The organism is uncultured Shewanella sp. (genome assembly GCF_947491715.1).
Lineage (GTDB): Bacteria > Pseudomonadota > Gammaproteobacteria > Enterobacterales > Shewanellaceae > Shewanella.
The window spans coordinates 1-57,671 of the sequence record NZ_CANLKR010000008.1; the positions used below are offsets into that span (position 1 = coordinate 1).

At 39.1% G+C, this 57,671-nt stretch carries 38 protein-coding genes and 1 pseudogene; 15 read left to right on the top strand and 24 right to left on the bottom strand.

The annotated features are described in order from the left end of the window. The 8 genes from Q0779_RS08120 to Q0779_RS08155 form a co-directional block, all read left to right on the top strand. The coding region (locus Q0779_RS08120; protein WP_298771455.1) for an Ig-like domain-containing protein at positions 1–6,798 on the top strand (6,798 nt) is incomplete at its 5' end. Positions 6,799–6,996: 198 nt separating this feature from the next. Then, positions 6,997–9,198 (top strand): type I secretion system permease/ATPase, encoded by a 2,202-nt coding sequence (locus Q0779_RS08125; protein ID WP_298771457.1) that lies wholly within the window; start codon positions 6,997–6,999, stop codon positions 9,196–9,198. 110 nt (positions 9,199–9,308) lie between these two features. Then, positions 9,309–10,691 carry an HlyD family type I secretion periplasmic adaptor subunit gene (locus tag Q0779_RS08130; protein WP_298771459.1) on the top strand — a complete coding sequence of 461 codons (1,383 nt, stop codon included), beginning with the start codon at positions 9,309–9,311 and terminating at the stop codon, positions 10,689–10,691. A 68-nt stretch (positions 10,692–10,759) separates the two neighbouring features. Then, a complete protein-coding gene (locus tag Q0779_RS08135; RefSeq protein ID WP_298771461.1) occupies positions 10,760–12,160 on the top strand; it encodes a TolC family outer membrane protein in 1,401 nt (466 codons plus the stop codon). Then, on the top strand, positions 12,160–12,753 hold the full coding sequence (locus Q0779_RS08140; protein WP_298771463.1) for an OmpA family protein: 594 nt from the start codon (positions 12,160–12,162) through the stop codon (positions 12,751–12,753). Before Q0779_RS08135 ends, Q0779_RS08140 begins: the two co-directional genes overlap by 1 nt. A gap of 17 nt (positions 12,754–12,770) precedes the next feature. After that, a complete protein-coding gene (locus Q0779_RS08145; protein WP_298771465.1) occupies positions 12,771–13,454 on the top strand; it encodes a transglutaminase-like cysteine peptidase in 684 nt (227 codons plus the stop codon). Further along, the gene (locus tag Q0779_RS08150; protein ID WP_298771467.1) at positions 13,451–15,373 is read left to right on the top strand and encodes an EAL domain-containing protein; all 1,923 of its coding nucleotides are present in this window, start codon (positions 13,451–13,453) and stop codon (positions 15,371–15,373) included. Before Q0779_RS08145 ends, Q0779_RS08150 begins: the two co-directional genes overlap by 4 nt. 406 nt (positions 15,374–15,779) lie before the next feature. Continuing rightward, on the top strand, positions 15,780–19,493 hold the full coding sequence (locus tag Q0779_RS08155) for an Ig-like domain-containing protein (RefSeq protein WP_298771469.1): 3,714 nt from the start codon (positions 15,780–15,782) through the stop codon (positions 19,491–19,493). Between the two features lie 50 nt (positions 19,494–19,543). Here Q0779_RS08155 and metF read toward each other — a convergent pair whose 3' ends face one another. The 9 genes from metF to Q0779_RS08200 all read right to left on the bottom strand — a co-directional run bounded on the left by metF (position 19,544) and on the right by Q0779_RS08200 (position 32,226). Beyond that, entirely contained in the window at positions 19,544–20,437 is an 894-nt protein-coding gene (metF, locus tag Q0779_RS08160; RefSeq protein ID WP_298771471.1) for a methylenetetrahydrofolate reductase, read from the bottom strand. A 505-nt stretch (positions 20,438–20,942) separates the two neighbouring features. Continuing rightward, the gene (gene tldD / locus Q0779_RS08165) at positions 20,943–22,391 is read right to left on the bottom strand and encodes a metalloprotease TldD (RefSeq protein WP_298771473.1); all 1,449 of its coding nucleotides are present in this window, start codon (positions 22,389–22,391) and stop codon (positions 20,943–20,945) included. A gap of 52 nt (positions 22,392–22,443) precedes the next feature. Continuing rightward, positions 22,444–23,274: a carbon-nitrogen hydrolase family protein gene (locus Q0779_RS08170; protein WP_298771475.1), complete on the bottom strand. Its 831-nt coding sequence runs from the start codon at positions 23,272–23,274 to the stop codon at positions 22,444–22,446. A 73-nt stretch (positions 23,275–23,347) separates the two neighbouring features. After that, positions 23,348–27,391, bottom strand: coding sequence for a YhdP family protein (locus tag Q0779_RS08175; RefSeq protein ID WP_298771478.1), 4,044 nt, complete (start codon positions 27,389–27,391; stop codon positions 23,348–23,350). After that, entirely contained in the window at positions 27,391–28,893 is a 1,503-nt protein-coding gene (gene rng, locus Q0779_RS08180; protein WP_298771480.1) for a ribonuclease G, read from the bottom strand. The genes Q0779_RS08175 and rng overlap by 1 nt, the downstream gene beginning before the upstream one ends. 214 nt (positions 28,894–29,107) lie before the next feature. Beyond that, the gene (locus tag Q0779_RS08185) at positions 29,108–29,713 is read right to left on the bottom strand and encodes a nucleoside triphosphate pyrophosphatase (RefSeq protein ID WP_298771482.1); all 606 of its coding nucleotides are present in this window, start codon (positions 29,711–29,713) and stop codon (positions 29,108–29,110) included. Beyond that, on the bottom strand, positions 29,713–30,201 hold the full coding sequence (gene mreD, locus Q0779_RS08190) for a rod shape-determining protein MreD (protein ID WP_298771484.1): 489 nt from the start codon (positions 30,199–30,201) through the stop codon (positions 29,713–29,715). The genes Q0779_RS08185 and mreD overlap by 1 nt, the downstream gene beginning before the upstream one ends. Then, complete coding sequence (gene mreC, locus Q0779_RS08195; protein ID WP_298771486.1) at positions 30,198–31,133, bottom strand: rod shape-determining protein MreC; 936 nt, start codon at positions 31,131–31,133, stop codon at positions 30,198–30,200. Before mreC ends, mreD begins: the two co-directional genes overlap by 4 nt. A 43-nt stretch (positions 31,134–31,176) precedes the next feature. Continuing rightward, a complete protein-coding gene (locus Q0779_RS08200; RefSeq protein ID WP_298771488.1) occupies positions 31,177–32,226 on the bottom strand; it encodes a rod shape-determining protein in 1,050 nt (349 codons plus the stop codon). A gap of 616 nt (positions 32,227–32,842) precedes the next feature. On the opposite strand from Q0779_RS08200, the gene hslV reads away from it, so the two are divergent. The 3 genes from hslV to Q0779_RS08215 all read left to right on the top strand — a co-directional run bounded on the left by hslV (position 32,843) and on the right by Q0779_RS08215 (position 35,271). After that, positions 32,843–33,367 (top strand): ATP-dependent protease subunit HslV, encoded by a 525-nt coding sequence (gene hslV / locus Q0779_RS08205; RefSeq protein ID WP_298771490.1) that lies wholly within the window; start codon positions 32,843–32,845, stop codon positions 33,365–33,367. 35 nt (positions 33,368–33,402) lie between these two features. Beyond that, positions 33,403–34,728: an ATP-dependent protease ATPase subunit HslU gene (hslU, locus tag Q0779_RS08210; RefSeq protein ID WP_298771492.1), complete on the top strand. Its 1,326-nt coding sequence runs from the start codon at positions 33,403–33,405 to the stop codon at positions 34,726–34,728. Positions 34,729–34,875: 147 nt separating this feature from the next. After that, positions 34,876–35,271, top strand: a complete 396-nt coding sequence (locus Q0779_RS08215; protein ID WP_298771494.1) for a DUF971 domain-containing protein — start codon at positions 34,876–34,878, stop codon at positions 35,269–35,271. Positions 35,272–35,284: 13 nt separating this feature from the next. Here Q0779_RS08215 and Q0779_RS08220 read toward each other — a convergent pair whose 3' ends face one another. The 3 genes from Q0779_RS08220 to Q0779_RS08230 all read right to left on the bottom strand — a co-directional run bounded on the left by Q0779_RS08220 (position 35,285) and on the right by Q0779_RS08230 (position 37,194). After that, entirely contained in the window at positions 35,285–36,337 is a 1,053-nt protein-coding gene (locus tag Q0779_RS08220; RefSeq protein ID WP_298771496.1) for an MJ1255/VC2487 family glycosyltransferase, read from the bottom strand. Between the two features lie 21 nt (positions 36,338–36,358). Next, the gene (locus Q0779_RS08225; RefSeq protein ID WP_298771498.1) at positions 36,359–36,871 is read right to left on the bottom strand and encodes a phosphatase PAP2 family protein; all 513 of its coding nucleotides are present in this window, start codon (positions 36,869–36,871) and stop codon (positions 36,359–36,361) included. An 80-nt stretch (positions 36,872–36,951) separates the two neighbouring features. After that, positions 36,952–37,194, bottom strand: a complete 243-nt coding sequence (locus Q0779_RS08230) for a YgjV family protein (RefSeq protein ID WP_298771500.1) — start codon at positions 37,192–37,194, stop codon at positions 36,952–36,954. 249 nt (positions 37,195–37,443) lie between these two features. On the opposite strand from Q0779_RS08230, the gene rraA reads away from it, so the two are divergent. Then, the gene (gene rraA, locus Q0779_RS08235) at positions 37,444–37,929 is read left to right on the top strand and encodes a ribonuclease E activity regulator RraA (RefSeq protein ID WP_298771502.1); all 486 of its coding nucleotides are present in this window, start codon (positions 37,444–37,446) and stop codon (positions 37,927–37,929) included. A 118-nt stretch (positions 37,930–38,047) separates the two neighbouring features. Next, positions 38,048–39,097: a formimidoylglutamase gene (locus Q0779_RS08240; RefSeq protein WP_298771504.1), complete on the top strand. Its 1,050-nt coding sequence runs from the start codon at positions 38,048–38,050 to the stop codon at positions 39,095–39,097. Positions 39,098–39,111: 14 nt separating this feature from the next. On the opposite strand, the gene Q0779_RS08245 is transcribed toward Q0779_RS08240, so the two are convergent. From Q0779_RS08245 to Q0779_RS08260, 4 genes are all read right to left on the bottom strand, one after another. Further along, positions 39,112–40,095, bottom strand: a complete 984-nt coding sequence (locus tag Q0779_RS08245; protein ID WP_298771505.1) for an NADPH:quinone reductase — start codon at positions 40,093–40,095, stop codon at positions 39,112–39,114. Positions 40,096–40,117: 22 nt separating this feature from the next. Beyond that, positions 40,118–40,990, bottom strand: coding sequence for an NAD(P)-dependent oxidoreductase (locus tag Q0779_RS08250; RefSeq protein WP_298771507.1), 873 nt, complete (start codon positions 40,988–40,990; stop codon positions 40,118–40,120). Between the two features lie 344 nt (positions 40,991–41,334). Continuing rightward, positions 41,335–43,689 (bottom strand): Ig-like domain-containing protein, encoded by a 2,355-nt coding sequence (locus tag Q0779_RS08255; protein ID WP_298771509.1) that lies wholly within the window; start codon positions 43,687–43,689, stop codon positions 41,335–41,337. A gap of 287 nt (positions 43,690–43,976) precedes the next feature. Continuing rightward, positions 43,977–44,726, bottom strand: a complete 750-nt coding sequence (locus Q0779_RS08260; RefSeq protein ID WP_298771511.1) for an MBL fold metallo-hydrolase — start codon at positions 44,724–44,726, stop codon at positions 43,977–43,979. A 676-nt stretch (positions 44,727–45,402) separates the two neighbouring features. On the opposite strand from Q0779_RS08260, the gene Q0779_RS08265 reads away from it, so the two are divergent. Beyond that, positions 45,403–46,686, top strand: coding sequence for a hypothetical protein (locus tag Q0779_RS08265; RefSeq protein ID WP_298771513.1), 1,284 nt, complete (start codon positions 45,403–45,405; stop codon positions 46,684–46,686). Between the two features lie 78 nt (positions 46,687–46,764). Here the strand turns inward: Q0779_RS08265 and Q0779_RS08270 are convergent, their stop codons facing one another. Together Q0779_RS08270 and Q0779_RS08275 are read right to left on the bottom strand one after the other, a co-directional pair. Continuing rightward, positions 46,765–47,055: a putative quinol monooxygenase gene (locus Q0779_RS08270; RefSeq protein ID WP_298771657.1), complete on the bottom strand. Its 291-nt coding sequence runs from the start codon at positions 47,053–47,055 to the stop codon at positions 46,765–46,767. 127 nt (positions 47,056–47,182) lie between these two features. Further along, positions 47,183–47,650, bottom strand: coding sequence for a GNAT family N-acetyltransferase (locus Q0779_RS08275; protein ID WP_298771515.1), 468 nt, complete (start codon positions 47,648–47,650; stop codon positions 47,183–47,185). Between the two features lie 840 nt (positions 47,651–48,490). Here Q0779_RS08275 and Q0779_RS08280 point away from each other — a divergent pair. Beyond that, on the top strand, positions 48,491–49,990 hold the full coding sequence (locus Q0779_RS08280) for a peptidase (RefSeq protein ID WP_298771517.1): 1,500 nt from the start codon (positions 48,491–48,493) through the stop codon (positions 49,988–49,990). A 48-nt stretch (positions 49,991–50,038) separates the two neighbouring features. Here Q0779_RS08280 and Q0779_RS08285 read toward each other — a convergent pair whose 3' ends face one another. The 6 genes and pseudogenes from Q0779_RS08285 to Q0779_RS08310 all read right to left on the bottom strand — a co-directional run. Further along, a complete protein-coding gene (locus Q0779_RS08285) occupies positions 50,039–51,580 on the bottom strand; it encodes a M14 family zinc carboxypeptidase (protein WP_298771519.1) in 1,542 nt (513 codons plus the stop codon). Next, complete coding sequence (locus Q0779_RS08290) at positions 51,577–52,647, bottom strand: DUF3541 domain-containing protein (protein ID WP_298771521.1); 1,071 nt, start codon at positions 52,645–52,647, stop codon at positions 51,577–51,579. Before Q0779_RS08290 ends, Q0779_RS08285 begins: the two co-directional genes overlap by 4 nt. 182 nt (positions 52,648–52,829) lie before the next feature. After that, positions 52,830–53,396, bottom strand: a complete 567-nt coding sequence (locus tag Q0779_RS08295) for a hypothetical protein (protein ID WP_298771523.1) — start codon at positions 53,394–53,396, stop codon at positions 52,830–52,832. A gap of 83 nt (positions 53,397–53,479) precedes the next feature. Next, positions 53,480–55,849: a S8 family serine peptidase gene (locus tag Q0779_RS08300; protein ID WP_298771524.1), complete on the bottom strand. Its 2,370-nt coding sequence runs from the start codon at positions 55,847–55,849 to the stop codon at positions 53,480–53,482. Between the two features lie 233 nt (positions 55,850–56,082). Next, positions 56,083–56,922: a trypsin-like serine protease gene (locus tag Q0779_RS08305; protein WP_298771527.1), complete on the bottom strand. Its 840-nt coding sequence runs from the start codon at positions 56,920–56,922 to the stop codon at positions 56,083–56,085. A 91-nt stretch (positions 56,923–57,013) separates the two neighbouring features. After that, a pseudogene (locus tag Q0779_RS08310) lies at positions 57,014–57,572 on the bottom strand (aldehyde dehydrogenase family protein); the annotation flags it as partial. Between the last annotated feature and the right edge of the window lie 99 nt (positions 57,573–57,671).

The window sequence follows — 57,671 nt, forward strand, 5'->3', positions numbered from 1 at the left end:
GATGCAGAGCCTTATCATCTTGATGCTAGAATAGATACCGTCGATGCAGCCGGAAACCCCGGACATGCAAACCAAGGGCATGAATACGGCGTCGATGTCATCCCTCCTGTTGCCGAGGTGTTTGTCTCCAGCATCGCGAATGATGACTATCTGAACTACGAAGAATCTCTTCCTTACTTTTTCGATCTTTCTGGAGTTCCTGTTCCCGTGATGCTTGATGCTAGTGGAAACTTCATACCCAGTTTTCCCATTGCTCAAGACTCTGATGGTGATGGGCTCCCTGATATGATTGACATTGACGCTGATGGTGATGGGCTTCCTGATTCTGTAGGTCTCGACAATAATCCCGACACTGACGGGGATGGCATTATTGACGATATGGATCTTGATGCAAATAATGACGGTATTCTTGATATTCAATTAACACAGGATGGAGATGGAGATGGTATTCCTGACTTTGTTGATTCATCAACAAATAGTCAAGGCTTCTCACAAGTTGATGTAGATCAAAATAACGATGGCATTTTGGATCAAATGCAAATAGATTTAAATCGAGATGGTATACCCGACTTTGTTCAAAATGAATATTTTGATACTGATTCAGATGGTATACCCAACTTGAATGAAGGTGTTAATGCAAATGGTATACCCAACGTTGCTCTGCTTGACGATGATGGGGATGCTATTCCTGACTTTATAGATCTTGATGCAAACAATGATGGTGTCGTTGATTTAGTACTAGAAAATGAATCAGTTTTCATTAACAGTGATGGCATCGGTTTACCTGATTTTGCGCCAAATGTGTCCGTTACGGGTTATGCAACCGGTGATGAAACTACTGCTGGTGATATTGTAGCACTTCACATCTTCATCGATGGCGTTAAAACCCCCCTAGGAGAAGGCGCATTAATGCTCAATGCTGGCGGAATACTCACCTATAACATTCCTGTCAGTGGTCATTTACTCTCACGTGCCGACAGCAACATTGATGGCAGTAACACCGTCACTGCGTCTTTAACCGTGATCGATACTGCACAAAACAGTACCACTGTCACTAATACTGGTAACTATCAAGTCGATATCATTGTCCCAGAAGCTGAAGTCTTTATATCAACCATTGCAGACGATGGCTGGCTCAACAATGCTGAATCTGATGCCAACGTCTCCATTACAGGATATGCCACCAGCAGTACTGATAATATTGAAGGAAATATCGTCACGCTCTATGTCGATATCAATGGAACCGCAACCTTAATTGGTAGCGGCCCATTAATCGAAAACCCAGATACAGGTAAGTTGGAGTACTCTATCGGGGTCAGCGGTGACAAATTGTCTCAAGCAGATGACAATCAAGGTGAATATACTGTCGCAGCTTTTCTCACTGTCACCGATAATGCGCTCAATAGTATCACGGTCACCAATACTAATGATTATCAAGTTGATACCACCCCTCCCGCACCGCTCTCTATCACACTGGACCCCAATATAACAGATGATGATATTATCAACACACAAGAGGCTGAGGCTACTCTTGAAAATCAACCTATTTGGATTTCAGGGAAAGTTGCTGGTGAGTTCAATGTTGGAGAATTAGTTACACTAACAATTCAAACGGACATTGACGTATTTGAAGTCACCACTCCCGTTATAAATGCCCAAGGGGACTTTCAATATGCCTATTCAGGAGCTTTGTTAGTAGCCGATATTGATAAAACCATTAAGGCTGAATTTACTTCAACGGATCAAGCTGGCAATAGCCGCACTGTGTTTGATGATGAAAGTTATACCGTTGATACTCAAGCCCCCAACATTAGCATCACTATCAACGAGATTGTTGAAGTACTAGGTCAAGATGACGACCCTAACGCCCCACCTGTACCCGAATTCTTTAATGTGACCCTAACAGGGACAATCACAAGCGATCAGCCTTTCGGTCCACAAGATTTTGTTGAAATCGAGTTTAATGGAACAATTTACGATAACCTTGAAGCTGGCGATTTCGATGTGATCATTACCCCTAATAATGATATCAATGGTAGTAATCTATTCACGGCAATCTGGTCACTCACCCTGCCTAATGAAACATTACGGGCCAATGACATTGACGGTGATGGAGCAGCACAAATCAATGCACGCTATAACACACAAGATCCGGCGGGCAATCAAGCACTTCCCGCCGAAGCTTCAGCCAATTACACTATAAACAAAGATGTGGTTGCAATAGCTGATACAGAAATAATGCAACCCGATGCTCATTTTCATCTCGATATCGAAACAGAATATGGCGCATTTTATATCGATATTGATGGTACGTTACACCCTGTCATTGCTGGTGAAAATTCCCCTGTCGGTGGTGAACTCGTCTTTATTCCAGAAATTGAAACTTTTCAAGATCTCGTTGAAGATGTTAATTTAGGCAGCTCAGGAATTCCAGCGAGCCTATACGATTGGGGAGAGATTGATCCAAACGATCTTAGCACGGCCACTTTTTATCAAGGGGCGCTAAAAATCACCACTCAATTGCTTAATGATGACCCAGAAAATGGTAATCCCTTAACAGTATATAATGGAAATGGAGACGTTGACGATCATGTCGGCAATGGCATAGGAGGCGATAACAACGGATTAGAAATCGGTGAGTCCTTAATGGTGACTATTGATGACATGAGCGATGATCCCATAAGTGTCAATGAAGTTACCCTTGTTTTAAAAGGCTTAGGCAGTTGGTTTGATGAAAACGACAATAATGCAACAGAAGTACTCATTATTGCCAGAGACATCCATGGAAACGAAATCGATAGAAAAGGCGATTTCAGGGATTCTGGTATCGCAACTGACACATATAAATTCACCAGTGATGTGGCTTTTCATTCCTTTGAATTAACAACCCAACTGGGTGATAACAATATTACTGGCAACAGTGGAAGCTATGTCGTTCATAGTATGATCTTATCGCAAACCTTATTAATTAATACACCTGTACTCATTACACAACCAGATTTAACCACCACAACTGAGTCTGTACTAATCAGCCTGACGGCTCATAACAGTGACACACCAGTACCTATCACAGATCTTGCCTTTGCCAATGTAATTGAACCTGTGGTTGCCGAAATCAGAGTTATGGAAGATGATGTACTTGTTATTCATGCTGATCAGCTCCTGCACAATGATTATGACTTAGATCCTGATAGCAATAATAATGGTGTCATCGATGACAATGAACAAACCAATGGCATCACTCCCGATCCTCTCTTCATAACCCATGTTACAGCAACAGCAAACACACATGGTACCCTTGTATTTGATACATTAACGGGTGAAATCACTTACACACCCGACCCAGGTTATAGCGGCCCAGCCTCATTTGAGTATACCATTACGGACAGTCATGGCGCCGATGGTACCACACAAGTCAAAATCAATGTCATTCAGGATTATGCCGAGTTTGACATAATGTTGAATCCCATTGCGGGTGATGGCTTGATTAACTACGAAGAATCTTTTGGCCCCGTTGCTTTATCCGGTCGCGTTGACGCAGAGTTTGATCTCACTGGCGAAACCGTCATGATTGAAATTGACTTTGTTAGAATAGATATTCCGCCTTTTATCCACCTTTATGAAGCCACTATTTTAGATGATCAAGGGAACTTTATTATTGAAAATATTTTAACTGACTTCATTACAACCGATGAATTTATACCGGGCTGGCATTATGGTGAAGAGACCTCATTTTCACACGAAGACCTCTTTACTGCAACAGCCCGTATTCAGGCCTTCGATCCGAACGGCGGATACCATCAGGCTGAGGCATCGATAAGCGCTGTCACCGATGCGCAGCTACCGGAGTTTACAATCACAATTGGCGAAATCGATACCGTGCAGCAATACGACAATGCAGATGACTATCAACCCGTTATTGTTACTGCCACCTTAAATTTAGCCTTCCCTGACCAAGACTTACCATTAACAGGTGATAACCAAGCAACATTGATCGTTAATAATCAATACTATACTGGCTTTATCGACCCTTATGGCTTTGTACAGTTTGCCGTTGACGGCCAAGACATGGCATCCGACTCCAGTTTATCCGTCATCGCCATGCTCACCGATGAAGCGGGCAACAGTTTTTCACCTGCCGACCCCACAAACGCAAGCTATGTTGTTAACGCACAACCCGACGCCGTTGATGACAATGAAGCTAAAGAGCCTTATGCCACGGTCACCCTTACTGATGATTTTACCTACGGGGAGCTACAGTATTCTGAAGATGGTTCCACTTGGTACACACTTGAACTGGGCGATTCAATCACTACAACCGACAGTACTCAATTTCAAATGAAGCAAAATGAAGAGGTCAAAGATCTAACAAACGATATTTTCCTTGGCACAACTGATGGAACAACCGCTGAAATCTCTGACTGGGGAACACAACTAAACGATACTACTATTCGTTACGATGTTCCTGAAGAAAACGGTGGAGGAACAATAAGAACCATACTTTTTGGAAGCGCATTTACCAACTATAATGAACCAACTAACTCTACAGGTGTTGGTATTGGCGATAGTGACAACGTAGGGCAAGGAATTGATGGTAATGATACTATTACTCTACTGTTCAGTGAAGAAGTGAAATCTAATCAATTATCACTTAAAGTTGACGGCATTGGCGTCTATTTTACCGAAGGTAGCACTGGTAGTAATGCTAATGCGGTTTATATCGACGCTCACCTAGAGAATGGTCAGGTCATTAGACAGATTGATTATAAAAACACCGACGGTACTTTTTTAGAAACCTTTGTTTTTAACACTGGTTCTTCTGAAGTTACTAAGTTTGTTATTGGTACAGTCAACAACACCGATGGCAATATTGTTCTAAGAAGCGTTACTGTCTCTCAAACCTTACTCGATGATGCAACTATAGAGATCACACAACCTGATAATACAATTGAACCTTTAACCATAGATAAAATTTTAACCAATGAAAATGCCGAAAATGATATACCATTAACAAATATTACCGAGTCAATCAACGCTCCCGTCTTCGAGCCCTTTGAGATCGTCTCAGGAGAAACAATTTTCATATCCTTTGCAGACTTAACGGTCAATGACAGTGATCCTGAAGGCAACCCCATTAATATTATTGATGTACAAGCCGGAGCGAATTCACAATTTGACGTCATGCTGGGCGACATGATGGGTGAAAAAGGAGTCTTTGTCACTGCTGCTGACGATTTCAGCGGTGAATCCACTTTCACTTACACCTTAATTGATGATCGAAGCGGTCAAGACACTGCTACTGTTACAGTGATAGAAGGAGATTATAATGCGCCTGACGTCATTATCCCTGAATCACCCGAAGTGGTTATTGTCACCGACAGCAATGATGATGGCTGGCTCTCTGCAGCAGAGCTTGAACAAAATCCAGATCAAGTACAAGTCTGGGTGTCGGCTGACCAGCTTAGCCAGCCAGACAGTTATATGAGCATCAGTATTGATAATAACGGCGCTGTTACACAAGTGCTTGCCAGTTTAAACAACGGAACACTAGAGGTCACCGATGCTGCTGGGAATGGCGTCTTCGGCTTTACCTATCAAACCGATGTCGCAGGCTCAGGTAAAGACATCATTCGTTGGTCTGAAACTATTCCGCTACACACTGCCGTGAGTTTAAGTGTGACGGCAGCCAATGTTGTTGAGGGGACGATTTCTGCCACTAGCACCGATAGTGCCGATCTATTAATCGATGATGCGCTAGCGGGATTAAATCAACAAATCGAGAACCAAGCAGAGCAAGAAGAACAAGATCGTATTGATGAAATCAACGGCTTGTTAACGCAAGTGAACAACTTAAATGAAGAGATTAGTCAGCGTGAAGGCGAGATACTCGCATTAGATATCGCAAGGGGAAATGAGTATCAACAATATGATGACTTCATTAGCGAGACCAATGCCAGAATACAGGCCAACGAAGAGGAACGTAATGACTTCATTGATGCGTTAGAAAACGACCCTAGCTTAACCTTGCTCGACATTGCTAACATTAACACGGCAATATTGGCACTCGAGGCAAAAATCTTGGAAGATAACACCTTGATTGCTCAAGCCGACAGTGATGAAGCAGCTGCTGCCGGTCTATATGCTTCACTTAGACAAGATCTACTAGAACAACTCGACAGTAAACACACTGAAAAAGATGGCCTAGAAGCTGATATACAGCATATTGTTCAACAACTTGAAAGTGATGATAACCTGTATATTGTTGGTACAGACAATAATGATGACCTTAAAGGTTGGCATGGCAACGATGTCATTCAAGGATTAGCTGGTGATGATATTCTATTAGGAGAAGGCGGTAATGATATATTACTGGGCGATGAAGGGGAAGATGTCCTCATCGGTGGTTCTGGTAATGATATACTCATTGGCGGTGAAGGAATGGATACCTTTAAATTTTCACCAAATGATGGAACCGACCTCATTAAAGATTTTAATCTCAGTGAAGATAGGATTGATATCAGTTCCTTACTTGATGACTCTAATGGGTTAACTGATTTAGAACAACAGCTTAATATTTCACTGGACGCAGATGGCAATACTCTCATCGATATTGACAGTAGTCATGATGGGGATATGAATCAACACATTGTCCTTGATGGCGTCGACTTGTTTACTCACTTTAATACTGACAACACAAGTGAAATCATTAATGCACTGATTAACGAAGGCAATGGCGCCTTAATTGTTGCAGCGCCATCATCCGAACTACCACTTGAAGAACCACCAATGAATCCATAAGCATAATCCAGCAACCTAATAAAAAAACCCTGCAACACTGTGCAGGGTTTTTTATCCTTGCGATATTTTTCCATTCACCATTCCCTCTGCTTTGTGCAATACATGTATGGCATGATGAATAACCATGGCAAACTGGCAAACTGGTCTATTTTGACCAATACTTTTCACACGAGAAGGATTATCAAGGAAAGTCATTCTGTGTCAGATACGACAGTAACGCCAGATGAGCATAACACTCAAGACAAACAATGGACCATCTCTGCTTCTCAACGAGTGACACAAGATCCTTTGCTCGACTGCTTAGTTCTCATGACGGAATATTTTGGTTCGCCTTGTTCCAGTGATTCGATGACAGCAGGATTACCTCTTTCAAGTAGTGTATTGACGCCGGAATTGTTTCCTCAAGCGGCGGCCAGAGCTGGGCTATCGGCAAAATTGGCACGCAAAGGGCTAGACCAAATTCCCCCTATTTTATTTCCTTGTGTGTTATTACTTAAAAACCAAAAAGCCTGTTTGTTAAGAGAAATTGATTCTAAACAAGATAAAGTGACCATTCAGCTTTCTGAAACGGGTGGTCAAGAGTCAATGAGTATTGAAGAACTTGAAACCATGTATGTCGGTTATGTGTTTTTAATAAAACAAGAATATCGTGGTGATAAAAGCTTTAACTTACACTTACATCAAACCCGCACCCATTGGTTAATTCAAACACTAAAAGACTCTGCCCCTATTTATCGTGACGCACTCATTGCATCGGTACTGGTGAATATTTTTGCATTAGTCTCTCCCCTTTTTGTCATGAACGTCTATGACAAAGTGGTACCCAATCTTGCCTTTGAGTCACTTTGGGTATTAGCCATTGGGGCCGGAGTGGCCTATTTATTCGATTTCATCATGAGACAACTAAGAAGCTACCTAATTGATATAGCTGGAAAAAAAGTTGACATCATTGTGTCTTCACAAATTTTTGCTAAAGCCATCGGGATCCCTCTTGAAAAACGCTCTCCAAGTGTCGGAGCAATGGCAAAACAGGTGAGTGAATTTGATAGTATTCGTGATTTTTTAACCTCTGCAACGATTACTGCATTAGTTGATTTACCTTTTGCTGTCTTTTTCATCATTGTTATTTATATTGTTGCAGGCGATCTTGCTCTCATTCCCCTTGTTGGAAGTATTATCATTATTGGGTATACCTTACTCATACAATCTAGGTTGAAAGCGGCGATAGAAGAAAGTAATAAATTTCTCAGCCTCAAACATGGACACCTTATTGAGTCACTCGCCTCACTGGAATCCATAAAATCCAGTAGCGCAGAAGGTATTGTTCAAAAAAGCTGGCAACAAATGATAGGTCACACGGCGAACTGGCAATTAAAATCTAAGAAAATCACCACCTCTGTCACAAATGTTGCCACTTTCATCGTCCAGTTTTCAGTTATTTGTGTTGTCATTTTAGGCGTGTATCGTGTTGCCGATAATGCTATCTCTATGGGCGGTATTATTGCAGCAGTCATGTTATCGAGTCGAGCGATATCCCCTATGGCGCAACTTGCAGGATTGATGACCCGAGGCAATCATACCGCCAATGCATTGCGTCAAGTCAATGAAATCATGACTCAAGAAGATGAGTTTGAAAATAAAGGTCATCTTGTCAGTCGACAACGTATTATGGGGCAAATCGATGCTAACAATATTAGTTTCAATTACCCTGAATGTGAAAAGCCTAGCCTCTATCCTTTATCATTAAAAATTCATCCAGGCGAACGCGTCGCTATCATTGGCCGTAATGGCTCAGGAAAAAGTACCCTAGCTAAATTATTAATCGGGCTTTATAAACCCACTAAAGGAAGTTTACGCTATGATGGTCTCGATTCAGCTCAAATACACCCAAGTGACCTTCGTCGAAATTTTGGCTACTTACCCCAAGACGTCACTTTGTTTCATGGTTCCATTAGAGATAATATTCTTTTTGGTACTCGTCAAGTCACTGAACACCAACTCATTCGAGCAGTTCAACTTTCAGGCGTCAGTTTATTTACCGATCTCGAATCTGAAGGGTTAGATCAACAAGTCGGTGAAGGTGGACTCGCTCTATCAAGAGGACAAAGGCAAATTGTCGCTTTAGCGAGAGCCACTTTAAACGATCCCCCCGTTTTATTAATGGATGAACCTACAGCGAGTTTAGATGCTCGAGCTGAAAAGCAGTTTGTTAATGCAATGGAGCATGTTTCAAAAGATCGCACTTTACTTTTAATCACACATAAAATGCATCTACTTAAATTAGTCGATCGTATTATCATCCTTGATAATGGTCGTATTATTGCCGATGGCGCTAAAAAAGAAGTACTAGAAAAACTCAATGCGGGTACCCTTAACGCAGGGGCGTCACATGAAAAATAACATCACGTACGCCAGCACTATGATTACCGAACTATTTTTTCCTCACCAGTACACTCCCTGTGGTCAATACTCATTCTTTCTTTTAACCACCTCCCAATTGAGATCACATCATGAGTAAGCAAATTCAATCTAACGATTTAGACATGGTCGATGATGTTTATGGTGCAATGATGACAGAGGCTCCATTCAGTCATAAGCTGATTATTTGGGCGTTAAGTGCATTATTTATTTGTTTTTTTATATGGGCATATTTTTCTAAAATTGATCAAGTCACCACAGGCTCGGGTAAAGTCATTCCTTCTTCTCAAATTCAACTCATTCAAAGTTTAGATGGAGGCGTTTTACTCGAGATGCACGTCAAAGAAGGCATGATGGTAAGAAAGGGGCAAGCTCTTGCTCGCATTGATGCAACTCGGTTCCGCTCTGATCTTGCTCAACAAGAACAAGAAGTCTCAAGTTTACAGGCTAATATTATACGATTAGAATCTGAATTAAATAGTATTGATATTGCCAGTCTAGCAACCGATTGGCGAGAACAAATTAAAATCACGCCTGAGCCTTTAGCTTTTCCTGATGCAATGGTCAAAAGCCATGCCAATATGGTCGAGAACCAACGCCGAGAATATCAAAATAGACTCGATAACTTAAGTAACCATTTAGAAATTGAAACACGAAAAATCCAACAACGCCAACAAGAAGTACAAGAGCTCGCATCAAAAATAAGAACCTTAACGAAAAGCTTTCAACTCATCAGCCGAGAGTTAGATTTAACCAAACCATTAGCCCAAAAAGGCATCGTACCTGAAGTTGAATTACTCAAATTACAACGGACTGTCAATGACATTCAAGGCGAGTTATCGACATTACGGGTCCTGCGTCCAAAAGTAAAATCGATTCTCGATGAGGCGATTTTAACTCGCAGAGAGCATACCTATAACTTTATTGCAGATACTCGTGCAGAGCTCAATGATTTACAAGCAACATTACGCCGTATCAACGAAGCACAAGTGGGCACTCAAGATAAGGTCAGTAAGGCAGAAATCATTTCTCCTGTGAACGGCACAATCAAAACTGTCAATATTACCACCTTAGGCGGAGTGGTAAAGCCGGGGGAAAATATTATTGAAATTGTTCCAACAGATGATCAGCTGCTCATTGAAACCAAAATATTACCAAAAGACATTGCCTTTCTACATCCCGGTTTACCCGCGATTGTCAAAATCACCGCCTATGACTTTACTCGATATGGTGGCTTAGATGGGACCGTCGAGCATATTAGTGCCGATACCACTCAAGATGAAGAAGGAAATAGCTTTTATTTAGCCATAGTGAAAACGAAGCAGTCGAGCCTAACAAAAGATGATGGCACCGTCATGCCCATCATTCCAGGAATGCTAACAAGCGTTGATGTAATTACTGGGCAAAGATCCATTTTGGAGTACATACTTAACCCAATACTTCGGGCAAAAGAAACCGCCTTAAGAGAGCGATAAGATGCAAACATCACTGTGATAACAAAATCGTTTCGTATAAACGAAAAATAAACATTGGAGGGAACCCTATGAAAAGCCGCTCAATCATTAAATTATGCCCAAGTTTGATCGCTTTGGCTATTAGCAGTGTATTTACATCAGTATCTTACAGTCAAACATTAGAACAGGCTGTTGCTCATACTTTAGAAAGCAATCCAGAAATCCGCATTGTCTTCAATCAATTTAAAGCCAGCCAAGAACAAGTGAAACAAGCAGAATCAGGCTTTATGCCCACACTCGATCTGACTGGCGGTTATGGCTTGGAAAGAACCAATAGCCCTGCCACACGTAATTTAAATACAACCGATCCCGCTGATTACCCCAATGATTACTTAGATCTTAATCGTGGTGAATTTGGCTTGAGTATTCAACAGATTATTTTTGATGGTTTTTTTACCACCAGCGAAGTTGACAGAAGTCGTTTTGAAGCCAGTGCTGAACAATGGGCTTTATTTGCAGCAGCAGAAGATATGGCATTGGAGGCCACCCAAGTATACATTAAGTATATTCAATCAGAGCAAGTGCTCACGTTAGCGGAAAAAAACCTCGTTACCCATCAAACCATTTACGACCAAATAAAACAAAGAACCAATTCTGGCCTCGCCTCCACAGCCGATTTATCTCAAATTACTGGGCGACTCGCTAGAGCCAATGCCAATGTCATTTCAGCAATGAACAATTTTTACGATGCAAAATCTGAATATATTCGCATTATTCACCTCCCTCCTGAAAATCTGATTGTGCCTATGCCAGATGCTGATTTACTGCCAGCGGATCTAATGGCTGGCATTGAAGTCGCACAAGAACGCCACCCCGTATTACAGTCTGCGGCAAAAGATATTCAAGCAGCCGAATCCGCTAAAGAAGCTTCAAAGTCAGGTTATTATCCAAAATTTACTCTCGAGTTTGATGGTAGCTGGGATAATAACTTAGACGGGGTAAACGGTGATGTAAACGGTGTGCAAGGTTATTATAATGAGCTCGTTGGCATGATAAGGGTCAAATACAATTTATTTGCTGGCGGCAAAGATCTCGCCACTGAGAAAAAAGCGGCTTATAACTTAAGTGAGTCAAAAGAAATCAGACAAAGAGCAGAGCGTCAAATCGTGGAAGGTTTAAGTCTCGCATGGAATGCTTATGAATTATTAACCCCCCAAAAAATGTTTATCAAAGAACATGTCATCGCAGCCAAAGAAACTCAACTTGCCTATCGTCAACAATTTAACCTAGGCCAACGTACATTATTAGATTTACTTGATACCGAAAATGAACTATTTGAAGCACGAAAGAGTTACTTAACGGCTGAATATGACGAAATTATTTCACAATACCGCCTACTCAATGCCACAGGCCAACTACTCAGTTCATTACGTGTCACTCGCCCTGAAGTCTGGTTTAGCGATAACCAATATTTACAAGGAAGTTACTAATGAAAAAATTAACGCTTTTTTTAACGATCGGTATATTATCGGGTTGTTCAAGTATTGACACTATGGATAATCCCACCATTCAAGTCTATGACCTTAATGATTATGATGCTGATGGTGTTATTGCACAAAGAGATCGCTGTAAAGATACGCCTTTAGGCGCAATGGTCGACAATTACGGTTGCCCGATTGTTGATCCCGTACACCAAAGAGAAGAAGTGAAGATTCAATTCGCCAATAATTCAGCCGTTATTCCGCCCGCTTTCTATTCTGAAGTAGAAGTTGTCGCTAAGCTCATGCAAACATACCCCACGGCGACAGCAACCGTTGAGGGCTACACGAGTAAAACAGGTTCTTACGAACACAACCTCACCTTGTCTAAAAGTAGAGCAATGGCAGTGAGCAGTTTACTATCAACCAAATATGATATTGATCCTAAAAGATTATCGACCAAAGGTTATGGTTATGATCATCCTGTTAACCCCGATAATCCCGCTGCAGCAGAAAACAGAAGAGTGATTGTGGATATCAGTAACAGCCAAAAAATAACCGATATGGATTGGCATATATACAGTGTCGATGAAGAAGCACAATAAGCACTTACCCGCTTAAAATGAATACTGTAAAGTTCTATATTACCGTGCTGCTTTTACTTTTGTATAGCCTACATAGCCATGCAAAACTCAAGCAGCTAGATGTTCCAAAAATTACTCAAGCGCTAGAAACCCATTATGGTCCTACAGCCAAACAGCGTGCGAGATTATGGTTTAGGTTAATTGATCAAGCCAGAGGGTTAGATGAACTAGATAAAATCATAAAAGTGAATGCATTTTTCAATCAATACACTTATATCACCGATATTAAGTTATGGGGACATGTGAATTACTGGGCAAAGCCACTGGAATTTATCGGGGTCGGCGCAGGTGATTGTGAAGACTTCTCTATTGCCAAATATTTTACCTTACTCTACTTAGGCGTATCTGAAGAAAAGCTGAGGATCACTATGGTAAAAGCCCCCAAGTTCAATCAAAACCATATGATTCTATCTTATTATGAAACGGCGTCATCAACTCCTTTAATACTTGATAATTTGGACTTAGATGTTAAAAAAGCCGACCAACGCCCAGATCTTATCCCTGTCTACAGCTTTAATGGTAGGCAATTATGGTTGAATAAAGAAAAGACACAAGGTGTACTTGCAGGATCTTCCAACCAATTAACATTGTGGAATGAATTACAACATCGTTTAGGTGTAGATCAACTTAATATTCCGATCCTAACATTGGAGCCGTTATGACACTCTTTCGACAAATCTACTCTTTATTATTGATTTTATTTCTGATTATTATACTCAGTATCAGTTATTTTCAGTTTTATGAAACTAAATCTTTTCTGACTCAACAAATGCGCTCTGATCTCAATAACACCAGCACATCATTAGGCCTGATGTTAGTCCCTGAGTTAGAAGCTGGAAATGCAGAACAAGTTAAAACCTTAATCAACACTCTATTTGAAGGAGGATACTACCAACAGATCACCTTAACTTGGCTTGTTGAAGGAGAGCAAGAAATATGGAATAACCCTTTAGAGATTAAAGAAGTACCCAATTGGTTTATTGCACTGAATTTATTTCCTTCAATCACTCAAGAAACAACAATCACATCTGGCTGGATCCAACTTGCAGAACTTGAAATCACCGCTCATCCAGGTATTGGATATAATAAGCTTTGGCAAAGCATGTCCAATTTATTAGTCACTGTTTTCATACTTTTCATACTTGCGCTTATCATTGCTAGGATCTGCTTAATTTGGCTATTAAAACCTTTACATAACTTATCAAAATACGCTAAAAACATTGCAAAAAGGCAATTTGATCCTCAAATGGAATTACCTAAGACAACGGAACTAAAAGAAGTTGTTCAAGCATTTAATTCAATGTCTATACAACTAAAGAAAGTATTTACATCACTAGATGACGAAATATCCTCGTTAAGAAGAACAAATTTGATTGATGATATTTCAAATCTTCCAAACAGGCAGTATTTAGTCAGCCGCTTAAATAGCTGGCTAAGTGAATCCAGCAGCGGTACTTTACTCATGGTAAAAATGGACTGGTTAGGTGACATACATAGCCAGCATGGCTATCAAGTTCGCGATCAAACCATACGCCTGCTGGCAAAAGAGATGCAACAACAATTGAATGAACTTGCCCCTTCTGTTATTGCTCGTATCGCTGCTTATGAATTCGCATTTCTCATCACTGATATAGAACGTGATTTAGTGAATAAATATTTGCAAACATTAATTAGAACCATCAACCAAGAGATTGCTAAGGCTGGCTGTACTGCTAATGAAAAATTCGCTATCGGTATCGCCGAAAGAAATGGACAAGTAAGTGTATCAGATATTCTCGCCCAAGCAGATAATGCCCTTCAAAGTGCCATCAGCCACAATAAAATTTTCTATTGGTATGAATCCCACGAACAGACACTTTTTACTCAAGTTCAATGGCGAGAAAACTTAATCTCAGCAATTGATAATAAAAGTTTCAAATTTAGACTGCAGCCCATTCATAAAATGAAAAGTCATGAAGTGCATACTAAAGAACTATTCTGTCAATTCTCTATCAACAAGACTCTCATTCCAGCAGGGCAATTCATGCCCTATATTGAGCAGTTATCATTAGGTGCAATCCTAGACAAATGTTTACTTGAAACATTACTCGACAAACAATTAATGACACTCAATGAAGAGCCTATTGTCATCAATTTAACCCATCAAAGTTTGAATGACACTGATTTCCATCTATGGCTTAATACTTTCCTTAAAAATACTAAATGGGAACAAAACGTTATTTTTGATATTCCTGAAGCCGCTGTATACAATAATTTCGACACATGCCAGGCATTATGTCAGATAATACAAAACAATGGTGCAAAATTCGGTATAGATCACTTTGGCCGTCAATTTGGTTCAATGTCTTACTTACAAAAATTACGACCTCAATATGTGAAATTAGATCAATCATTCACCGTCAATGATGATAGCCAGCATAATATCGAACTCAGGCGTGCGTTAGTCAACATTGCTGCCGAACTTAACATTGATGTCATCGCAACAGGCATTCAAAATAAAGAGCAACTGAATTACTTTAAAACCCTTAATATTCAATATTACATGGGCTTTATCTCTCCTCCTATAGACATTACTTTTTAATACCACCTTTTTGTTATCAAAAAGGTGGCTCATCCAATCAAATCATCAAACCATTAAGCAAAGTTAATATTTTAACGGATAAAAATATACAGACGGCTACCAATTGACAAAAACAACAAAAAATAAACATTTTTTAAACATTCGGTATTTAAGAAGAAAAATACATAAAAATGATGACAATAAAATAAATAACCCAATAAATCAAAAACAAAAATAATATAAAACACCAGTTACATCGCTAAATAAATGCAAAGCTAGAATCCCACTCTATCGAATGTTAAATTAACAAATATTTAGAAACAAATTAAAACTTATTTAATAATACATTTCACGCTAGTCTCAAATATGAACATAAGGTAAGGGATTGATACCTTCACTTCCACCCTCTCTGAAGGAGCCCTTCATTATGAGTATATTCGTTGCCACACAAAATGCTGTCATTGGATCGGTTTCTGGCCGATTACAAATAAAAGACCTAAATGGCCAAATTAGCCATCTTCGCGCTTTTGACTCTATAAAAATTGGAGAAGAAATCATCTTCAATAGTGAAAGTCAATTTGCATTAATTTTTGAAAATGGAGAGGCAATAACAAGCGATGATATCAACAATTTTCTTACCAAAGAATTAAATAACACAACCAATAATTCGTCTCTTTCTGAAGGAGAAACTGAAAACTTCCATACTCAACTCAGTGATGACATTGAATCTAATTACATTCAAATAGAACGAAATGCACCCGAAACACTCGCAACAGCAGAGTATGACTCCTCAACAGCCCCCCAACATCAATTTGTTTTTAGAGATAAAAAAATATTCCAACTTATAGATGATAATCAATTAGATAATAAAATTGATAACACCACTGATAATACTCTTCATGTCAATAATATTCTAGATACTAATGAAGTCATATCAACAGTCAATGTCCCAAAGCAAATTGAACAAGAATTAACAACAACGGATATTACAGACAATAGCTTCACAACTTCAATTAATAAGCCAGTTGATATCGATTTAACGCCATTCGACTTTTCTCTCCATTTAAACCCGATCACAGGAGATAATATACTGACGCCAAATGAAGCAATCGATATAGTAACTCTAACAGGGAAAGTCATTGGGGAATATAACGCTGACGATAAAGTCAATATCGGTGTCAATCATTCACAATATACTGTCAATATTGATAATGAGGGAATATTTAATCTACGTATACAGGGAAGTGAACTTAGCAAGGATAATAGTGTTACAGCCAGCTTAACAAGTACCAATAACCTAGGTAACGAGATCACTCAAACAGCAACCCAAGTATATGTTGTTAGCCCCATTTACACATTAGAAATTAATGAAGTGACAAATGATAATATTATTAATAAACAAGAATCCTTCGATAAAGTCAATATCACGGGTCGAATCAATGGGGTTGAAACCTTTCCTCTTCCTGAAGTTAACTCCATTAATATCATCATTTCAAGTGCTCAAGAACATATAGCAACAATAACGACATTGGTAAGTACAAATGGTGAATTCAATGCCAGTATTCATGGTGAGTATTTTTCCAACCACACAAATCCCTTGATAACAGCAACAACCCAAGTAGTTGACCTTGCAGGTAATAAAATAACTTTATCCACTCAAAAATACTTCTTCATAGACAGAAGCGATCCCGTTATCAGCCTAAAACTCGATCCTATTGCTGACGATAATCACCTATCATTTGATGAATCTCTTGGTACTGTTATCTTGTCTGGGCATGTCACCGGTGAATACCATGAGACAGATCAAGTCGAAATAAAAGTGAATGAGCAAGTATACAAGACACATGTCAATGCTAATGGCGCATTTAGTTTACCCATTAGTGGTAGTGAATTAAGTCAGGATACTCAAGTATTCGCCAGCTTTAGCAGTACTGACTCTGCTGGTAACCTAGCAAAGGTCAATGACAGCCAAATTTATACTGTCCCACCTTCGTATAGTTTAACGCTTAATAATATCACTGACGATAATATTATTAATAGTGAAGAAATAGACGGTAATTTAGTGATCAGTGGCAGTATTCTAAACGTAAAAACAGGTACATTCGTTGCCAACCAAGAGGTATACCTCACCGTCATAACGGATAAGTATCCTGAAGGCATATCCACGCTCGCCATAACAGATATTAATGGCCTATTTAATAGAGAAATAGATGCAAGCAATTTAATCGGTCACTCCGATATATCCATTACCGCCAGCACCACGATTGTTGACCCAACTACCGATACAAGAACAACGCTCTCAAAGGCACAGTCAATAACACTTGATATCGAAGGCCCCATTATTTCGCTAAACCTTGATCCAATTGCAGGAGATAATCATTTAACCCCTTCAGAGTCACTCAATCTTATCGAAGTCTCAGGGCAGATCACGGGTCAATTTGATATTAGCGAGCCAGTCGAAGTGAGTGTCAATGAGCGCATATATAAAACAAGCCTCAATACTGAAGGAGAGTTTTCTTTATCCATTGATGGTAATGAATTACGCCAAGACACCAGTATTTCTGCGAGTTTTAGCAGTAAAGATGATGCGGGTAATCTAACTCAAGTCATTGACAGTCAAGAGTACACTGTTAAGCCTATGTACACCTTAGAGCTTGATAACATCACCAATGACAATACAATTAATCTCGTAGAAATGAATGGGAATGTTTTGCTTCATGGCCGAATCAATCATATTGAGCCCGATGAAATAGCTGATAATCAAACCGTTTATTTACAACTTGAAAGTCAGCAAGGTTGGCGCATGACGGTAATGAGTTTAGTTGATGCCAATGGTCAATTTAGCGCTCCAATTGATGGAAACAAGTTAACCACTGAATCCGATTTAACCATTGATCTCAATACAACGATAACAGATACAACAGGTATTGACGTCAACATTTCCGCTTCTAAAACTTATGCCGTCGATCTCACCACACCTTTAGTTAGCTTAGCCCTTAATCCTATTACAGATGATAACTATCTTAGCTTGAATGAAGCTAACAATGATATATCTATCACAGGTCTTGTTACAGGTGATTACCACTTTGACGATCAAGTCATTATCACTATCAATAATCAACAGCATATTGCTAGCCTAAACAATGAAGGTGTATTTAATTTATCTATTGCTGGAAATGAACTCAAAACCGATACTCGCGTCACAGCGACCTTAACAACATCTGATAATGCAGGTAACATAACGACCGTTACTCACCATCAAGATTATGCTATAGCGCTACCACCTCTATCGGCAAACCCCGTCGATTTAATTGTTGATGATTTAAACCCTATTACCATTGACCCTGTCGATCACTCCAATGACTTAATTGTTGATGATTTAAATCCTATTACACTTGACCCTGTCGATCACTCCAATGACTTAATTGTTGATGATTTAAACCCTATTACCATTGACCCTGTCGATCACTCCAATGACTTAATTGTTGATGATTTAAACCCTATTACACTTGACCCTGTCGATCACTCCAATGACTTAATTGTTGATGATTTAAACCCTATTACCATTGACCCTGTCGATCACTCCAATGACTTAATTGTTGATGATTTAAATCCTATTACACTTGACCCAATACCGACTTTAACCACTGATACCATAACGGCTCCCGTCGAGTCACCAATGCTAGTTGACCCAGTATCGACTTTAACCACCGATACCATTACAGCGGATAATACATTAATCAATACCGTCGACTTTTCTAACAATGAAGGAGTCGATATCTTCATATTAAAAGCTGAAAGTCAAGGGGAAACACATATTACCGGATTTGATCTCAATAAAGATAAACTCGATTTAAGTGATATTCTTCAAGGTGAAGATGATATAGATAGCCTAGATAACATACTGCACTTTTCAACTGAAGACGGCGATACCATTATTGATATTGACAGTAACCATGACGGCCATATGAATCAACACTTGGTACTGAACGGGATCAATTTATTTACTTCATATTCCGTCAGTAGCGACAACGATATGATCCATGCTCTCATCGCGAAGAACAGCTTGATAGTAAAAACAAACACAGCTGGCTCAGAACCTGAGCCTATTGAAGAAAGCAGTATCACTTTCACCGCTTAAATTAGAGATAAAGAGCATGATCGTTTTCATGCTCTTAGCCGATAGAGTCATTATGCTTTATTCGGTCTCACTCCAAGTGTATGGCAAATAGCATAGGTTAATTCAGCACGATTTAAGGTATAAAAATGGAAATCTTTCACCCCTTCACGTGATAATACCTTCACCATATCAATCGCCACATTGGCGCCAACTAACTGACGAGTTGCAGGATCATCATCGAGCCCTTCAAATTGCTGATGTAGCCAATTAGGAATACCCACATTGGTCATGCCTGCAAATCGTTTCAATTGCTTAAAATTCGTCACAGGTAAAATACCAGGCACGATTTCAACGTCAATACCCGCAGTGACACAGCGATCACGAAAACGCAAATACGACTCCACATCAAAAAAGAACTGTGTAATTGCCCGATTGGCACCTGCATCAATTTTACGTTTTAGATGAATTAAATCCGCTTGAGCATTGGTTGCATCAGGGTGACCTTCTGGATAGGCCGCGACAGAAATATCAAAGTCAGCCACAGAGCGTAATAAACGGACTAAATCATTCGCAAAACGCGTCGGCTTAGGACTTCCTTCAGGCAAATCACCACGAAGGGCAACAATATCGCGAACCCCTGAATTCCAGTAATGTTTAGCCAACTCAATAAGCTCTTCATCACTGGCATCAACTAGCGTTAAATGAGGTGCAGCCACAAGTTGAGTTTCTTTCTGAATGCGTTCAATTACACTATGGGTACGATCACGGACACCAGAATTCGCACCATAGGTCACTGAGACAAATTTAGGATTTAAAGGCGCTAACCTTCTAATTGAATTCCAAAGAATGGTTTCCATTTCTGGCGTCGAAGGAGGGAAGAATTCAAAAGAGACATTTATATCACCATTTAGCTCAGATAAGCTTTGGTTTAATGAAGTCGCATGTTGTGCATGATGAAAAGCCATAAATAATTCCCTCAGATTTTAAATGGACGTTTGGACGTCTATATGTCCACATACTAGAGAAACTCTTCATTAAGTCAAGTCATAAAAAACACTCTGTTCATCTTTTTATGACTTTCCAAAAAGCTTAGCTAGGATCTTAGGGCTTATCCTGCTTCGATGTTAAATATAGGTTAATTTTAATCGTTCAAGATTTTATTTAAGTTAAAAAAAGTATATATATTATGGAAACTAAGCCATCCCTGCAATATACCCGTGATACATGAAGATGCATGTTTTCAGAGCCTGTAAAAGTACCTAATTCAAGGCGTATTATTGCAAGAATGCTTATTGCCTTTTAAGGTGATACAACTTCGATGTAGGTGATTTTACAGACTCCCAAAGGGCTGGTTTAAAAGCAGAAAATAAAATAGCAATAAAGTGGAAATGATAGACAGGAAAATGATGGTGACGAAACAATATTATCCCCATGACTGAACTTTAAAACATCACGGGGATAAAAACCATACTAAGCCGTACCACCAACGGTTAAAGAGTCTAATTTTAATGTTGGCTGCCCTACCCCTACAGGCACACTTTGGCCATCTTTACCACACACTCCCACACCTTTATCTAACGCCAAATCATTACCCACCATAGAAATTTGTCCCATGGCTTCTGGACCATTACCAATTAAGGTTGCTCCTTTAATAGGTTGAGTAATTTCACCTTTCTCTATTAAATAAGCTTCAGAAGCTGAAAACACAAATTTACCCGACGTAATATCCACTTGCCCGCCACCAAAGTTAGGTGCATAAATCCCTTTTTCAACAGATTGTATAATGGCTTGAGGATCTGAATGTCCAGCTTCCATGTAGGTATTTGTCATGCGTGGCATGGGTAAATGTGCATAAGACTCTCGGCGACCATTACCCGTCGATTGACAGCCCATCAAACCTGCATTTAATTTATCCTGCATATAACCTTTTAAAATTCCGTCTTCAATTAGCACTGTTTTTTGAGTGGGTACCCCTTCATCATCAATGCTTAAGGAGCCACGGCGATCGGCAATGGTGCCATCATCCACAACAGTAACAAGCGATGAGGCTACTTGTTGGCCCACTTTTCCACTAAACGCACTGCTGCCTTTACGATTAAAATCACCTTCTAAACCATGACCCACAGCTTCGTGTAACAATACTCCAGGCCAACCCGCACCCAATACCACGGCCATTTCACCCGCCGGCGCATCGATAGCACGCAGACTTACCTGTGCTTGACGTACCGCTTCTTTAGCAAAATAAAAGCAATAAGGTAACCCTGTATCATCTTCTTGCATTAGGACTTCATAAGCATGTCGGCCGCCGCCACCAGCACTGCCTCTTTCACGCTTTCCATTGTCTTCTAAAATCACACTGACATTGAATCGAACTAAAGGGCGAATATCCCCCGCTAAAGTACCATCACTTGCGGCCACTAAAATCTCTTCATGCACACCTGATAAACTGACAACCACTTGAGTGATGCGATCGTCTAAACTGCGCACATAAGCATCTGCTTGCTTTAATAGATTAATTTTTTTCACTTCTTCCATACCAGCAATAGGATCGTTACTGGTATATTGCACTTGCGCACTTTGACGCTGCCAAGCCTTCACTTGTGCCTGTTCGCCCGCCGATGCTATTCCTCTTGCAGCATTAACAGAAGCCGTTAGTGCTGCAGGTGTAATTTCATCAGCGTAGGCAAACCCCGTTTTTTCGCCCGTAATAGCGCGGACTCCCACACCTCTTTCAATATGAAAACTTCCCTCTTTAACGATGCCATCTTCTAACACCCAAGATTCGTTACGTGCACCTTGAAAATACAGATCAGAAAAGTCTACCTTATGCTGATGTATCTGTTTAAGGTAATCCTGCAAATCATCAATCGATAGTCCATCTTGCAATAAACTTTGTCCAACTTGTGTTAAAAATGGCATTCATTTCTCTCTTTAAGCTTTGTTCATTAGGCTTGGTAACGTAATTTCAGAATTATTCTATCAATTGAGGCTCAACAAAACGGTTATGTGCAGCTACAGGTATTTTTTGACGAATATTATTAAGTTGTGATTTATCTAATGGTGCTTGTATCCAGCCACAACCGGTCTCTTTTTGAGCAAGAATTCGTCCCCATGGATCCACTATCATACTTTGGCCCCAAGTTTCACGCCCACCATCACAAGCGCCCCATTGGTTTGCTGCCAACATGAAACATTGAGTTTCAATCGCTCTGGCTTGCACTAACGTTTGCCAATGTGCTTCTCCAGTCACTTTAGTAAAAGCAGAAGGCAATGCAATCAATTCCGCGCCCGCTAAGCGCATCGCTCGAAAAAGTTCAGGAAAGCGTAAATCATAACATATCGCTAAACCTATTTTCCCAAAAGGTGTCTCAATAACACTGATTTTATTACCAGGAAAAAAAGTATCACTTTCTCGATAAGTTTTCGTACTGTCACTGACTTCAACGTCAAACAAGTGTAACTTGTCATAATTCCCTAGCTCTTGTCCCCTATCATTAAACAAATAACTGCGGCTATAAACTCGACCATCATGTGCCAAAATCGGAATGGTGCCAGCAATTAAATAAACTTGATATTGCTTAGCTATGTTTGCTAATGACTCGACCAAAGGGCTCTCATCTGCGGCTTTAGCAATCTTTTTTTGTTCACTCTCAAGACCACCAAATAACAAGCAAGCTTCAGGCAGGACCACTAATTGAGGCTCATTCGCAATGCGAGGCAGTCGCGCAAGTTGAGCACGAATAAAATCTAGGTTGGCTTGAACATCTGCGCCACTTTGGCATTGTAATAGATTTATTTGCATGACGCTTCACCCTTAATAAAAACTTACTTTCCATTATACTCGAGATGTGCGTAGAAACGAATGCGCTAAATTTTTATTGATTGCCCGATGTGGGCGTTTTAGGATCAGCCACAGGTTTCAGTGAAGGGTCAGTCACACTGGCTTTATCTTTACCTGCATTACCTTGCGCCGCTTTAGAATCAGATAAAACAGATTCTGGAATTTGGATCTCTTTACTTTTACGCGGTAATTCCTTTAATTTCGGCTCAGACATGGTCCCTGTAACCCTAAAACGCAATTCAGAGATCACTTCAATAACGGGCTCTAACACTTTCGTCAGCACAAATGCCCCCAAGCCAAATGTCCATCCTCCCGTCGTTAGCAATACTACCGTTGGCACACTCGATGCTAATTTCGGCATGAACTTAATGTCATAATTAATATTTTCATTCAATAAATTCGTATAACCTCTGACTTTCATATCTCCCACGATCGCTTTCATTTCAGTATTGGTTGTTTTCGCCACTCCATTTTCAATATCCAACGTACCTTTGAAAGAATCAAAATAAAGCCCTTTTCCGAAAACATCTGAAAAATCTAACGTCAATTTGCGTAAAATAGAATCTAAGCTAAAAAGCGATAAAATTCTTGCTCCTTTATCACTCACCTCAGTTAAATGCCCTTTACCCAATTCAAAATTAATTTGTCCGCTTAATGTATCAAGACTAAATTCATACGGAGCTCCTATCCAAGCCAACGAGGCCTCCATGGACAAAGGCGCATCTTTCAACCCAGGATCTATACCTAACACTTTTGAAACGGCGTCAAACTTCTTCGCTGTAAGCGTTAGTTTAAGCCGGGTTTTATTTTGATCTTTATAATACCAAGCCCCTTTACCTTGTAATTGGATTTCTGGCGTAGATAAAGATAAGGTTTGGATCTGATAAGCGTTATCTGTTGGGCTTGCCTGCAACACGAGTTGACCTAATTGCTTCCCCCCGACTCGAAAATCAGCTGCATTAATAGCTAATGGAGGTAAAGTAAATGGATCCACTTTTTCAACGTCATTAAGACTCGCTGAAGCACTTTGCTTTGCCGCTTGCTTTAAAGACTCATCTTGAACATCAGCCTTAACGTCAGGATCCGCATCTTTACTCAAATTTTGTAAATATAACTTTTGCGCCGCTATTTTCAATCCTTGCTCGCGCCAATTAGGGTAAAAGTCAACATAACCCGTAAATTGCTCGGAAGTCGCTTTTAAACGCCAAGCATTTTCAACTGCAAATGACGTAAACTGAACATTGTTCACATCATGCCCTAGAAAATCCAAGTTATTAATATGGCCAGTAATCAACTTAAGCGTTGGAAATAATGGCCTTTTCAATGACAAATTCGCCTCTTTCGCTTGTGCTTGGGCTGCCATTTCTTTACTTTGATCATTACCGATAAATTTCTTAATGATAGGATCCCATTGCATAAAGTTCGCTTTATCAAGCGCTAACTGTAAATGCCCTTTATTACGCTGCAATTTATCACCAGGCTTAAACAAACGCCCTAATAATAAATCATAAGAAGCCAAAGAGGCCTCCCCTTTGGGATCAAAGTCAAATGCCCCCCAAAACTCAGATTGCTTACCCACTTTAACCCCAAGCGAAAGCTGCTTATCATCACCAATAATTTCAGCCGACAATGCTCTTTTTTGCGATTTGTCTTTATGAAATTGTCCCGGCAGTAATAATTCTGTTCCCAGTAAGTCTGAATTAACATGTCCTTGCAAACTGTATCCATTATCATCAAAAGCCAGCAATAAGCCCCCAGTCCAATCCAAGGTACCACGATAGTAATCACTTAATGGATTATTCAATTCTGCCGATAAGGTGCCCAGCTGCCAATGCCCATTAAAATCGACATTCACAGCATACTTTTTATGTTGATTTCCCGTATAAAAATCAAAGTTTACAGGCTGATTATATAAAGTGGCTGAAATATTTTTCCCAGTAACCACTTCATTTTTAAATTGAATTTCCCCTGTCACATTTGATAGTTGAATGCCTGGCTCTGACACATAAACAGGGTTATCTTTAAAATTCACTGTACCTTTGATAATTTCATTATCTTTACCATATAATGGGATAGATAAGTCTAATGCCCCTGTAAGCTTCCCCTTAACATTAAGCACTTTAAGCGTTTCACCCACAGTATTGGACAAAGGAGATTGATTTATCACTTGCTTTGCAGCTTTTGCCTTTGTCGATAATGTCGACTGAATACCCAATACTGGCTTATCAACTAAATTATCTATCGATACATGGGTTCCTTTGGCTGGAACGCCTAACAAGTCACCTTCTTTTACCCACAGATCCATAGCGGCATTTTCAAATAAACCATACAAAGAGAGATGCGTTATGGCAGGCCAATCAGGCTGAAATTGATAAGTGCCCTGCTTTAAATTAAAGCCTGCTTGAAACATCCCGCTATGATCGTTATAAGGGTAATCTTTCAATGCACCTTGCCAAATAATCACGCCATTCTCAGCTTTCCCCTCTTTCAGCGCGCTATCTAAATAATCAACAACATCTTTGCCCATGGCGGATAATGGAAAATATTTATCGGCGTCTTGAATATTATTGACTGATAAATTCGCCAATAATCCCAGCGTCATTTGCTCTTGAAAACCTATTTTAGCTGCCGCTTTCAAAGTCATGTCATCGTTTTTTAATGACACATCAGGAAGAACAACAGCCATAGTACTCGGATTAAATTGACCAATAATCTCCTTCCCCTTAAATGTCAAAGGGGCTTTAAAATTATCATTAAAATCAAAGGAGTAATTTTGTGGCGGCAATGAAAAATACACTTGTTCATTTTTTGTCATTAAGGTCAAATCAACAGGTGTAGAACTTGGAATATCTGCCGCCCCTTGCCAAGTAAGCCCTTGGACATTTACGCTTATTTGCGGCGAACTATCCCCTTGTTGATGCAAGCGTAAATCAAGCAGCTTTCCTTCGGGGGCCATCAGTTGCCATGCATCCAATGTGTCTTTATTCAATGACGGTAACAAGGGTAATAGCGGTTGTAATAGCCCAATATCAATTTGATTTAAATAAGCATAGGTATTGCCTTGTACTTCCTTTGCACCCAACTTCATTATGGGCCAGGATTGATTATTACTTGAAAAAGCTAAATTGCTACTGCTTAATGCCCAGCCTTCTTCATTTCTTCGCCAAGATAGCTGACCTTTTTCAATAGTAAAGTCTTGTTCTTCCTTATTTAAATACCACGTCAACCAACTCGGTTTAAAATTAACATCCGCAGAACTTATATTACGATGGGCAATCCCTACCCAAGCTTCAAGATTGACAGCCCCTTTAAGATGCATCCGTTGCTGGGCACTGAATCTCGCTGGCTGCCTTGATGCCCAATGCCCAATATCAAGACTATTTGCCGCTAAGTACATCTGTCCAACCAAACTATCGGGTCGGTAACCATTCCCTTTTAAAGCCACATTCAATGACAGACTTTCAGCTACAGAACCATTATCATCGAGATAGACTAGGCCTTTCCCTAAATGTTTTTCATCTCTATTTCGCCAGACTAAATCTTTAATATAGATAGGATTATATTTATGGGAATGGCTTTCAAGTGTAATACTGGCGTCTCTGACGGTAAAACGTTCAAGCTGCTCTAATAGTAATCCATACAGCCATGTGGTATCGGACACTCCTTGAGGATCTTGCGCATTATCCTTTAGTGCATCAAGGTTCAGTGTTACATCAATACCATCAAAAATAACCGTTTCAATTTGAGGACTTAAATTTAATAGACTTTGCCAAAAATCAAGCTTGATATGTGCCTGAGCAACCGAAAAAGTTAAAGGCAAGTTTTTCTGTTTAGGCAATACCAGATCTGTCACAGTCAATGCCGGTCCAAACGCCCGCCACCGAGAATGAAGTTGCCCTACCTCCACTTTCACTTGATACGTCTGTTGAACATAATCGACTAACTCTGCTCTCACTTGATCTAGCTCGGGCAGTAACCCTCGAATTAAACTCACTAGCAGTGCAAATAGCACCAGCAGAGCAGCTAATGAAAGCCAGCAAAAACGCAGTACTTTAAACGGGCCAAATAAAGAAAACACTACATTATCACCACATCAAATTTATTTTGAGCATATAAAGGTTCACTTTGTAGTTTAACTCTTTTTCCAACATATATTTCTAATTCGGCCAAAAAATGACTTTCGTCCTCTTTTAATGTGTTATAAACAGCGGGGGCACAGTACACCAAGAACTCATCAGCATCATAACTTCGATTCAATCGAATAATCTCTCTAAACATTTCATAAGAAACGGTTTCTACTGTTTTTAAGCTTCCAGTACCTAAACAAGATGGGCATTCACCACAAAGCACATGCTCTAAGCTTTCACGGGTTCGTTTTCGCGTCATCTCCACTAAGCCTAACCCCGAAAATCCACTAATACTGGTCTTCACACGATCTAAGGACAGTGCTTGCTCTAAACTGGTTAACACTCGATTTTTATGCTCTTTAGTTTGCATATCAATAAAATCGATAATAATAATCCCACCTAGATTACGTAACCTTAATTGACGAGCAATGACCTGAGTCGCTTCTAAATTAGTATTAAAAATCGTTTCTTCAAGATTGCGGTGGCCCACAAAAGCCCCAGTGTTAATATCAATCGTTGTCATCGCTTCTGTTTGATCTATGATTAAATACCCACCGGATTTCAGTTCAACCTTTCGACCTAAGGCACGCTGAATTTCATTTTCCACATCATAAAGGTCAAAGATAGAAATTGAGCCTGAATAATTTTCCAATTTATCAGCAATTTCTGGCATAAATTCTTGGGTAAAATTTTGTAGTTCAGCAAAGGTTTGACTGGAATCCACTTGCACTCTATCCAATTCCGTTCCCACAAAATCACGTACTATTCGCACAGGTAAAGCCAGATCTTGATAGAGTAAAGAAACACCAGGTCGTTTACGTCGTTCACTGACTTTAGCCCAAACCCGTCTTAAAAAAGCCGCATCTTGTACCAGTTCTATTTCCCCTGCATTTTCAGCAGCGGTACGAATAATAAACCCTCCGTTTTCATCCACAAATGGCTCTGTGAGGCCTTTTAACCTAGCACGAACTTTCGCTGATTCTATTCGTTGAGAGACGCCAACGTGACGGGCTCCGGGCATGAAGACTAAATAGCGAGAAGGTAGTGTAATATCCGTTGTTAAACGAGCACCCTTTGTGCCAATAGGATCTTTAATGACTTGAACGATAACGGCTTGACCTGGCCTCACTAATTGCCGAATATCTTGTACGGCAAAATGATCCTTATCGGTATCCGCCACACATTCTGTATGAGGAACAATATCAGATGCATGCAGAAAAGCGGCTTTATCCAGCCCAATATCAACAAACGCCGCCTGCATGCCAGGTAACACTCGACTCACTTTACCTTTGTAAATATTACCGACGAGACCTCGCTTCATTCGTCGTTCAATATGAACCTCTTGTAAAATACCATATTCAACCAATGCAACCCTTGCTTCTGTCGGGGTAACATTAATTAGCAATTCAGATCCTATCTTTCCATGTACTGGCTTACTTATGATACGGCCCATTTCAACACTCACTTAAGTCATTCTTTTTATATACCCAAGTCATCTAGGTACTGGGTTAGCACTCTATCTGGCACTAAATAATGTCACAACATAGAAATAAAATGATAAAGTTCAATACTGAGCCATGCTGTTTTTTATCGCTCAGTATCCACTTTTTATGAACTACCACAACTTAATTAGATAAGCTAATGTGATGAATGTTCCCTTAAGATCATCACATTAATTGCATTTTCTTAAGTAAATCTCGGGTTTCAACTAAAGGCAAGCCAACAACAGCAGAATAACTCCCTTGAATACTGGAGACAAAATTCCCCCCGATCCCTTGAATGCCATAAGCACCCGCTTTATCCATGGGCTCACCCGTTGCAATATAAGATTCGATTTCCAACGACGATAAGGCACAAAAATTGACTTTTGTTTTCACTAAACGGGTGATTTTTTCCACTCCATCAGTGAGCGTAATAGCAGTGAACACCTGATGCTCACGATTTGAAAGGGTTTGCAACATCTTTCTAGCATCATCTTTATCAATAGGCTTTCCCAAAGCCACATTATCCAATACCACCACAGTATCAGAGCCCAGCACATGTACCGAAGATGCTTCTGGGAAACGTGACTCAGAGCAGGCAAGTAACCAACCTGCATGGGCTTTTTCACAAGCTAAACGTACCACCAATGCATCAGGCGTTTCCTCCCGCTTTGGCGTTTCATCAATGTCTGTAGCGAATACTGAAAAAGATAAATCTGGCTCACAAAAAAGCAGCTGCTCTAATAGCTGTTTTCGTCTGGGTGACGCAGAAGCTAACACTAACGCTTTCATTACCTAACCTTATATTTACGTCTCATGCGACGTAAAATCCAAAAAACCCACACCCAAAGAAATAGGCTTGATACAGCAGGAAAAAGTATACTCAATTCAAATTTAGCGCCATCGACCACAAATTGCAGCCAAAACACGATAAGTTGATAAACCGCGACTTCGGCAGCAACAAATAATGATTGTTGCCATATAGGAAAATTACGTAATCGCTGGAAATGTAATACCACACCATAGATCACAATGGACATACCCAATGAACGGATCCCCAGTGTCGCACCTAACAGAATATCCAGCAATAAACCGAGTATCCATGCCGTTAAAATATTATATCTATGGGGTAAAGCCATCGCCCAATATGTCATCACAAGTAATAACCAATCGGGTCGCCATACTGCGACACCTTCGGGTAAAGGCATAATTTGAAATAACATAGCCAGTAAAAAACTTAGCCAAACGACCCAACGTCCATTTGGCAAATGTAAACTCATTGGTTCACCTCAGAATCTTGTTCAACTGATACTGCTGAATTACGAGATGTCGCACCGTCCACCAAAGCCTTGTTTGAAGCATCTGGCACCCTATTTTGTTGCTCAATAGCCACATCTTCATGAGGGTCTGGCCATAACAATAATAAATAGCGAATACGATCTAATGCTGCTAACGGTTGGGCTGTGACAGTGGCATAACTTTTCCCATCATCTTTAATGACACTCATGACCCTTGCGACCGGATAGCCTTCGGGAAACCGCTTACCCAGCCCTGAGGACACCAATAAATCCCCCACACGAATATCGGTGCTTTTTGACACATACCTCAGTTCCAATTCGTCTAATACGCCAGTGCCATTGATAACAAACCGAGCATCATTACGGGTTAAGCGAACAGGAATAGCATGAGAGACATCGGATAATAATAATACTCGACTGGTTAGCTCACTGACTTGTGTGACTTGCCCCACCACCCCTTGTGCATCCACAACAGGTTGGCCAACAAACACACCGCTCTTTTTACCTCTATTGAGCACAACATATTGATGAAAAGGATCGCTTGCCACTTCCATGACTTCTGCAACCATTTTTTTGGCATCCATATGTACAGGCGAGCCTAATAGCGCTCTTAAACGCTCATTTTCTTGACGCAAAAACTCGAACCTTTGCAAGCGTTCACTCATTAATAACTGCTTTCTTAATAAGCTCTTATTCTGTTTCGCCAACATGTTTCTTGTGGCGAGATTCTCAGCCGATATATCTAACAATTGACCAGGAAAACTCGCCACATATTGTAACGGGCTCAGTAAAGAAGAAAGGGCATCACGCGCAGGATCGAGTCTATCGTTAGCGACAAGTAAAATCACTGACAGTATCACTGCCAATGTCAGTCTAAATTGATTGGAAATTCCACGAACAAAAATAGGCTTCATAGGATCACTAAGGCGGCATTAACCGCCTAATAAAAGAAACATGTTAATTTTCGTCGGAGAACAGATCACCGCCATGCATATCAATCATTTCAAGGGCTTTGCCCCCTCCACGCGCAACGCAAGTTAATGGGTCTTCAGCAATCATCACAGGGATCCCCGTTTCTTGCATCAGTAACCTATCCAAATCGCGAATAAGTGCACCGCCACCCGTTAGCACCATACCACGCTCGGAAATATCCGATGCAAGCTCAGGAGGCGATTGCTCCAATGCCACCATCACTGCACTGACAATACCCGATAAAGGTTCTTGTAATGCTTCTAATATTTCATTGCTATTAAGCGTAAAGCTACGCGGTACACCTTCAGCAAGGTTGCGACCACGCACTTCAATTTCTAGCACCTCATCGCCAGGATAAGCCGTGCCGATGGTATGTTTAATTCGCTCAGCGGTCGCTTCACCAATTAAACTGCCGTAATTACGTCTCACATAATTAATAATCGCATCATCAAACTTATCCCCACCAATGCGAACTGATGAAGAGTACACGACGCCATTTAATGAAATAATTGCGACCTCAGTGGTGCCGCCACCAATATCAACAACCATAGAACCTGTTGCTTCAGATACGGGAAGCCCTGCGCCAATTGCAGCCGCCATAGGCTCTTCAATTAGATATACTTCGCGTGCCCCCGCCCCCATAGCAGATTCACGAATAGCACGTCGTTCAACTTGAGTGGCGCCAACAGGCACACACACCAAGACTCTTGGGCTTGGACGAAATACACTATTATTGTGAACTTGCTTAATAAAATGCTGAAGCATTTTCTCAGTCACATAAAAATCGGCAATCACGCCGTCTTTCATTGGACGAATAGCTTGTATATTCCCAGGAGTTCGACCCAGCATTTGCTTTGCTTCTGTCCCCACAGCTGCAACAGACTTTTGCCCTGAATTGCCTCGCTCTGCGCGAATAGCCACAACAGAAGGCTCATCTAATACTATGCCCTCTTCACGAACATAAATTAATGTATTAGCAGTACCCAAATCGATCGATAAATCGTTAGAAAAAATGCCACGCAGCTTCTTGAACATGTAACCAGCCTGTCTCAGTGGAGTCATTGAAAAAAGAAATCAGCTAACTTTATCACGCTTCTTAAAATCTACAAGGGCATAGACGTTAACAATCGCTAATGAGTAACGATTTTTTCGTATAAAATGCATAATACCTCATAAAAAAGCTATTCTTGTTAAAATAAACCAATTGATTTCCTATTTAGCAAACAAATAAAATACAGATTTATCCACTGTTTTTATATGAATTACCCAAAAAAACTATCATAAATGCAGAAAATCACGATAAATGGCCTATCTAGCTCAAAAAAGGTCGACTTTAAAAAAGTGACTGCTTTTTCATATTACTTTACATAACAAAAAAAGCTCCTTTGTCGTCACTCAAGAGCATAGCAATAAAAGTGTTCATTAAACGTTCGATTTTCTGTACCTTATAGCTTCAGCACAAAGCGACTAGCAGCACAATTAACTGAAATAAATTGATCTTAATCGACAAAAGAAGAATGACCCGTTTATTTATTCAACCTCCACTCTCTCGTTTTCTTTTTTCCCCTTGAATTATTGATAACCTCCCCCATATCTAACAATATCATCATCCAGTCGGCCCACTGCCACTGGCTAGAGAAGAGGAATTATTGTGACCACTATCGTATCAGTTCGCCGTAATAACCAAGTCGTTATCGCTGGTGATGGGCAAGTTTCCCTAGGCAATACCGTCATGAAAGGTAATGCAAGAAAAGTACGCCGCCTATATAACAATAAAGTACTTGCAGGTTTTGCTGGCGGTACCGCTGATGCATTTACCTTATTTGAGCGTTTTGAAGCGAAGCTTGAAATGCATCAAGGCCATTTAATGAAAGCTGCGGTTGAAATGGCTAAAGATTGGCGCACCGATAAAATGCTACGTAAATTAGAAGCTATTTTAGCCGTTGCCGATACAGAAGCATCACTGATAATCACTGGAAATGGTGATGTTGTGCAAACCGAAAACGATCTTATCGCCATTGGCTCTGGTGGTAACTTTGCACAATCTGCTGCCACAGCATTACTCGAAAATACAGAGTTAAGTGCGCGTGAAATTGCCGAGAAATCACTCACTATTGCTGGTGATATCTGCGTCTTTACTAATCAACATAAAACAGTTGAAGAAATTACATATTAATTGATTGTTTCCAGCTATAGGCACGAGGAAAAATTATGTCTGAAATGACCCCACGTGAGATTGTCCATGAGCTGGACAGCCACATTATTGGCCAACAAAAGGCTAAACGTTCAGTTGCTATCGCCTTACGTAACCGCTGGCGACGCATGCAACTTGAAAGTGATCTACGTCAAGAGGTCACGCCCAAGAATATTCTAATGATAGGCCCAACTGGTGTGGGTAAAACAGAAATTGCTCGCCGCTTAGCTAAGCTTGCCAAAGCGCCTTTTATTAAAGTTGAAGCCACCAAATTTACCGAAGTCGGGTATGTTGGTAAAGAAGTCGATCAAATCATTCGTGATTTAACAGACATTGCGATTAAGCTCACCCGTGAAGAGCAAATGGCCAAATGCAAAACACAAGCCGAAGAAAATGCTGAAGAACGTGTTTTAGACGCCTTAATCCCTAAACCAAACGGTGAATGGGACGCTGATAAAGCGGACGATTCAAACACCCGTCAGATCTTTCGTAAAAAGCTACGTGAAGGCCAATTAGACGACAAAGAAATTGAAATTGATGTTGCAGCGCCACAAGTGGGTATCGAAATCATGTCACCACCTGGCATGGAAGAGATGACAAACCAACTGCAAAGCATGTTCCAAAATATGGGACCTGGTACCAGTAAACGCCGTAAACTCAACATCAAAGAAGCCCAAAAGCTATTGATTGAAGAAGAAGCGGGTAAGCTAGTCAATCAAGAAGATCTCAAAGAGCAAGCGATTGACTTAGTCGAGCAGCATGGGATTGTTTTCCTTGATGAAATCGATAAGATTTGTAAACGCGGTGATGCCTCTGGCCCTGATGTTTCTCGCGAAGGTGTGCAACGTGATTTACTGCCTTTGGTTGAAGGCAGCACAATTAACACTAAGCATGGTATGGTCAAAACCGATCATATTTTATTTATCGCATCAGGTGCGTTTCAAATGGCTAAGCCGTCGGATCTGATCCCTGAGCTACAAGGTCGTCTACCAATTCGTGTAGAATTAGAAGCCCTTTCTGCAGATGATTTCCAGCGTATTTTAACCGAACCTCATGCATCACTCACTGAGCAATATGTCGCGTTAATGGCAACAGAAGGCGTTAATGTTAAATTTACTCAAGATGGTATTGAGCATATTGCAAAAGCAGCTTGGCAAGTCAATGAACGCACTGAAAATATTGGTGCACGTCGTTTGCATACTGTCATGGAACGCCTCATGGAAGAGTTATCTTACGATGCCTCTGATAAATCAGGTAGTGAAGCCATTGTGGATGCCGAATATGTGAAAGCACATCTGGACGATCTGGTATTAGATGAAGATCTAAGCCGATTTATTTTATAATCACTATCTCAGAGCTAAGAGTCTGTACTCAAAATAAGTTTTATAAATAAGTACTTATTAAGGTTCAGAACAGTTGAGACTTAAACGCGGCATCACACTATTAGTGATGCCGTTTTTATATTAATGCAACATCAACAGGGCATACTCATGACAACAAAAAATCAGACTCCTTATGTGACCGATTTATGCTTGAAAAAGATATCCCGTGAACTTCAAATCAAATTTAATACCGGTGAGTCTTATTCATTAAGCTGTGAAATGCTTCGAGTGCACTCACCTTCTGCTGAAGTGCAAGGTCATGGCCAACCTATACTTGTAGCCCATAAAAAAAACGTTAATATCACAGCAATAGAAGCGCTCGGTAATTACGCTGTAAAAATTACATTCGATGATGGTCATGATACTGGCCTTTATTCTTGGGAGTATTTGTACAAACTCGCCACCGAACAAGACTCCCTATGGGAAAATTACCTCTCTCGCTTAAAGCAAGCAAAAAGCGGTCGAGATCCGCTCATCGACATGGCAGTCAAATATCATCAATGATCACTGTCTCAACTCATGCACTTTTTTTACGCCATGTTGAAGGTAAGGTGATATTTTGCCAAACCGATTGGCATAACGCGTCGATATCACTCCAATTTCCAGCTATTATCCAATTGACTAACACATCACCTAAGGGAGGATAATTAATCGCATCTGCAGGCGCGGAATGTAACCACCGCCTGACGACATGAGTATCAAGCTCCATCATGCAATCAGCCGCACCCAACAAATTTAATGCAGCCATATTCGACAATTGTTCAAACTGACCATGTAAAGGTTTCACTAAGAGTTTTTTTCCTAATGTTAACGCCTCACTTGGCAACTCAAACCCGGCATTGCTGATCACCCCGCCACTCGACGCCAAATCTTGCTTAAATGAAGCACAATTAAATGACCGCCAGATCAAATGTTCCGGCGATCCAAGACTGGATAAAGTGCCATGATAAATAATAAATTGATATTCAGTGAAAGGTGCCAATAACTCGATAATATGCTGAGGTTGCTCAAAAGGTAAATAGACAAGGATCTGATGGGTTTTCTCCACTTTACAGGAATGCACATCCACTATTGGCGGTAAGATGGGAAAACCAAAATGATGCCAATGACAAGCCAGAGAAATATCCACTGGTGCAAAATAGTTAAGGATCAGCTCACTATACCAAGAATAGCCTGATTTGGGCACAGGATAACGAAGCGCTGATTGGTGATTGATACCAATAGATACTACTCCCTGCAGTCTGGCAGCCCAGGCAGATATAGGCTCAAAATCACTGATCACTAAATCATAACCGCTCAAATCCAGAGCCTGAATGTCTCGCTTTAATGACCATAACGAATTTCTTTTAAGCGTACTGAATACACGAATGCATCCATTTTGTGTCACAAAAGAAACCCCCCTTTTTTTCTGATACTGACCAAATAATTGCATGTCAAAAAAAGGCGTTGAATGCCTGCCTGAAAAAAGGTAATCAACCTCGACACCTTTATCATGAAATGCCTGCGCCATGACCCTTGCACGACTAATATGTCCATTCCCTGTTCCTTGTACACCGTATAATATACGCATATTCACCTGCTCAACATACTGTTAAATAATGGAATGTATAAGATGAACACTCAATGTACCTAAGAAGCTCCCAGCAATAATATCCAAAGGATAATGCACGCCTAAAATCACTCTGGAACATCCAATAAAAAAAGCACAGAGATAAGCCAAAGCAGTCAAGGACGGAAAAACATAACTGACCGACGTTGCCATCACAAACGCCGCCGTTGCATGACCAGAAGGTAAACTGAATCTATCTGAAGGTTCAAAAGGAAAAGTCATAAATTCATTTTCATGACATGGTCTTCGCCTACGAGAAATATTTTTACATAAAAAATAAAGTGGAAAGGCTAACAGTAAACTACTCCCCGCAAGATTAAAAAGCACCTGTCCCTTTGGATGAGACAATTGCAATAACACCATAAGGTATAAGTACGCAGGGCCATTCCCTATGATAGAAACCATAGAGAACACTTTCATTAATTGATAACGGTGAGCTAATTTATTCACTTGACTAAACGCCAATTTATCAAGTTGTAATATCATTTCGAACATAGGCATGGCACCTTATTCAATAATAATAATTAACTTTAATCGAACAAAATGACAAATCAATGACGACTCTGTCATGGCCGCTACTTTAAAGAGTAATTCTTTTTCAAATATATCTTAAACAAATGATATAGATTGACCAGCGCAATAAATCCATTCATCGCCGCAACAGGCCAAGCATCAATCAAGACGCCATAGAATGAAAATAGTAGGCATCCCGTACAATTTAAACAACGTAGTTTAATAATATCTTTCATCATAAAAGATATCGCAATAATAACAGATGCTAAGTACCCAAGCATTTCAATTACATTAAAATGTTCCATTTAACCTCCTCGTTCAAGTTATCTTTTTATATCACTCAAATCACGATTGCCCTCATCGACACATAACAACAAGAAGTCTATTTTTCATTAAATTTGGCCCATTTTGACACGAAGAAATATACCATTAACTGATTTAAATCAATTTCCTCTTGATATCACTTTTCTTTTCAAAAAACCCTTATATACTGGGTTAAATTATTGTCACTGCACCTTGATCCTGTGCAAAACTTCTCTTTAAGGAGTGTCATTATGGAATACAACACCTCAGAACTTTGTGATACTTATCTCGATGTCGTTGATGTTGTCGAACCCATGTTTAGTAATTATGGGGGTTGTAGCTCATTCGGTGGTGCCATTAGCACTGTAAAGTGCTTTGAAGATAATGGGTTAATTATAGACGCCTTACAAGATGATGGTGAAGGAAAAGTCCTCCTCATTGATGGCGGCGGCTCTTTAAGACGTGCATTGGTTGATTCAAATATCGCCCAATTAGCCTGCGATCATCATTGGGAAGGCATTATTGTTTATGGCTCTGTAAGAGATGTTGATGCATTAGAAGATCTCGATATCGGTATTCAAGCTTTGGCTTCTATTCCTGTTGGTGCAGACGGCAATGCCGTTGGAGAATTAGAGATCCCAGTCAATTTTGGTGGTGTGACTTTCTTACCAAGCGATCATATTTATGCCGATAACACAGGGATTATCTTATCACCTGAACCACTGGATATTGATTAACGCTAACTTTAGTCCTAAGGAGAAGTTAGCGTTAACTTCCTCTCCCTCTCACTACAATAAGGGTTGAAATGAACATCAACCCTTAATACTGCACCATTATCTTCAGGCCATCTATGCTATGACGCAATATTTAACGCTTTTCACCCAACAAGATTTAACTAAATGGTTTCAACAAGTCAGTGGAGCAAGAATAGGGGAAACCAAACTGGGTCAAGTTGTCCAAACACCCACACCTGATCATGCCCTTGAAGCTATCCTTGATAAAGCAAAAAATGAAGGCGCTCGATTTGTCATTTTGGGCATTGGAGAGGATATCGGCCCAAGAGCCAATCTTGGTCGAGGTGGTGCGACAGATGCCTATGAAAGCGGGATCAGTCATTTTCTCAATATGCAGTCTAATCGTTTCTTTACTGGTCATGAATGCCTTATTCTAGGACAGATCATGGTTGATGATCTGCAAAAGGGAGCAGATCAAAACCTCAGTCATTTAAGGGAACATGTTGAGCAGCTAGATGAGCGAGTTATTAGTATACTCACTCCCATTATTGCAGCGGGGCTTGAGCCCATTGTCATTGGTGGGGGACACAACAATGCTTATGGTCTATTGATGGCAACCAAAGCCGCTAAACAAACCGCCGCTGCAGCAGTCAATCTTGATCCCCATTGTGATTTTCGCCTCAGAGAAGGCAGGCATAGTGGCAATGGTTTCAGTTATGCTGCCGCTAAAGATGCCCTAAACTATTATCATGTTCTTGGGCTGCATGAACATAAAAATACAGAAGCCTCCTTAGCACAACTCACTGCTTTTGGAGGCCACTGGCATAGCCTGCAACAAATCTGGATTCGAAGAGAAATATCATTAGAGACAGCTTTATGCGATATTAAACAAGCATTAAACCAGGCTCAAAGCCCAGTAGCACTTGAGTTAGATCTCGATGCCATAGTCAATATGCCCAGTAGCGCTTCAACGGCTGCTGGCATTCCACTCATGGATGCCTTGTATTATGTTCATGACATCGCCAAACATTGTGCATGTACATATCTACACTTAGCAGAAGCAGCACCAAGCTGTCATCCAGCGGGTATTGATGCAGGCCTTCGAGTAACAGGACAAAGTATTAGTGAACTCATGCTCACTTATATACACGCTCGGCTGAATGCCCTTTAAAGTATAAAACGCATTCAAATGGATAAAATAACACTGCCTTTAACCTTTCCTTGCTCTACAAGCTCGTGGGCTTTCACCGCCTTCGTAAGCGGAAGCACCTCAGCAATACGATGGCAAAGCTGGTTTTGTTTTAATGCATTTTCGATAGCGTTAATCGCCATATTTTTTGCCTCTTCAGGCATCGCATAAACAATAATACATCGCAGGGTTAAATCTAAATACATCATCTTATAAAAAGGCAATTTAGGCTCAGGTTCTTGAGTCGATGAATAGCTCGAAATCACCGCTCCCGTTTTAATCACTTGCAAAATTACCTCAAGATTTGCGCCAAATTCGACATCAACCACACGCTCAATCAATTTACCACCGCTTGCCTGTAAAATTTGTGCCGCAAAGTCAGATGCTCTATGGTTAACAACTGCATTGGCCCCAACGCTCAAACAAGCTTGTCTATCTTCAGCATTTGATGCGGTGGCTATAACAAAAGCCCCTGCCATTTTTGCCCACTGAATAGCATAAAACCCCACTCGACCCGCTCCACCTGTAATCAGTATTATTTTGTTTTTTACTGGACCGTCGGCATGCACGCACCGATGCGCCGTCATCGCTGGGATCCCCAAACAAGCTCCCACCTCAAAACTCGCTTCATTCGGTAAGTGCGCCGCTCTTCTGTTTTCGATACGAATGAATTCTGCCGATGTGCCATAGCGTCTACCATGCTGCGCTTGATAAACCCATACTCGCTCACCGACTCTTGCTGGAGAGACTCCCTCACCCACAGCTTCAATAATGCCAGCACCATCGCTATTGGGAATAATATCACCCTTAGCTAATAATTCTGGAAATGCACCTGCTCGCTTTTTCACATCTGAGGGGTTGACAGCAGAAGTATGCAGCCGCACTAATACTTCACCGGCTTGCACATGAGGTTTATTGACTTCTTGCAGTTTAAGAACATCTTTTGCTGCACCAAATTGCTTATAACTCATTATTTTCATCACTCTCTCACCTCTACAAGAACTATGAAAAGAGTCGATTCAAGACTTTAACATCTTCACCACCTAAGCCCATATCGATAAAAGGTTCAATTAAGTCTAAGTTATGTTTCGAACTTAAAGGCTGGGTACCATTATGCTTAGCCGAGGCAACAATATAGCGTAAATCTTTCACAACATTTTTAATAAACGTCGCATCAGCAGCTTTTGGATCTTTAGCACTTTGACAAAATAGGCGCCATCCTTTGGAGTCAACAAGCCCTCCTTGTAATGCACCTAAAACCTTATCTATCGGTAAATGGGAATTATTCGCAAATGAAACCATTTCAAATGCTGATAGCAATATATTAGCCAGCACAATTTGATTACACATTTTTGTACTCAGGCCCGCACCATTATCTCCCATGTAAGTCATTTTGCAGCAATAACTTCCTAACAACCCTTCCACTTGTTTGAAAATCGACTTATCACCTCCCATAAACGCGACCAAACTCGCATTTTGTGCGCCCACAACCGATCCTGTCACAGGCGCATCCAAGTAATAACTATCAAATAACTTAACTTTAGTGGCAATGGACATTGCATCTGACGGCAATAGTGTCGAGTGCTCAATAATGACTTTTCTTTTATTACCTGTTGAGAAGAACCCTTCTATACCAAATAATATCTCTTTTACCACTTCCCCACTTGTTACACATAAAACACAAACATCGATCTTTGCTGCCAAGACACTCGGATTAGCACACCATACAGCACCATCACGAATGAGATCAGAATACTTATTTTTATCCCTTCCCCATATATAAAGAACATATCCCTTTTTCATGATATGTTCAGCCATAGGCTTCCCCATTAGCCCCAATCCAATAAAGCCTACACCTTGCTTCTTAATCACCATCAATACCCACCTTGATTAATACTATTTGTAGAGAGTATGTAATTATTGGTTCAAGAACTTAATTCTGACCCACACGCCCACTAAAAATATGTCTTCACAAGTGTGGCCTATAAAACTGAAAACTACCAAGCAATACTATGAATCAAAATACCGCATCATTTTAACTTTATTTCAATATGCTAAAATGTTTTTTCATCACAAAGGCTGCCCTATCTATCTTTATCACTATTCTCTCGCATGGTTATTTCCAAAAAATACCCCATCAGAAAGATGGGCTATTTTCCATATCAATCAGGTAACAGAGAAAATTTCCGTTAATATTCGCCTATATTAAAATACAAAAGCTATAACCCACCTCTGTCTAAGGTATTTTGCCATGTGTCTTCGTATTCACTTAAATCACCTTGCGTGATGATATTGAGCCTAGGCGTAAGAATATAATAGCTTGGCTGAACGTCTTCATTAATACTCTCAGACGAGTAAATCCTATTTTCCATAAGCCAAGTGCGTCCTCCGCTATCGACTGTTAAAACTTCCCAATGTTTATCAATGGAAAATGAGTATTCGCCATAGTTATACTCAACCCTCTGGATTATTTCATTATTGAACATATTCCAATGTGCTTCCTGAGAAGTAAAATATTCATAGTTAGCTTGTTTAGAAATATTATATTTCATCTCACCATTTGACATGAAACTGCTGCCAAATACATTTTCTAGTTTCAGACTATCTCCCTCCCAAGCATCGGCGTGATAAACAGGATAACCTGATAAATACACCTTAGGTAATTCAATAACTAAGTTATCCATAAATTGCGTATAAGAATTATCAAACTGGACTATCGGCTGAAAGTAAAAACTGATTAACTCCCCCGCCTTTAAATACTTCACTTGAGCAAATAATATGCCTTCGGAGGCTTTAAAAGGCAAAATACGAAACTCAACATCCCCCTCCACAAGACTCAATTCACCATCAATCATTTGTGCTATAAATTGGAAATCAGAGAACTTACCTTCACTTCTATCATTAGAAAGTGTTATTAAATCAAAAGCAGACATAAATCCTGAATGATTTAAATATAATTCTGAATCATAAATTAATGGTAAAGCCCAACTTCCGGTTAGATCAACTAACTGAGTGTTTTGCCAAATGGTGTCAAAATGATGCTGAAAAGTGCTATATTGACGCTCGATTGGCGCTTGATAAATAAGTGGTTCTCCCTCCCAATTTTCACCGTTTAGAATAAAGCGATATTCTTCGGTTTTCACTGTATCGATAACCACTTTAAAACTCAATTGTGTTTCATGCAGCAAGTGAATCGTTTGATTCTCAGTAACATGCTTACTTAGTTGATTTATATTATATTGTTCAACAAAGAGCTTTAATTCCATTAACTGTTCTGAATCAAATTTACCTTCAAGTTCAATTTCCCAATCATTAAAAAGTAAAAAATCATCACTAGGATAAATGAGTGACATCGCTAATTGACCTTCATTTAGATACCAACTCATCTCACTGAGCGTTGCTGGGTAAGGAGTAAAATGGCTATATGACATCGCCCCATCGCCTCCATCAGCCAGTAAGAAGCTGGTCGTTTTTAAAGGCAACCAACCTTCTTTGATAGGATCAAGCTTTAATAAAATCTTATTTTGCAATTTATCAGCAGTAAAAAGTGGTAACGATTTAGCGTTATTCAATAAACTATCGATAGAATTCGCCAAATCAATTTGAAAAACTTGTATCGGTTTATCTCCATCAACCAATTGATTATCAGTCAAGTATTGAAAAATAGATCCACGAACAGAATATGCAGTCGCTTCATTTTCAGCATACTCCACTGACGGATCAGGCAACAATATACTAAAATTTGTTTCTCCCTCTATAACATCATAATCATCATGATTGTTCAGTAGTTGCATAAAGCCTACTGTATACATCAAGTCTTCAGTTGCTAATGCCTCTAAATAAGCCGTAGCTGACTCTGAAACTTCACTATTTTCCTTTAATTCTGCTTCTAATCGATATAAATACACCGCACTAGAGATAAGTGAAACATTCAATGGGTCAAATTGTTCAGCCTCCAGCACGCGTGACTCTCCCGCCATTTCAAGTATTGCTTGCGCTTGTCCCAAAGAAGAGCGGTATTCAATTTCACTTTGCTCATTCTCTGCAAGTCCTTTCGCAGATAACAATAATGGCTCATTCAATTGGCCGACTAATACAAAAAGTTGATAGTGGCCCAGCTGATCTATTTTCGTCGAAAATAACTTTTCAGCCGACTTGAGACTAACCTCTGCCCCCATTAAAGACTCATCGCTCACTTCTCCTGATAAAGTCACACTTTGAAATACACTGATGTCCACATTTGCTATTGCTTGGCCATTATTCACGCTGTAAGTTAACCTATCAATTCCCGCATAACCTGTATTCGGTACATAAGTGATCTTATTATCCGTAATTGTCGCACTACCAAAAACTGGCTGCTGCACAATATCTGTAATCAACAAATTTCCTGAGCTGAAACTATCATTACTCAGCACATCAACTTCAACAGTTTGGCCATCTATCACTTCAACTTGATCGTTTTGTAAAACAGGCTCAAGTACAATATTTTTTTCTGGATCAATTTTGCCATCATTATCACTACCACAACTCACTAACATTATGGCTAATATCATTATCAATCGATTATTTTTCACTGAAATTCCCTCTTTAATTATCGATTTGAGCCTCACTCACACATCATCATTGAAAGCGACACTCAAACTTCCATGTTCAATCATTGTTACGTATATAAACTTGCCTAAAACCCACCATCACAACTCATAATGTTTATTAATAAATGGCATGTGAGTATGTCAAATTGAGAAAAAAATGAATCAGTAAATTGTCTATTTATTATCCCAGTGATAATCACCTATATAGACGACACATCATTAAGAGCAGCACTGAAAGCCAAGAAATATGGAAAGCACACCTAAAAGTGTCAGCGATTAAAAATCACTTTCTTCAATTTTGCCTTCACCGAACGCCAATGGGTCATGGGGATTGTCGGCGCACGTTGCAATAAAGATTGATAGTCTTTTTCTGTTAACTGTACTTCTCCGCCATGGGCCAATGCTACAATGCTTGGATCCAGCGCTTGCACTTTTTGAAGTGAATCTCGATAACGATTCGGGTAAAAAATGGGATAAGGGGGAATAAACTTAGATTTGACTTTAACCAGTAAATCCGCCACATATAAACGGCCAGTTGATGCATGGTAAAGGGAGATATCTCTATCAGTATGACCTTGCGTATAAAGTGCCTGCCAATCATCAAACCCTGGTAATAAATCACCATCATCAAGATAATAATCTGCTTTTAATTGAGCAGAGTAATAAATATTACGCCGTGGTTTTTTCATTTTTTTTGCCACCCACAAGGTTAATAATATATCGGTTAAATGCATCAATTTACCATCGAGACCTGAATACCATTGCCCCGATACATTTGCAGCAGCAATCTTACAACCTGTTATATCTCGCAATTTATGCGCCGCACCAGCATGATCAGGGTGCATATGCGTAACCACCACCAATTTTAAATCTTGTAAATGCCGTCTTAATTTTACACCTATATAGTGTTTTAATAATGGAATATCGGCACGACTACAACCATCGAGCAATAACAATTTATCAGAGTATTCAACTAAATAGATAGTTTGTATGTAACCTGCAATAGGATGTAACTGCATCAGTATTTCATTCCTCAAAACCAACTGTATTCTCTGTCATTATGCGCCAACTCATCAGACCACTCAAGTTAATGCAATATCCGCTGGATAATATTAGCTCCATCAATAGCCAAAAATTGCGTTGAAATATACCGATAAAAAAGTTCTGAACCCATGATTGCTATGACTCACAATCATGACTTTTACGGTTAGATACGAGAACTACAAATGTCATGGCAGTAAACTAGGCCTTATTTAATAGATGATAATGAGATACCAGCATATTATTAGCACTTTTCAAACTCGGCATTAGCACACTAAAGAGAGCACGCAACACAAACATTAAACATATCTGCAACAAATAAACAAAATACTCCCCCAATACAAAACAAGTCACAAAAAAGAAATCTGAACAAGGCCAAAATATTGCCCTTCCATTTTTTATGTCGAAAAATCTAATTTAACGCGTTATTTAGTTTTTTATTTCAAAAAATAACATGTGAACATTAATTTTAATCTGCTGTCATGTTTTAAGTTACAGATAATTCATATTTTTTACTGCATTATTTGTTATTAGTCACTGATTAATAATTGATCCAACTTTAACGATTAAGTTAGTTTCATTAACGAAACTTAATTATTTTTAATTAATTGTTTCACTAATAACAACATAATAAATATGTAGTAGGGATCTCAAATGAAAACAAAATATCTAGCAATCACATGCTTACTCTTTTCAAATTTCGTATCAGCTGACATTATTTCCGATTATTTAACACCTAATCACAATTCAAGTGTGTATACCGGAAAAAGCAGTAAAGGCTCCAGTTTTGATTTAAGTACTGGCTGGACTGAAACACAAAAGCCAGGCGATAAAATAAAATCTATCACTATTTACAGCAACAATGCTGAATATATCAAAGGCATTAAAATTGATTATCTTTATAGTGAAGATATGACCGTTGGTAATGTTAACGGTAGTGGTACAACTAAAACTTTAGGGGGTGATGAATATGTCGAAAAAGTCCGCTTTTATCAAAAAAATGAAGGCTCTATTTCTAGGATCCGCTTATGGACCAACCTAGGAAATGAATTATACTGGGGATCCAGTAATGGATGGGACAAATGGAACGAACAAGCTTTCTCTTATGGTCGAGCACTCGTCGGTTTTTGGGGAACTGCTTCAGACAGTAAAATTTGGAGTATTTCAGCCGTTAATGCAAAGCCACTAACACTTGAATTACAAAATATTGAATTTGATCAAACTGTCAATGTTGGCAATGCTGAACAAGCTTTTTTATCTGATAACGTGGCTTCAAATAGCACAAGCACAGAACAGTCTATGCAAGTTAGGCTTACCTATACTGAAGGAGAAAGTTCAACTGACTCATGGTCAAGTACACAGGGTGTTAGCGCGACCATGGGAGTAAAGATAGGGGTTGATATTAAAGCGGGAGGTTTTGCTACCGTTAAAGAAGAATGGTCCTATTCTGTCACCACATCATTTTCAGATACCGTAGGTGCAAGCAGCTCAACCAGCGATTCCAGCTCTACAACAACCGTTGCCAGTTTAGTCGTACCTTCTAAAACAATTTATGCAATGAAAGCTAATGTATATCAAAGCAGTGCCGCTTTTCCCTACACAGCAACCTATCTGAATCCATGGGATAATAAAACCTTTACTTTTAAAGGACAAATCGATCAAGCAACTTCTATTCGTACCTTTACTCAATGGTTAGAGATTGGTTATATCGATGATAATGGCAATAGCTATATTTATGATGAATACCAAAATGATTGGGGGGATTATGGCATTAATACACAATCAATGAGTTTTGCGCTATCGAGCTCAAATTCTGATGCTGAGCCTGTCACAAAAACCGTTATATCTGCATCATCACTCAATATTTCTCTTGATGATCCTCACTGGATAATGTCTAGCGAAGAAATTGATTTTAGAAAACAAAATGGGCTTCAATAAAATAAACACCATTGATTAACTTAATGAAAGCTCGCAATCTTGCGAGCTTTTCAATGCTTGGATTACAGTTATGAAATATTAAGCAATATGCGTCATTTCATTTAACATAAAGCTTTCAACCGCCCCATCCGTTGCTGCCATATAAGCTTGTAAATGGGTATTTCCCATATGTGTTTGCCACAACTCACGATTTTCCCAATTTTCATAAAAAATGAACACACTAGGATCCGTGTTATCTTGATGCAAATCATATTGCAAGCAACCTGCTTCTTGTCGAGTCGGTTCAATTAACTTTACTAATTCAGACTTCACCAAATTCACTTTATCTTGTTTGGCTTGAATACGTGCCACAATCGTCAATTTTGTCATCATTTTTCTCTTTATTTACGAAGTGAAAAAATTATAGTGCTTTAATTCACTATGATATATAGGTTAATTCTCTATACACTATCAAAAAATAATTGATAATAGGATACCGTCCTTTGAAATATCATGTTCAAACTAGATCTAACTTCATCGGCACATCAGAAAAACCTTCTCGTGTTCTCACACCATTAATTACCCTAAAGCCCCAGTTTTTATATACAGTTTGCGCCGATACAGCAGAATTTACCGTAAAGTGAGTCAAATTTTGCATATTTAACGCATTTTTTTTCGCCACTTGCCAAAGTTGGTTTGCAAGCCCTCTCCCCTGAAAAGCTTCCGCTACGAATAAATGGTAGAGATGAGAGGTTTCTTTCATACCAATAACGCCGACTATCCGCTTATCGGCAACCGCAACAAAATAATCACACTGCTCACTGAAGGCCTTCACTAATCCATCAACAGAGAAAGAAGCCAATACCTTAGCTTTAACATCATCGGCTAACCCTAAAGTAATGTATTTTTCCGTCAAACACACCATCAGATGACTCATTTTTCGTATATCGCCTGCAGTAGCGTGGCGAATATGCACCCCTTCCATGTCATTGCTCCTTCTCTATGAGTAATATGCTCCATGTAACCCAATAAAATAGCATACAGAAATCACACTATATAACTTTTCTTATAAAACTAAGTTCAACAACTCACAAATACCATTGCAACACTCAAAAAAAACAAACTGTATATATTTATGATTTATTTTCAAATAATAAATATTCACTCAATATAAATTAGCCATTACACTTCATGCGCATCATTTTCTCCTACTTCATATTGATGTTCATTGAATTATCTCAACAACTGCTCAATGCTCAAAAAGCAAATGTTCTTGGAAAATGGAATATCAGCTCAAAATATATTCAAACAGAGATTTCTAAAATAGAGATTAGAAAAATTGTTTTTCAACAAGAAAAGATCATCATTTTTAAAATCATAATTCATGGTTGACGTTAAATGATGAAAAACATTCATTAATAGACATAAGTCTAAAAAAAATAAAAAAATAATGTTAAACAAATTAACATTACAGGAAGAGCTAGAAACATATAAAACTTATACACCAAAAACTAATACAGCTAAAAGCCAGTGTAAATAATAAAAAACGAAATAAAACTAATTCTAATTTAGTTAAACCTACTGAAAAACAATTAACAACATTATAAAATTAAGAGTATTCTCATATAAAACAAAAAAAACAGTGGTAATAAATATCATTTACACAAGTGAATTCTTGTTATACCTTCAATATCGAAATCACATAAGATTTAAATACAGAACCTTAGAATAAAAATAACTTATTAATAATATTACCAATGAGTTATTTAAATGAATCGATAATACCAAGCATCATCATTTTTATATTTGAAATAAGGGAAATACCATGAATAAAAATATATTGTCATTATCAATAAGTACTATTTTGCTTTCTATGTCTGCTTCATCTTATGCAACTGATAATGTCGTTCCTTTTTTTGAAAAATTTCATAATAACCCTACTAAGATAATGGATGAACTGCCAGAGAAGCACAGTAACACTCAAAATACTCCCACCCTCTATTTTTCTAAAGAGCAAATAACGGGTAATGAATTTGTTTCTTTAAAAGATAAATCCAGAGCAGAGTTTATCAAAAAAAATAGACAACCTATCAATTTTGGTGAATTGAGTCGAATAGATTATAACACGGATAATCCCGCCAATTTGGTTGATCTCGGTTTTAATATTGAAACCAACTTAATCAAACTTGATCATAAAGCAAGTCGAGAAAGTCACTTACCGCGAACCGCATGGTCAGACACCTATTGGCCACTCTACTCCGGTGCGAGTGCTTGGCGATATGCTGACTCCCCATCGGCCAATAATTGGCAAGAATATTATGACTTTTCTCACATAGTAAAGCCAACAGAACAATATATTAATGATGACAGAAAAGATCTGTCTCCTGCTGAAAAATATGACTTATTGGTAGGAGATGCCAATATGAGTCTCACTAAAAGTGCGTGGAACTCTGGTAAAGAATACTTTGATTCCTATGGTGAAGTAGAAGGATGGATGGGCTTATGTCATGGATGGGCTGCAGCCGCTTATATGATGGACAGGCCTAAAAATGCCATTAATGTCAAAGATGCAAAAGGAGAGAACTTAACTTTTTACCCATCTGATATCAAGGCATTAAGTACCCTACTTTGGGCAAGCGCCCCCTATCAAAGTCACTTTATGGGACAAAGATGCAATATCAAAGATCCAGAAAAAGATGAAAATGGGCGCATCATAGAACAAAGCTGTTTTGACAATAACCCAGGCAGTTTCCATACCGCTGTTTTAAATCAAATAGGAATAAGCCAACGCAGCCTAGTGATGGACGCAACCTATGATTATCAAGTCTGGAATCAACCTATTTTATCTTACAAGCTTAAATATGTTAACTTGATATCCAATAAAGCCAAAGATAATCTTCAAGATGCCATCATCAATATTGATGATTATGAGGAAGATAAATTTAAATCTTATCGTGCAAATAATGCCACTCATATTGTGGGTGTCAAAATGGAACTGGAATACTTATCTGAAACAAGCCCAACTCACAATAAAACCGATAATGAACATTATGACCATACCGTTACTGTTGATTATTTCTATGATTTAGAATTAGATAAGAAAGGAAAAATAATTGGAGGAGAATGGTACTCTAATGCCCACCCCGATTTCTTATGGACGCCCACAACAACGGCCATTGCACAGTCCTATCCTAAGGTCTATGGCGAATGGAAGGAAGGGCATTCTATTCCGACTTATTGGCAAAAACGTGCCATAAGTGCTTCAAATAAAAATCAACCTCTCACTAAAGTTGTTTATGAACTGGTAAAACGTGCCAGTAAATAGCACAGCAGCAGACCCAAATCAATAACAGATTTGGGTCTTCATGCCGCTTTATTTAAAAGGCTTCATCGCATTAAGCGGGACTATACTAGGAACTTGATTAAGTGTTAAATTTTCATACTGGCTTTGATAGAGACCATAAGCTGACCTAGGGTCCAATAGTAAACTTGCTAACACACCTAAAGGTTGATTTAACGGAACAATCAAATTGTTAGGGTTCAGTTTTAACACTTTTTCTTCTTCATCAAAATGAAAAATAATCTCGATTCTTGCACCAATCCCCGCCTCTTTACGCTCTTCTCTCTCTTTCAGGCGCAGATTAATTCCAGACCATTCACCTTTACTCGCTTGTATCACTTGAATGCCATGCAAAGACAACCAAGTGGCTAGTTGTCCTTCATTATCCGTAATCGCATATCCAACAGGCCTTTGATAAGTTTGACTCGCAGTCATGTCACTCCAGTTAGGAAAAGAATGGATTTCTCTTAAACCTGTATTTATATTAACTAAGGAAATGTTTCTACTCAGTTTTAATTTGTTCAAGGAATAATTTACATTCGCAATAATCTTCTGATTAATGCTTTCTTTGCAACACGTCAACGCTAAAATATTAGCTTTATCAATGACAACTTGATCCAACACACTATTCAAGGCAATTTTTTGTCTTTTCACTCTTTCTTTTATATTCTCAGGCGTTGAAAAGTGCCGCTTCTGATAATCTTTTTTACTCTCTAATAAAATAGATAATACATCATGAAAAGAAGCATAATTCCTTAATGTATTAATCGTGGATCTGGCCCCCGTTAAAGGCTGATTAAGCCTCATTATTGCCCCTTGATACCTCTGAGCGCTGCTTCCTTGATAGAATACTTCTTTCATAACAGCAGGTAAAAAATGATCATTAGCAAAGTCTTGTATTTTCTTAAAGACATTTGCATTATTACTGGTCTCCAGTTGACTAACGACATCCGTTAAATACCCTTGTTTTCCTGTCAGTACTGACTTATATGTGCTAGATTCATGAATGTCTAACAGCATATTAGGTGACTCAGTATTGATGACACTCACAACAGCCCTTGCTTCTGGTGTCTTCAGCAATACATAATCCGCATTAATATTAATGCCCTTTCCATTCCCTCGCGTCTCTTTATTCCAACCATCAGGATTCACCAACGGAATAAAATCAATATCAACATGATTTAATAACTTGTTATATTTATCACCACCTAATCCCGCTAAAAACGACAATATAGCCAACGTGCCTGAAGGCTCATTACCATGCTGACCGGCTACAATTAACACTTTCACCTTAGATTCAGCGTCATTCTTTTTTAGTGATACTAGGCTCACTTTAACAATAGGCTGCTTATTTTCGGAATAACCGACTGCCTTAACACTTATGCGTTTATCTTTTAACGCTAGCTTATACAAAATACCGTTAACTTCTGCAGCTTTTATTTTTTGATTATAGAAATCTATATCATCACTCTGCGTCAAAGCAAACACAGGACTAGAACCTAAAATGACTTCCCCAATAAAGAACAACATCAAAATAAGTAGTTGTTTATTTTTATTTCTTAATAAACAAGTCATTTCACTTCTAAACCATAAGGAAGATTAGTAAACATCGATGCATTATTTTTATAAGTGGGTCGACTGTAAGTCCCCTGCCAATCAAGTAGCATTATAGCAAGTACGTTTCTATGTTCTCCATACGCTAAATCAAAACTACCAGTTTCTGAAGGTATTATTTTTCTTGACTTATCAATTGAATGATAAATATATTCTTTAACTTTTTTAACAACAGGATCATTCTCTTTATTTGCAAGCAAAAATGAAATGCCAACTTCAGCAATTACGTCAGCCTTTGACCTTTCTAATATTGTATCAATATTCTTTCTAAAATAGTCATAAATCCATTTAAAATCATCCTCATTTACTGGTTTTTGATAATAATTAGAGGCAGGAAAAATAAAATGAGTCATGCCATATAGTTTATTATTGTATTGCTGATCAGTTAATTGATTATCGATCTTATCTGGATACACTTCTCTAAATGAGGAAGCAAAATAATCCGTTAAGTTTTCTATTTTCAACTGTTTTAACCAGTAAACTTGATTAGCCAGTTGTGCAGCCCAAGCGCGTATCATATTAGGATCAGAAAAATATAATTTAAAATCCTGACTTAGAATAATCTGTCTAAATTTTTTATCCGATACATGTTTTAAACCATATTCATCTATTCTTGCCATTGCTGGCAGTAATCGACTTGCGATTAATAAATACTCAGGCATTATTTTAAAGCTATTAACACGTAATTGCCTCCTAATGGGATCAGTATCTTTAAACTTACTATTAACTTCATTCGCATAACTTTCAATTTTCTTTTCGGAGGAAATATTTTCATTTATTTTATTTAAGCTACTTGCTTTTAGTGCCATATCCACCCAAACAGTAGTATTAAAAGCATCATTGCCTGATTGGCGAAACATTCTTAACCCATAATGACTCATTTTGGATGCTGGCAATTTATATAACTGGGCATTATATTTTTCTCTAATACTAAATGCTGCATCTGTTAATTCTTTCTGTGTTAATTCTTCTGAAAAAGTCACATCCGAATAAATAATAAAAAACAGACATAACACTAATTTATACATAACTATCTCTACATTAATTAAAATTAAATTATAGCACAGCTTTTCAAGTAAAATAGTTGGGTTACATTTCAGAATCATGAATAGATATAAATTAACTTAAAAACTTATTTTTTACACAAACCATAAATATTTATACTATACCTATGGTATGTATTATTAACACCAATTTAATACCTCAAACGTTAATAGGATTCGTATACAACATCTAACACTTCAATCTTTGTTTGTACGACTAAATCTAACGCCTTTAATTGCTTAGCGGCTATTAAGACATCCTCATTAGCGGGAACTTTTAACACCGCTAATTGAGTACCACTATACGATGAAACAACACTCAACCCAGTTGCTTGCACGACGTTATCAAGTGTCACATCTTTAGCCAATAACACCGTTATATTACCTGAAATAGGCGCTAACTTATTGGTTAATACATTTCGAGCTAAGGTCCCTTCTACAACACGTTTTATGGGCCTTGCACTTTTAACAACAGACATCGTCCCCAAACTTTCTGTAGTATAGTCAACCGCTGCAATACTTTGAGGCACTAACGCAAGTTGATGCTCCACTTTGTAAGCCCCAAAATCACTTTTCTCTGTTGTTAATAGGTAGTGTTCTTGCCTTGATAAATCACTGGTTTGAATTCTAGATTGTTCCAGTAACTGATTAGTATTTTTATCTTTTGCTTGAACAGGTACAATACCCATAATTATCGAACTCATACTTATCACCCACAATAATACTTGCTTCATGATGACTCTCCTTATTCAACAACTTAAGTGGATCCGAACGGCTTAAGCATTTTTATTTTTTAATTGATTAATCAATAAGCAAGTTAATGCCCGAACACTCTCATCGCTATTCCTTCCAATACACTGTCTTCTCGATTATTCATATAATATTGTGCTTTGGTGACATCGCCCCCAGGCTCTGATAATGTGACATTTTCACCACTGGTATCTAACAACCGAATAGTCCAACTTCCTTTACTCGATTCACCATAAAATGCATTAGATAAAAAGACACCATCTTTAACAATATACCCTTCTTGCATACCTTCACTAAAAGAATACGCAGGCACGATTAACGCTTGTTTGGATGAAAGCAGCACACTACGCGTCCCCTTTGGAGAAATGACTTCAATCGCCAAGTCCATTCCCGCGGTGGTATTAAAACGCTTTCCTTCACTGTCCATTAATTCACTGAGCATATCGCTATTGAAAATGTCGAATTTAAATTGTACAGCTTCTAAGGTTAAATCCTCTTCGATATTAATAGTCAACATTACGCCATTGAGGTCATTATCTTTAATGACCTCTGCAAGAGGAGCCTCATTGACACTACTGCCTTTTCCTTGCCAATCACTGATCACTTGCTGGCTCAAATCTTTATCATAATGTTGAGCCATTCCGACTGCTGCGCCCGCATTCACACGACCAAAACCATATTTATTGTTAAACGCATACCCTGCAGCATTCGTCACCCAGGCATCATGAGCCATAAAATTACCACCAGACATTTTAATTGATACAGGTTTATCTTTTACATCCACCTGACTGCTCGTTGATACCAGAATATGCCTTACATCACGCCAGGTTAATGAAGGATTCGCAGATAAGATCAAAGCTATCACCCCTGATACATTTGGCGCTGCCGAAGAGGTGCCATTGAACGTAGAAGTATAATTACAACTTAAGTTATCTTCATGAGCAGGATAATTAAAAGGAAAAAGTTGTGAGGCTAACGCATCACCATAAACCTGAGCCGACCGACTATTAAATCCTGCATACCCTTTTAAACAACTCATTTGATCGGTCGTCACCATTGCTGGCGCCCACCTGCCATATTCCCCAGCCGGGGCTGAAACAAAAATATTAGGGCCTGCTGTTGAATAGCTGGTATGCTTACCATCCGTATTCACTGCCGCCACACTTAAATAGTAAGGGTGTGCTTGGCTCAGCTCAAAACTACTGCTATAACAGGTTAATCCTAATGCATTTGCTCCATTATCTAAACAAAGTGACCCTTCAGCCCCACCATCCATAAAGCTATTACCACTCGCCTTTACATTCAGCGTACCCTTTCCCTCCCTTAACTTTAAAACAGGATAAGACTCAATGGCTTCATCAATTGCTGAATAACTAAAAAACGTTGGGTAAGTGATCCCATAGCTGCGGTTAAAAACGGCAATATTATCTTGAGCAGAAAGGCCACTTCCAGGAAAACCATGCACAATAAAATCCGATTGTGGAGCAGCAGTTTGATTCCCTAAAAACTTCATACCAATGAGTTGAGTGTCGGGTGCAACACCTCGCCCCCCTATACCATTCCATCCTTCAGCCGCAATTAACCCTGCCACACTGGTGCCATGATCGCCACTTTCTGCCATTGATGTTGGATCCATTTTATTCAGAGCCGCGCCATCAAGATTTAATGATTTATTAGGCACAATATTGGCAACCAAGTCCTCATGGGTAATTTCAAGGCCACTATCAACCACCACAGCGGTCATCCCCTGCCCTGTCACTCCATAGGCATAGGCCTTCGCCACATCCATGTCTTCACCAGGAACAAGTTTAGCTAAATTTTCCTGATACAAATTTTCTGTCCTCATTATGGCATCGGCTTCACTAAAGCCATTTTCCATGAGCAATTGAATGTAAGCTTGCCCTAATTCATTACTGAGTGCATAAGCTTTTTGCCCCGTATTACGCAAATGCCATTGCTGATTAGCTAAAGGATCACTCATCACATCTGAAATAACAATCGATGCGCTGGCTGATTGATTGTCTAATGTGACTGTGTAAAGAATTGTCGCATCTTCTCCGGTTAACGAGGTATACCGAAAGGCATTATCCTCTAACATCGTCAGTATGCCATGACTAAAATGATAGATGTCTTCTTGGGGGAGGATCACCTGATCATCTTCTTTAAAGATAATGTTGGCGCCACTGTTTAATGTCGGCTCAACCAATAAACGAGACTGGATTGGGATCCAATGTTTAACCGCGGTAATTTCCACATTCGCAGCAGATAATTTTATGGTATTCTCAGAATTGTCACCCGCTCCACTTCCATCCTCTGCACTTGTATCAGACTCTATTACATTTTCTGAATTATTGTGTTGATTATCTCCACCTCCACAAGCGCTTAAGGCAAGTATTACTAGTGTAGACAAACTTGAAAACTTAAATACATTCTTCATGCTTTAGACTGCTCCTCATCCTTGTCGTTTCACTTAAACTACATTTTTGCAAAGCTAAGCAATCATTAGACACATAAATTAACCATAATAAAACATAGACTTAAGTTTTATATTATTTATTACAAATTAATGATTATATGTTTTACTTTATGAGCATAATCAAAGAGCAATGTAACTATGATAAAGTGGCTGATACTTCTGGATGAAGGCAAATAAAATTCAAGGAATAAAAATCAATTGCTAAAATCAACGCCTGTACAAGATTTCGCTTTCTTATTCACTGTACTCAAAAATTGCTCTGATGGCACAGCGACCACTCTAAAACGCCCTTGACTATCATTGGCTCCTGCAGAAATAACTCCAGCGATAAAAGGTGTTGTGTGTCCTTTAACCTTAACTAAAATAGGCGCCCCAGAATCGCCTTTTGTTAGCGCACAATTTTTAAGGCGCCAAATTGAAGCAGCACTTCTTGGTAATGCGGACTCACAAGTGTCCGTTTTTGTTAAATATTGAGCACTTCCCTGAGCATAACCTGCCGTCATCAAGCTATTTATCATACCCACATGCTGATGCCATAATGGAAAATGCCCTAAAGAGCAGCCAATGGGCTGTTCAAGTTCCAGCACAACCCAATCAATTAATAACGCATTTTCATCAAATTTACCTTCAGGAAAAGTATTGCTAGGAACAGTGTAAGATTTTATCTGGATAACCGCTCTCACAGAATTGCCTTTTAATCCTGCATAAAACGTTAATTTATTCGGGTGAATATACGCCTTTTTCTTGCGGTCATAAACACAATGTGCAGCACTCACGATTAAATTAGCGGCCACTAAAGTCGCTGTGCAACTGGTCGTTTTTTGAACGTGTAATTTTCCAATTCGCTGCCATTGAAAGGCATTTTGTTTCATTCCCTTATCGTCTTCTCGAGCATGGACACTAAGAACCCAAATAAGCAACGCAATACTCGATCCAGTCACCAGTAAAAACTTTACGGCACAGAATCCTTTCCAAGGCAAAATCATATTCTCCAATATCATTACAAACGATGAGGTAAAAGATAAATAAGACAATCGCTTACCTCACTGTCTTTATCTTTTTATATTAACTCAACCTTTCTTATCTTTATTAACCATAGTGTACGTTGCCGCTATCGGGAAGAAATTAAAAAAATCCTAGTGGGTTAACATCGTAACTGACTAATATATTTTCAGTTTGTTGGTAATGCGATAACAGAACCGAAAACCTCTTCTTGAAAGACTCGCATCGTATTCGTGCCTTTCAACAATGTTGGTTGAATATAAAATCCGCTATTGAGTTGATCATTAAGCGCTTTGACCTTTCCAACGATAAGGACTTCAGCCCCTTCATTTTTACCCATTTTCGATGTAATTTAAAATCTTATCAAATTGCGCTTTAGAGGCTTGAGCCCCCACCATGGTCTCTGTATCTAAAGGATTCCCTCGAATAATCTTCTTGGTTCGTTCAATAATTTTATGAATAAAAGTATCGTAAATATTATCATGAATAAATAAACGTGATGGACAAGTGTACACTTCACCTTGATTTAAATAAGCGAGCACGGCACCTTCAACACATTTATTTAAAAAAGCATCTTCAAAGTCCATCACATCATCAAAAAAATATTCGGTGATTTCCCCCCTAGCTCAACCGTTGATGGAATGATATTATCAGCTGCACACTTTAAGATATGGGAGCCCACTGGCCATTAATAAAATTACCATAACGGCTTTTAAAATATATCAGTGCATCTGAATTGCCAGGGTTTGCGTAGATCATGCCATTTCCTTTTGATTGACGT

Coding starts and splice junctions, on each gene's coding strand:
- Q0779_RS08130 (WP_298771459.1), top strand. CDS start 9,309: ATGAGTAAGCAAATTCAATCTAACGATTTAGACATGGTCGATGATGTT.
- Q0779_RS08135 (WP_298771461.1), top strand. CDS start 10,760: ATGAAAAGCCGCTCAATCATTAAATTATGCCCAAGTTTGATCGCTTTG.
- Q0779_RS08140 (WP_298771463.1), top strand. CDS start 12,160: ATGAAAAAATTAACGCTTTTTTTAACGATCGGTATATTATCGGGTTGT.
- Q0779_RS08145 (WP_298771465.1), top strand. CDS start 12,771: ATGAATACTGTAAAGTTCTATATTACCGTGCTGCTTTTACTTTTGTAT.
- Q0779_RS08150 (WP_298771467.1), top strand. CDS start 13,451: ATGACACTCTTTCGACAAATCTACTCTTTATTATTGATTTTATTTCTG.
- Q0779_RS08155 (WP_298771469.1), top strand. CDS start 15,780: ATGAGTATATTCGTTGCCACACAAAATGCTGTCATTGGATCGGTTTCT.
- metF (WP_298771471.1), bottom strand. CDS start 20,437: ATGGCTTTTCATCATGCACAACATGCGACTTCATTAAACCAAAGCTTA.
- tldD (WP_298771473.1), bottom strand. CDS start 22,391: ATGCCATTTTTAACACAAGTTGGACAAAGTTTATTGCAAGATGGACTA.
- Q0779_RS08170 (WP_298771475.1), bottom strand. CDS start 23,274: ATGCAAATAAATCTATTACAATGCCAAAGTGGCGCAGATGTTCAAGCC.
- rng (WP_298771480.1), bottom strand. CDS start 28,893: ATGGGCCGTATCATAAGTAAGCCAGTACATGGAAAGATAGGATCTGAA.
- Q0779_RS08185 (WP_298771482.1), bottom strand. CDS start 29,713: ATGAAAGCGTTAGTGTTAGCTTCTGCGTCACCCAGACGAAAACAGCTA.
- mreD (WP_298771484.1), bottom strand. CDS start 30,201: ATGAGTTTACATTTGCCAAATGGACGTTGGGTCGTTTGGCTAAGTTTT.
- mreC (WP_298771486.1), bottom strand. CDS start 31,133: ATGAAGCCTATTTTTGTTCGTGGAATTTCCAATCAATTTAGACTGACA.
- Q0779_RS08200 (WP_298771488.1), bottom strand. CDS start 32,226: ATGTTCAAGAAGCTGCGTGGCATTTTTTCTAACGATTTATCGATCGAT.
- hslU (WP_298771492.1), top strand. CDS start 33,403: ATGTCTGAAATGACCCCACGTGAGATTGTCCATGAGCTGGACAGCCAC.
- Q0779_RS08215 (WP_298771494.1), top strand. CDS start 34,876: ATGACAACAAAAAATCAGACTCCTTATGTGACCGATTTATGCTTGAAA.
- Q0779_RS08220 (WP_298771496.1), bottom strand. CDS start 36,337: ATGCGTATATTATACGGTGTACAAGGAACAGGGAATGGACATATTAGT.
- Q0779_RS08225 (WP_298771498.1), bottom strand. CDS start 36,871: ATGTTCGAAATGATATTACAACTTGATAAATTGGCGTTTAGTCAAGTG.
- Q0779_RS08230 (WP_298771500.1), bottom strand. CDS start 37,194: ATGGAACATTTTAATGTAATTGAAATGCTTGGGTACTTAGCATCTGTT.
- rraA (WP_298771502.1), top strand. CDS start 37,444: ATGGAATACAACACCTCAGAACTTTGTGATACTTATCTCGATGTCGTT.
- Q0779_RS08240 (WP_298771504.1), top strand. CDS start 38,048: ATGACGCAATATTTAACGCTTTTCACCCAACAAGATTTAACTAAATGG.
- Q0779_RS08245 (WP_298771505.1), bottom strand. CDS start 40,095: ATGAAAATAATGAGTTATAAGCAATTTGGTGCAGCAAAAGATGTTCTT.
- Q0779_RS08250 (WP_298771507.1), bottom strand. CDS start 40,990: ATGGTGATTAAGAAGCAAGGTGTAGGCTTTATTGGATTGGGGCTAATG.
- Q0779_RS08260 (WP_298771511.1), bottom strand. CDS start 44,726: ATGCAGTTACATCCTATTGCAGGTTACATACAAACTATCTATTTAGTT.
- Q0779_RS08265 (WP_298771513.1), top strand. CDS start 45,403: ATGAAAACAAAATATCTAGCAATCACATGCTTACTCTTTTCAAATTTC.
- Q0779_RS08270 (WP_298771657.1), bottom strand. CDS start 47,055: ATGACAAAATTGACGATTGTGGCACGTATTCAAGCCAAACAAGATAAA.
- Q0779_RS08275 (WP_298771515.1), bottom strand. CDS start 47,650: ATGGAAGGGGTGCATATTCGCCACGCTACTGCAGGCGATATACGAAAA.
- Q0779_RS08280 (WP_298771517.1), top strand. CDS start 48,491: ATGAATAAAAATATATTGTCATTATCAATAAGTACTATTTTGCTTTCT.
- Q0779_RS08285 (WP_298771519.1), bottom strand. CDS start 51,580: ATGACTTGTTTATTAAGAAATAAAAATAAACAACTACTTATTTTGATG.
- Q0779_RS08290 (WP_298771521.1), bottom strand. CDS start 52,647: ATGTATAAATTAGTGTTATGTCTGTTTTTTATTATTTATTCGGATGTG.
- Q0779_RS08295 (WP_298771523.1), bottom strand. CDS start 53,396: ATGAAGCAAGTATTATTGTGGGTGATAAGTATGAGTTCGATAATTATG.
- Q0779_RS08300 (WP_298771524.1), bottom strand. CDS start 55,849: ATGAAGAATGTATTTAAGTTTTCAAGTTTGTCTACACTAGTAATACTT.